57 protein-coding genes (1 of these 57 cut by a window edge) are annotated in these 55,771 nt (G+C 66.8%); 40 read left to right on the forward strand and 17 right to left on the reverse strand.

What is annotated here, in order from left to right; translation table 11 throughout:
• From D7T59_RS21180 to D7T59_RS00845, 10 genes are all read left to right on the forward strand, one after another.
• The coding region (locus tag D7T59_RS21180) for a hypothetical protein (protein WP_219637166.1) at positions 1–186 on the forward strand (186 nt) is incomplete at its 5' end.
• A 73-nt stretch (positions 187–259) separates the two neighbouring features.
• On the forward strand, positions 260–550 hold the full coding sequence (locus tag D7T59_RS00805) for a RebB family R body protein (RefSeq protein WP_005416648.1): 291 nt from the start codon (positions 260–262) through the stop codon (positions 548–550).
• Between the two features lie 43 nt (positions 551–593).
• On the forward strand, positions 594–863 hold the full coding sequence (locus D7T59_RS00810) for a RebB family R body protein (protein WP_046985582.1): 270 nt from the start codon (positions 594–596) through the stop codon (positions 861–863).
• 26 nt (positions 864–889) lie between these two features.
• On the forward strand, positions 890–1,156 hold the full coding sequence (locus D7T59_RS00815; RefSeq protein ID WP_006446865.1) for a RebB family R body protein: 267 nt from the start codon (positions 890–892) through the stop codon (positions 1,154–1,156).
• A gap of 60 nt (positions 1,157–1,216) precedes the next feature.
• Complete coding sequence (locus D7T59_RS00820; protein ID WP_005416651.1) at positions 1,217–1,489, forward strand: RebB family R body protein; 273 nt, start codon at positions 1,217–1,219, stop codon at positions 1,487–1,489.
• A 70-nt stretch (positions 1,490–1,559) separates the two neighbouring features.
• On the forward strand, positions 1,560–1,796 hold the full coding sequence (locus tag D7T59_RS00825) for a RebB family R body protein (protein WP_164137051.1): 237 nt from the start codon (positions 1,560–1,562) through the stop codon (positions 1,794–1,796).
• Entirely contained in the window at positions 1,793–2,377 is a 585-nt protein-coding gene (locus D7T59_RS00830; RefSeq protein ID WP_180850861.1) for a RebB family R body protein, read from the forward strand. The genes D7T59_RS00825 and D7T59_RS00830 overlap by 4 nt, the downstream gene beginning before the upstream one ends.
• Positions 2,378–2,424: 47 nt before the next feature.
• Positions 2,425–2,772, forward strand: coding sequence for a hypothetical protein (locus D7T59_RS00835; protein WP_014037265.1), 348 nt, complete (start codon positions 2,425–2,427; stop codon positions 2,770–2,772).
• Positions 2,773–2,792: 20 nt separating this feature from the next.
• Positions 2,793–3,872: a hypothetical protein gene (locus D7T59_RS00840; protein WP_180850862.1), complete on the forward strand. Its 1,080-nt coding sequence runs from the start codon at positions 2,793–2,795 to the stop codon at positions 3,870–3,872.
• Positions 3,873–4,078: 206 nt separating this feature from the next.
• Positions 4,079–4,315: a hypothetical protein gene (locus tag D7T59_RS00845; RefSeq protein WP_046983341.1), complete on the forward strand. Its 237-nt coding sequence runs from the start codon at positions 4,079–4,081 to the stop codon at positions 4,313–4,315.
• A 59-nt stretch (positions 4,316–4,374) separates the two neighbouring features.
• Here D7T59_RS00845 and D7T59_RS00850 read toward each other — a convergent pair whose 3' ends face one another.
• Positions 4,375–5,868 carry a helix-turn-helix domain-containing protein gene (locus D7T59_RS00850; protein WP_164137625.1) on the reverse strand — a complete coding sequence of 498 codons (1,494 nt, stop codon included), beginning with the start codon at positions 5,866–5,868 and terminating at the stop codon, positions 4,375–4,377.
• A gap of 416 nt (positions 5,869–6,284) precedes the next feature.
• Here D7T59_RS00850 and D7T59_RS00855 point away from each other — a divergent pair, with 416 nt between their 5' ends.
• The 4 genes from D7T59_RS00855 to D7T59_RS00870 all read left to right on the forward strand — a co-directional run bounded on the left by D7T59_RS00855 (position 6,285) and on the right by D7T59_RS00870 (position 10,037).
• Positions 6,285–7,169 carry an NAD(P)-dependent oxidoreductase gene (locus tag D7T59_RS00855; protein WP_164137624.1) on the forward strand — a complete coding sequence of 295 codons (885 nt, stop codon included), beginning with the start codon at positions 6,285–6,287 and terminating at the stop codon, positions 7,167–7,169.
• A 101-nt stretch (positions 7,170–7,270) separates the two neighbouring features.
• Entirely contained in the window at positions 7,271–8,410 is a 1,140-nt protein-coding gene (locus D7T59_RS00860) for an SPFH domain-containing protein (RefSeq protein ID WP_164137623.1), read from the forward strand.
• A gap of 20 nt (positions 8,411–8,430) precedes the next feature.
• Positions 8,431–9,783, forward strand: a complete 1,353-nt coding sequence (locus D7T59_RS00865) for a TFIIB-type zinc ribbon-containing protein (RefSeq protein WP_180850863.1) — start codon at positions 8,431–8,433, stop codon at positions 9,781–9,783.
• Positions 9,780–10,037 (forward strand): hypothetical protein, encoded by a 258-nt coding sequence (locus D7T59_RS00870; protein ID WP_164137621.1) that lies wholly within the window; start codon positions 9,780–9,782, stop codon positions 10,035–10,037. Before D7T59_RS00865 ends, D7T59_RS00870 begins: the two co-directional genes overlap by 4 nt.
• Positions 10,038–10,137: 100 nt before the next feature.
• On the opposite strand, the gene D7T59_RS00875 is transcribed toward D7T59_RS00870, so the two are convergent.
• Entirely contained in the window at positions 10,138–10,260 is a 123-nt protein-coding gene (locus D7T59_RS00875; protein ID WP_258012888.1) for a tyrosine-protein phosphatase, read from the reverse strand.
• Positions 10,261–10,395: 135 nt separating this feature from the next.
• Here D7T59_RS00875 and D7T59_RS00880 point away from each other — a divergent pair, with 135 nt between their 5' ends.
• The 3 genes from D7T59_RS00880 (at position 10,396) to D7T59_RS00890 (ending at position 14,768) form a co-directional block, all read left to right on the forward strand.
• Entirely contained in the window at positions 10,396–11,667 is a 1,272-nt protein-coding gene (locus D7T59_RS00880; RefSeq protein ID WP_164137620.1) for a hypothetical protein, read from the forward strand.
• Between the two features lie 150 nt (positions 11,668–11,817).
• On the forward strand, positions 11,818–13,527 hold the full coding sequence (locus D7T59_RS00885) for a PAS domain S-box protein (protein ID WP_180850864.1): 1,710 nt from the start codon (positions 11,818–11,820) through the stop codon (positions 13,525–13,527).
• Positions 13,528–13,607: 80 nt separating this feature from the next.
• Positions 13,608–14,768, forward strand: coding sequence for a M23 family metallopeptidase (locus tag D7T59_RS00890; protein WP_180850865.1), 1,161 nt, complete (start codon positions 13,608–13,610; stop codon positions 14,766–14,768).
• A gap of 81 nt (positions 14,769–14,849) precedes the next feature.
• Here D7T59_RS00890 and D7T59_RS00895 read toward each other — a convergent pair whose 3' ends face one another.
• Together D7T59_RS00895 and D7T59_RS00900 are read right to left on the reverse strand one after the other, a co-directional pair.
• The gene (locus D7T59_RS00895; RefSeq protein WP_180850866.1) at positions 14,850–16,793 is read right to left on the reverse strand and encodes a MacB family efflux pump subunit; all 1,944 of its coding nucleotides are present in this window, start codon (positions 16,791–16,793) and stop codon (positions 14,850–14,852) included.
• Between the two features lie 2 nt (positions 16,794–16,795).
• On the reverse strand, positions 16,796–17,977 hold the full coding sequence (locus tag D7T59_RS00900) for an efflux RND transporter periplasmic adaptor subunit (RefSeq protein ID WP_180850867.1): 1,182 nt from the start codon (positions 17,975–17,977) through the stop codon (positions 16,796–16,798).
• A gap of 236 nt (positions 17,978–18,213) precedes the next feature.
• On the opposite strand from D7T59_RS00900, the gene D7T59_RS00905 reads away from it, so the two are divergent.
• From D7T59_RS00905 to D7T59_RS00920, 4 genes are all read left to right on the forward strand, one after another.
• Positions 18,214–18,783, forward strand: a complete 570-nt coding sequence (locus tag D7T59_RS00905) for a hypothetical protein (protein WP_180850868.1) — start codon at positions 18,214–18,216, stop codon at positions 18,781–18,783.
• A 53-nt stretch (positions 18,784–18,836) separates the two neighbouring features.
• Positions 18,837–19,553: a response regulator gene (locus D7T59_RS00910; RefSeq protein ID WP_180850869.1), complete on the forward strand. Its 717-nt coding sequence runs from the start codon at positions 18,837–18,839 to the stop codon at positions 19,551–19,553.
• Between the two features lie 3 nt (positions 19,554–19,556).
• Positions 19,557–20,633, forward strand: coding sequence for an ATP-binding protein (locus D7T59_RS00915; RefSeq protein ID WP_180850870.1), 1,077 nt, complete (start codon positions 19,557–19,559; stop codon positions 20,631–20,633).
• Between the two features lie 192 nt (positions 20,634–20,825).
• The gene (locus D7T59_RS00920; protein WP_164137613.1) at positions 20,826–21,752 is read left to right on the forward strand and encodes an ABC transporter six-transmembrane domain-containing protein; all 927 of its coding nucleotides are present in this window, start codon (positions 20,826–20,828) and stop codon (positions 21,750–21,752) included.
• A 59-nt stretch (positions 21,753–21,811) separates the two neighbouring features.
• Here the strand turns inward: D7T59_RS00920 and D7T59_RS00925 are convergent, their stop codons facing one another.
• The gene (locus D7T59_RS00925; protein WP_180850888.1) at positions 21,812–22,420 is read right to left on the reverse strand and encodes a TetR/AcrR family transcriptional regulator; all 609 of its coding nucleotides are present in this window, start codon (positions 22,418–22,420) and stop codon (positions 21,812–21,814) included.
• Between the two features lie 399 nt (positions 22,421–22,819).
• Here D7T59_RS00925 and D7T59_RS00930 point away from each other — a divergent pair, with 399 nt between their 5' ends.
• Genes D7T59_RS00930 through D7T59_RS00945 form a run of 4 tightly spaced genes read left to right on the forward strand, consistent with a single transcriptional unit; the run spans position 22,820 to position 27,231 of the window.
• Positions 22,820–24,997, forward strand: a complete 2,178-nt coding sequence (locus D7T59_RS00930; protein ID WP_180850871.1) for a TonB-dependent receptor — start codon at positions 22,820–22,822, stop codon at positions 24,995–24,997.
• A gap of 52 nt (positions 24,998–25,049) precedes the next feature.
• Positions 25,050–25,349, forward strand: a complete 300-nt coding sequence (locus D7T59_RS00935; protein WP_180850872.1) for a DUF3649 domain-containing protein — start codon at positions 25,050–25,052, stop codon at positions 25,347–25,349.
• Positions 25,346–26,956 (forward strand): PepSY-associated TM helix domain-containing protein, encoded by a 1,611-nt coding sequence (locus D7T59_RS00940; protein ID WP_180850873.1) that lies wholly within the window; start codon positions 25,346–25,348, stop codon positions 26,954–26,956. Before D7T59_RS00935 ends, D7T59_RS00940 begins: the two co-directional genes overlap by 4 nt.
• On the forward strand, positions 26,953–27,231 hold the full coding sequence (locus D7T59_RS00945) for a DUF3325 domain-containing protein (RefSeq protein ID WP_180850874.1): 279 nt from the start codon (positions 26,953–26,955) through the stop codon (positions 27,229–27,231). Before D7T59_RS00940 ends, D7T59_RS00945 begins: the two co-directional genes overlap by 4 nt.
• Before the next feature lie 121 nt (positions 27,232–27,352).
• Here D7T59_RS00945 and D7T59_RS00950 read toward each other — a convergent pair whose 3' ends face one another.
• Together D7T59_RS00950 and D7T59_RS00955 are read right to left on the reverse strand one after the other, a co-directional pair.
• Positions 27,353–28,465, reverse strand: coding sequence for a DNA glycosylase AlkZ-like family protein (locus D7T59_RS00950; protein ID WP_258012891.1), 1,113 nt, complete (start codon positions 28,463–28,465; stop codon positions 27,353–27,355).
• Positions 28,466–28,518: 53 nt separating this feature from the next.
• Positions 28,519–29,103 (reverse strand): TetR/AcrR family transcriptional regulator, encoded by a 585-nt coding sequence (locus D7T59_RS00955; protein WP_180850876.1) that lies wholly within the window; start codon positions 29,101–29,103, stop codon positions 28,519–28,521.
• A gap of 239 nt (positions 29,104–29,342) precedes the next feature.
• On the opposite strand from D7T59_RS00955, the gene D7T59_RS00960 reads away from it, so the two are divergent.
• Positions 29,343–31,541 (forward strand): TonB-dependent receptor, encoded by a 2,199-nt coding sequence (locus tag D7T59_RS00960; protein ID WP_180850877.1) that lies wholly within the window; start codon positions 29,343–29,345, stop codon positions 31,539–31,541.
• A 156-nt stretch (positions 31,542–31,697) separates the two neighbouring features.
• On the opposite strand, the gene D7T59_RS00965 is transcribed toward D7T59_RS00960, so the two are convergent.
• Positions 31,698–32,363, reverse strand: a complete 666-nt coding sequence (locus D7T59_RS00965) for a TraX family protein (protein WP_180850878.1) — start codon at positions 32,361–32,363, stop codon at positions 31,698–31,700.
• A 114-nt stretch (positions 32,364–32,477) separates the two neighbouring features.
• Between D7T59_RS00965 and pip the strand changes: the two genes are divergently transcribed.
• The 8 genes from pip to D7T59_RS01005 all read left to right on the forward strand — a co-directional run bounded on the left by pip (position 32,478) and on the right by D7T59_RS01005 (position 40,558).
• Positions 32,478–33,440: a prolyl aminopeptidase gene (gene pip, locus D7T59_RS00970; RefSeq protein WP_180850879.1), complete on the forward strand. Its 963-nt coding sequence runs from the start codon at positions 32,478–32,480 to the stop codon at positions 33,438–33,440.
• A 256-nt stretch (positions 33,441–33,696) separates the two neighbouring features.
• Entirely contained in the window at positions 33,697–33,996 is a 300-nt protein-coding gene (locus D7T59_RS00975) for an EF-hand domain-containing protein (protein WP_164137603.1), read from the forward strand.
• Between the two features lie 292 nt (positions 33,997–34,288).
• Positions 34,289–34,588, forward strand: coding sequence for a hypothetical protein (locus D7T59_RS00980; protein WP_164137602.1), 300 nt, complete (start codon positions 34,289–34,291; stop codon positions 34,586–34,588).
• 63 nt (positions 34,589–34,651) lie between these two features.
• Positions 34,652–37,411, forward strand: a complete 2,760-nt coding sequence (mgtA, locus tag D7T59_RS00985) for a magnesium-translocating P-type ATPase (RefSeq protein WP_180850880.1) — start codon at positions 34,652–34,654, stop codon at positions 37,409–37,411.
• Between the two features lie 31 nt (positions 37,412–37,442).
• Positions 37,443–38,180, forward strand: coding sequence for an MgtC/SapB family protein (locus D7T59_RS00990; RefSeq protein WP_164137600.1), 738 nt, complete (start codon positions 37,443–37,445; stop codon positions 38,178–38,180).
• Positions 38,181–38,326: 146 nt separating this feature from the next.
• Positions 38,327–39,382 carry a sensor histidine kinase gene (locus D7T59_RS00995; protein WP_180853501.1) on the forward strand — a complete coding sequence of 352 codons (1,056 nt, stop codon included), beginning with the start codon at positions 38,327–38,329 and terminating at the stop codon, positions 39,380–39,382.
• Positions 39,375–40,016 (forward strand): response regulator transcription factor, encoded by a 642-nt coding sequence (locus D7T59_RS01000; protein WP_164137598.1) that lies wholly within the window; start codon positions 39,375–39,377, stop codon positions 40,014–40,016. Before D7T59_RS00995 ends, D7T59_RS01000 begins: the two co-directional genes overlap by 8 nt.
• A complete protein-coding gene (locus D7T59_RS01005; RefSeq protein WP_164137597.1) occupies positions 40,013–40,558 on the forward strand; it encodes a DUF1697 domain-containing protein in 546 nt (181 codons plus the stop codon). Before D7T59_RS01000 ends, D7T59_RS01005 begins: the two co-directional genes overlap by 4 nt.
• 111 nt (positions 40,559–40,669) lie before the next feature.
• Here the strand turns inward: D7T59_RS01005 and D7T59_RS01010 are convergent, their stop codons facing one another.
• Together D7T59_RS01010 and D7T59_RS01015 are read right to left on the reverse strand one after the other, a co-directional pair.
• On the reverse strand, positions 40,670–41,842 hold the full coding sequence (locus D7T59_RS01010; RefSeq protein WP_164137596.1) for a low temperature requirement protein A: 1,173 nt from the start codon (positions 41,840–41,842) through the stop codon (positions 40,670–40,672).
• Positions 41,843–41,851: 9 nt separating this feature from the next.
• Positions 41,852–42,118 carry a hypothetical protein gene (locus D7T59_RS01015; protein ID WP_180853502.1) on the reverse strand — a complete coding sequence of 89 codons (267 nt, stop codon included), beginning with the start codon at positions 42,116–42,118 and terminating at the stop codon, positions 41,852–41,854.
• Between the two features lie 203 nt (positions 42,119–42,321).
• On the opposite strand from D7T59_RS01015, the gene D7T59_RS01020 reads away from it, so the two are divergent.
• From D7T59_RS01020 to blaL1, 4 genes are all read left to right on the forward strand, one after another.
• The gene (locus D7T59_RS01020) at positions 42,322–42,846 is read left to right on the forward strand and encodes an RNA polymerase sigma factor (RefSeq protein ID WP_065723390.1); all 525 of its coding nucleotides are present in this window, start codon (positions 42,322–42,324) and stop codon (positions 42,844–42,846) included.
• Positions 42,843–43,694: a FecR family protein gene (locus D7T59_RS01025; RefSeq protein ID WP_164137594.1), complete on the forward strand. Its 852-nt coding sequence runs from the start codon at positions 42,843–42,845 to the stop codon at positions 43,692–43,694. Before D7T59_RS01020 ends, D7T59_RS01025 begins: the two co-directional genes overlap by 4 nt.
• A gap of 71 nt (positions 43,695–43,765) precedes the next feature.
• Positions 43,766–46,195 carry a TonB-dependent receptor gene (locus tag D7T59_RS01030; RefSeq protein WP_180853503.1) on the forward strand — a complete coding sequence of 810 codons (2,430 nt, stop codon included), beginning with the start codon at positions 43,766–43,768 and terminating at the stop codon, positions 46,193–46,195.
• Positions 46,196–46,291: 96 nt separating this feature from the next.
• Positions 46,292–47,164 carry a L1 family subclass B3 metallo-beta-lactamase gene (gene blaL1 / locus D7T59_RS01035; RefSeq protein WP_180853504.1) on the forward strand — a complete coding sequence of 291 codons (873 nt, stop codon included), beginning with the start codon at positions 46,292–46,294 and terminating at the stop codon, positions 47,162–47,164.
• Between the two features lie 118 nt (positions 47,165–47,282).
• On the opposite strand, the gene D7T59_RS01040 is transcribed toward blaL1, so the two are convergent.
• From D7T59_RS01040 to D7T59_RS01050, 3 genes are all read right to left on the reverse strand, one after another.
• Positions 47,283–47,822 carry a DUF411 domain-containing protein gene (locus tag D7T59_RS01040; protein ID WP_180853505.1) on the reverse strand — a complete coding sequence of 180 codons (540 nt, stop codon included), beginning with the start codon at positions 47,820–47,822 and terminating at the stop codon, positions 47,283–47,285.
• Between the two features lie 115 nt (positions 47,823–47,937).
• Positions 47,938–48,279, reverse strand: a complete 342-nt coding sequence (locus D7T59_RS01045) for a hypothetical protein (protein ID WP_164137590.1) — start codon at positions 48,277–48,279, stop codon at positions 47,938–47,940.
• 25 nt (positions 48,280–48,304) lie between these two features.
• The gene (locus D7T59_RS01050; protein WP_180863225.1) at positions 48,305–50,590 is read right to left on the reverse strand and encodes an FdhF/YdeP family oxidoreductase; all 2,286 of its coding nucleotides are present in this window, start codon (positions 50,588–50,590) and stop codon (positions 48,305–48,307) included.
• A 243-nt stretch (positions 50,591–50,833) separates the two neighbouring features.
• Here D7T59_RS01050 and fdhD point away from each other — a divergent pair, with 243 nt between their 5' ends.
• A complete protein-coding gene (fdhD, locus tag D7T59_RS01055; RefSeq protein WP_180851192.1) occupies positions 50,834–51,673 on the forward strand; it encodes a formate dehydrogenase accessory sulfurtransferase FdhD in 840 nt (279 codons plus the stop codon).
• Positions 51,674–51,858: 185 nt separating this feature from the next.
• Here the strand turns inward: fdhD and D7T59_RS01060 are convergent, their stop codons facing one another.
• On the reverse strand, positions 51,859–52,395 hold the full coding sequence (locus D7T59_RS01060; RefSeq protein ID WP_180851193.1) for a carboxymuconolactone decarboxylase family protein: 537 nt from the start codon (positions 52,393–52,395) through the stop codon (positions 51,859–51,861).
• 106 nt (positions 52,396–52,501) lie between these two features.
• On the opposite strand from D7T59_RS01060, the gene D7T59_RS01065 reads away from it, so the two are divergent.
• On the forward strand, positions 52,502–53,383 hold the full coding sequence (locus D7T59_RS01065; RefSeq protein ID WP_180851202.1) for a cupin domain-containing protein: 882 nt from the start codon (positions 52,502–52,504) through the stop codon (positions 53,381–53,383).
• A gap of 106 nt (positions 53,384–53,489) precedes the next feature.
• Here D7T59_RS01065 and D7T59_RS01070 read toward each other — a convergent pair whose 3' ends face one another.
• The 3 genes from D7T59_RS01070 to D7T59_RS01080 form a co-directional block, all read right to left on the reverse strand.
• Positions 53,490–54,032, reverse strand: a complete 543-nt coding sequence (locus D7T59_RS01070; protein ID WP_164137630.1) for a TetR/AcrR family transcriptional regulator — start codon at positions 54,030–54,032, stop codon at positions 53,490–53,492.
• Positions 54,033–54,036: 4 nt separating this feature from the next.
• Complete coding sequence (locus D7T59_RS01075; protein ID WP_180851194.1) at positions 54,037–55,569, reverse strand: MFS transporter; 1,533 nt, start codon at positions 55,567–55,569, stop codon at positions 54,037–54,039.
• Between the two features lie 141 nt (positions 55,570–55,710).
• Positions 55,711–55,771, reverse strand: partial view of a hypothetical protein gene (locus tag D7T59_RS01080; protein WP_180851195.1) — the 3' end only. 686 nt of this gene lie beyond the right edge of the window; the window shows 61 of its 747 coding nt (coding positions 687–747); the start codon falls outside the window, past its right edge; it ends in the stop codon at positions 55,711–55,713.

Consider the following 55,771-nt stretch of genomic DNA (forward strand, 5'->3'; position numbering starts at 1 on the left):
AATCGCGGCCCCCCCCTGGTGCAGGCCCTGTGTGTGCTCCCGGGCAACCCGCCAGCTCTGGCGATGACGGCGTTGATCATCAGTTCCGCCGTATTCACGCCGCACCTTCACGGTGATCCGCCCGCATTCTCCGTCGATTCCGCCAATCCGGCGGCGACGCCATTTCCTACTCTGGCCCCACGGTGAAGCCCAAGCCGCTGCAGGCAACGCACCGTGACACTGGATACCACGCACTTCCACCTTTTCGCAGGAGCAGGACATGGCATTTCCAACCGCGGTAAACGACCAGATCACCGATTCGGTCACCCAGGCCAACACCAAGGTGCTGGGCGATGCGCCCGCCGTGGCGGTGGGCAATCTGTACCAGGCCACCGCCCAGGCACTGGCCAATGCCGCGCACAACGCCACCAACGCACAGCAGCAGTCCTACGTGACCGCGCAGTCGGCCACCACCATGGGCGTGGCCACCCTGTACTCGATCGATACCGCTACCACGGCGGTAGCGAGCAAGGAAATCCTCAGCACCCGCGTCCGCGGCCTGGGTTCCTGATCTGTCGTTCCGTAGCTGACCCGCCAACTTCAAGGAGATCGATATGGCATTCCCGACCGCTGTAAACGACCAGATCACCGATTCTGTCACCCAGGTCAACACCAAAGTGCTGGGCGACGGCCCCGCCGTGGCCATGGGCAACCTCTACCAGGCCACCGCGCAGGCGCTGGCCAACGCCGCCCACAACGCCACCAATGCGCAGCAGCAGTCCTATGTGACGGCGCAGGCAGCCACCACCATGGGCGTGGCCACCCTGTACGCGATCGATACTGCCACCACCGGTGTGGCCACCAAGCAGATCCTCGGCGCGTGATGCGCCGGCAGGCAAGGAGCTGAGCCATGGCATTTCCCACGGCCGTCAACGACCAGATCACCGACTCGGTCAGCCAGGCCAACCTGCAGGTGCTGGGCGTGGCGCCGGCCACGGCAATGGGCACGCTGTACCAGGCCACCGCGCAGGCGCTGGCCAATGCCGCCCACAACGCGACGCTCGCCCAGCAGCAGATGTATGTCACGGCACAGGCCGCGACCACGATGGGCGTCGCGCTGCTCTACGCCGTCGATACCGGCGCCACCGGCGCCGCCACCCGGAAGATTCTCGGCTGATTCCACTGAGTGCCGGCAATCTCCGTTCCTGTAGTGCTGTCCACCCTAGGAGCTTCCACCATGGCATTTCCCACCGCCGTCAACAGTCAGATCACCGACTCGGTCTCGCAGGTCAACACCAAGGTCCTTGGTGATGCGCCGGCCATCGCAATGGGCAACCTGTTCGTGGCCACCAGCCAGGCACTGTCCAACGCCGCGCACAACGCCACCAACAACCAGCAGCAGTCCTACGTGACCATGCAAGCGTCGACCACCCAGGGGGTGTCCACGCTGTATGCGATCGACACCGCCTCCAACGGCGTGGCCACCCGCGAAATCCTGGGTCTGCGCTGACGTGTCGGCCCGGCGTGACGCCAACCGCCGCGCCCCCGCCCAGGGCGGCGTCACGTCGGGCCCCTGATCGATGGCCGGATCGCCTGCCACCGGCTACCTGCTGGCTGCAACCAGCACCGGATCCGGGATTGCGATCGCCCTCGCCCCCTCGTTCGCGATGTCCGCCACCTACCTGGCGATGGCCGACAGTCTCGGCCTGGCAATGCAGAACGCGGTGGCCAACCAGCAACGCGGCCAGGTGACCGCCGGCGCAAGCCTGGCCCAGGTCCTGGCCCTGATCATCCAGAAGGGAGCCGTTCCGTCATGAGCAGTGAGAACACCGTCAACAGCCAGATCGTCGACAGCGTCAGCGCCGCCTCGACCCTGCTGGTGTCGCAGGGGCCGGCGCAGTCCTTCAGCATGCTGGACATGGTGATGCTGGAGACGCTGGGCACTGCCATGCACAACGCCGTCGCGCGCCAGCAGGGTGCGGGCATGGTCAGCAACGCAGCGGTCACCGCGACCTGCGCGAAGATGATCAATGCCCCCTGGCCGGTGCCGCCGCCCGCTCCGGAACCTCCTCCGCCGCCACCGCCGCAGGTCATTCCCCTGCCCGGCCCGGTGCCGGCGCCCCCTTCGCCTGCGGCAGTGATCGCCGCGGCCACCGCAGAAGGAAAGACCGCCATCAGCGTCCTGCAGGCACAGACCCACGGTGCCACTGCCGACGCTGCGGCCGCTACCAGCAGCCTGCATGCACTCGAAACGCTCGCAGGCAATGCGGCAGCGCCCGCGCCCGGTCCTGCGCCCGACCCCTCGTCCGGTCCGGATCCGGCCACAGGTCCCGCCCAGGATTCCGCGCCAGACTCCCCCTCTTCCCCGGCCACAGGCAACACTGACGCCGGTGCCTGACACCACGCAGGCCGCCTGCGGCCGCACCCGCCCATCAAGGAGCCCGTATGGACCCGAGCAACGTCAACGCCCAGGTCATCGATGTGATCAACCAGGTGCAGACGGCCACCATGTCCGCGACCGTGGTGAAGACCAGCGGTGCCGGAAAGGCCTACCAGTCGGTGGCCCAGTCTGCGGCGATCGCCGTGCAGGATGCCGCAGATGCCCTGCGCAACGTGTCAACCATCGCCACCACCGCCGCCGGCGTGGCCATGGCCCAGTACCTGGCGACGGGCGACGAAAAGTATGCAAGGGTGCTCACGCAGGCGCAGACCATGATGCAGGGAGCCACCGACGATTTCACCCGGGTCGGCAGTGCCGCTGCGACCGTCCTCAAGGATTTTCCGGCCCAGTAAGGCCGCCAGGAGAGCCACGCATGAGCGTTTTCATTGCCGGTCGTTCCATCCCCCAGGCCAACCTGCTCAGTCAATCCTGCAGGCAGGTCCTTCAGTTCATCGACGGTGGCGAGCACTGGCTGAAGTGGGCCACGGGATCGCATGAGCACCTGTACGACTTCTCCGACGAGGGCACGATGCTTGATGGGGTGCAGCAGGGTCTGCACGGTTCGCGCATGACCTGGTTGCCGCGCCTCGGCTTGCAGATCGGCCCGATCAAACTGCTCAGCCTCGGCAACAACGATCTCAGTGCCCTGCGCCACATGGAGTTTGACGATGAGACGCGCCTGTCGCACAGCGAGGCGCAGGGGGTACTGGCACGGCACCGGCTGCTGACCAATACCGAACTCGGCGCCTCGCGCCCGTTCCTGGCCTCGATCGGCGCGGCCGATGCTCCGCTGCTGCAGCAGCTGGATTTCCGTGAATCGGTGGCGCTCCACCAGCTCGCCGGTGAGGTGGGAATGTCCATCACAGGACGCGATGACCTGGCTGACGCCGCTAGCTTCGCGCTGCTGCACGCGCGCAGGCCCATCGAGTTTGCCGACTACTTCCGCTTCTACCAGCGGGTGAGCACAGGTGGCGGCAACCGCGAGCATCGGCTGACGCGTGCCACCCGCGCGTTGCAGCAGGTGCTGCCGATCCTGTTCGACTTCCTGGACGGGCCGCAGCTGCCACAGCTGCCGTCGCCGCAGCAGGTGCGCGAGGCGCTCGCCGCAAGCCTGGCCGCAAACCGGCGGATCGGCTATGCGCGCATCTCGCTGGCCGCCCAGCAGATGGCGGCATGCTTCGACAACGATCCCGACCTGCTGCAGGATGACAGCCGGCTTCGCGAGGCCGCGCGGTGGCAGTTGCGCGATGCGCAGGAGTTCCTCAACGAGCATCCGGTCTCCCGTGGCCAGCTCGGCCAGGATGGTGCCAGCGTGCAGTTCGCGATCGATGGCTCCAGAGCGCAGGCGCTGGTGCAGGTGGAGGACAATGTGATCACCCTGCAGGACTACCACCGGACCCACCGCTATCTGGGCGATGAAGCACAGGTGGGTTACCAGGCGGATGCGGTGTGAACCCGCCTCCGGCGCCGGGTGGCGATGGCGTGCAGGCAGCGACTGGGGCCCTCGCTTCGGCGACCGGCGCGGCCGTTGCTGCCGGACGCATGGCGGCCCGGCAACAAGCGCAGAAGATCCTGGCCGATGCCCAGGCGGCATTGCGCCACATCCTGGGGGAACGCAGCGACGGTGTTCCCCCCTCATCCCCAGCAGGAGCACCGACGATGACCTTCCCGACCCCGCTTCCCGGCAAGCCTACTCCCGCCCATCCGGCGGGCAAAACCCCGATGGAAATCGCCCAGGAGCTGGCGGACGCCGCGATGGCTGCCAGTGAAGAGGGCATCCGCGCCGCGATGGAGGTTTCGCAACGCGCGGTCGAGGCCGCCGCCGAAGCGGCGCGGCGCGCGGACGAAGCCGCCGAGCAGGCCGTGCAGCGCGCTGCTGAAGCAAACGCACGGTAACGCCTGATCTGCCATCCCAGCGCCCCGGGCAGGCCCGCGCCTGCACCGGGGCGTTTGTTTTACTGATCCGGCGTTCGCCGGTAGCTGCGCGGGCTGACCCCCACCGCGCGCCGGAAGCTCTTTTCGAAGTGGCTCAGGTCACCGAAGCCAACCTGCAGTGCGACATCGGTGATGCGCAGGCGTTGCCCATCCCGCAGCAGCTGCTTGGCATGCTCGATGCGCAGTTGCTGCAGCAGCAGCTTGAACGTTGTACCCAGCTCGCTGCGGAACAGGAATCCCAGGTGTGACTGGCTTACATGGGCCTGGCGGGCGAGGTCGCCCAGTGTGAGCGGCTCCGCGGCGTGGTCCTTCAGATAGGCCAGGGCCCGCTTCAGGCCATCGTGCAGGCCTTCATGCGCAGCCCGCGGTGCGTCCTGCCGCGCAGGTTCGGGAGCGGCAGCTTCCTCAACCCTGGGCGGTAGTTGCGGCGCGCGCCCGGCATCGATGGCGACATTGCCCGCTGCCAGATCCGGCGCATGGCGTGCCAGATCGTCGCGACGGATGCAGCGGCCGCCGGTCATCACCGCCAACCGTACCACCACCCGCTCCATCTCCAGCAGGTTGCCGGGCCAGTCATGCGCACACAAAGCTTCCAGCACATCGTCACCCAGCACATGGGGATTGAACCCATGCAGCTCCAGCGAACGTGCCGCCAGCGCGGCGATGTCCTCCACCCGTTCGCGCAGTGGCGGAATATCCACGGTCAGGAACTCCAGTCCGGCCAGCAGGGCACGCGAGAACTGCTTCTCCCTCACCCGTTGTTCCAGGTCCGCGCTGGTCGAGGCGATCACCCGTGTCGGACCGGTCGCCTGCGCAGCGGCATGCGCGGCGGGCAGTCCACGCATGCGGTGTGACAGCTGGCCCTGCAACGACACCGGCAGTTCGTCGACTTCATGGAAGTAAAGCGTTCCGCCCTGCGCGCGCGCGAACCAGTCGCAGGCTTCCCCCTGTGGATGGACACAGTTCACCTCGACAAACGGGCCTTGCCGGTATCGGCCGCCACTGTGCAGGGCGGCGGCCAGCTCCATCTTCTCGGTACCGAACTCGCCACGCAGCAGTACCGGCAGCGGACTGGCCGCCGCGCGTTCGACGAATTCGTCCATCTGCTTCAACGCCTCACCGGCGCCAACCAGCAGCAGCGGCCGGCTCAGCGCCTGTTCGGCCCAGGCCTTGGCCTCGTAGCGCTTGATCAGGTGTGCACAGCGCTGGGCAAACTGTTCCCCCAGCGCCAGGGCGCTGCCATCCAGCCGGCCCTCTTCACCTTCCAGATGCAGCTCACCCAGTACCTCGCTGCCATAGCGGATCGGCAAGCGCTGGCGGGCGGCGGTCTTGTCGCCCGGTACCGCCAGCGCAGCCACGTCCGGATGACCAGCACTGGAACCACGCAGATGGACGCTGCCGCCACGCAATGCATGGTGTTGCGAAAACTCCTTCACGAACGCGCCCAACAGGTCGGGCAAGGACCGGTGGGGTCGATAGGCGCGCTGCAACATCTCACTGACTTGCCTGTGCATTGAAACTCCCCTTTCGAATGGCAACCCGCTGCCGTTGCAGCGGGTGATCGCGCAATGGGTACCGTGCGGCTTCATTGCGTGATGCTGCGACGCCCCCGCCGCGCCTCGCGCCAGCCACAGCACACGCAGGTGAACGTGCACACTGTCCGCCCCCATGCCCCCAGGAGGTTGCCGTCGGTAGGTCGACGATGCGGACGTCGGACGGATCCCGGCGCCTCGAGCGCAGACTCGCGCATTCGGCCCCGGGATTATCGAAAGCGAGTTTCGAGAAAATCGTGATGATAATAATGTGAATATCGGGGATTATCTTTGCCAGCGATGCAGCGCGGGGAATGCCGGCCCGCGCCCCCTGCCTGCCGCATGCCCGCTGCCGATCTGCGGCATGATGGGCGCCTTGCCATGACCGGAAGCCTGCCATGCCATTGGGATTCATCGGCCTGGGCGTGATGGGCACGCCTATGGCGGGCCACCTCGCGCGCGCCGGGCACGCTGTGCTGGGCTGGTCCCGCTCCGGCCGAAACCACGAGGCGGCACGCATCGCCGGCGTACAGCCCATCACGCAACGGCAGGACGTGTTCGACGCATGCGGGACGATCCTGCTCATGCTGGCCAACGATGAGGCCATCGACAGCGTGCTGGATCGGAGCACGCCGGCCTTCCCTGCCCGCGTCAAAGGTCGCCTGGTGATCAACATGGGCACCAGCTCGGCAGCCTATTCCCAGGCGTTGGGCGAACAGATCCGCGCGGCAGGCGGACGCTACGTGGAAGCGCCGGTCTCCGGCTCGCGGGTGCAGGCGGAAGCCGCGCAACTGGTCATCATGCTGGCCGGCGACGCAGCTGACGTGGCAGAAGCCTCGCACCTGCTTGCGCCCCTCGGCCGGCAGTGCGTCGCGTGCGGCCAGGTGCCAGCGGCGTTACGCATGAAGCTGGCAGTGAACCTGTACCTGATCACGCTGGTCACCGGCCTGGCCGAAGCGGTTCACTTCGCCGAAGCCCACGGCATCGAGCTGGACCGCTTCGCGCAGGTGCTCAACGCAGGGCCGATGGCCAGCGAAGCATCACGCATCAAGCTGGACAAGATGGTCCGTGGTGACTTCACCGTGCAGGCGTCGATCACCGACGTGCGAAAAAACAGCGGGCTGGTGGCCGCTGCCGCCCATGAGGTGGGCATGCATGCGCCCTTGATCGACGCCAGCGATGCGCTGTTCGCACAGGCACTGGCGTCCGGGTTGGGGGCGCTGGACATGGCTGCCGTGCTGCAGGCTGTACGGGTCGGGCCAACCGGCCCTGGCCGGCGCTGATCCGGATTCATCTTCCGGCACCACAGCGGTCCCTGCCCGCTGCTATATTCAGTCCAGCTCGGCAGGCATGGTGCCTGCCCTCGAATCACAGGGAGTTGGTCATGGGTCTGGTACAGGCGGTGAAGGGTGCGGTTGGCGGTGTTCTGGCCGACCAGTGGAAGGACTTCTACACCGTGCCGGCGGGCCTGCCGTCCACGGCGGCGCTGTTCGCGGCGGTGCCGCAGGGCACCAATGCCGGCCGCGGCTCCAACACCAGCGGTTCGTCGAACATCATCACCAACGGCTCGAAGATCGTCGTACCGGAGGGCTACGGCCTGCTGCTGTTCCAGGACGGCGCGATCACCGCATTCGTCGCCGAACCGGGTGGCTACGAATGGCGCTCGGACGATCTGAACTCGCAGTCGATCTTCGCCGGCGACGGCCTGGTCAGCACCTTCATCAAGCAGAGCTGGGAGCGCTTCAAGTTCGGCGGCCAGCCCGGCTCGCAGCAGGCGGCTTACTTCGTCTCGCTGAAGGAGCTGCCGGACAACCGCTTCGGCACCCAGTCGGAAATCTACTGGGACGACGGCTTCCTCAACACCCAGGTCGGCGCGGTCACCCGTGGCTCGTACACGCTGAAGATCGTCGACCCGATCCTGTTCGTGAAGAACTTCGTGCCGGCCAGCTACCTGCAGCCGGGCCAGGTGTTCGACTTCACCGATCTGGACAACGCCGCCGCCAGCCAGCTGTTCAATGAAGTGGTCGGTTCGCTGGCGCCGGCCTTCAGCCTGTACACCAACGATCCGGGCAAGGGCAACCGCATCACCAAGCTGCAGCAGGACTCGCTGGGCTTCGCGCAGAGCCTGTCGGCCGCCGTTGAACAGGGTTACCAGTGGAAGTCGGACCGCGGCCTGGCCATCGTCAAGACCGCCATCGTCTCGATCGAGTACGACGCCAACACCCGCGAGCTGCTGAAGACCGTGCAGCGCGCCGACGCGCTGTCCGGTTCGCGCGGCAATTCCAACCTGCAGGCCAGTGTTGCCCAGGGCATCCAGTCGGCCGGCGAAAACGGCGGCGCGGCAGGCCTGGTCGGTGTCGGCATGGCCTCGGGCATGTTCGGTGTCGGCGGCATGCAGCAGCCGGTCACCCCGGCTGCGGACGATCCGGTGGCCAAGCTGAAGAAGGCCAAGGAAATGCTGGACCTGGGCCTGATCACGCAGGGCGATTATGACGCCCTGAAAGCCAAGGCACTGGGCCTGTAACGGCAGGACGCACAACCAACATGTCCGATCCCCGAAACGGCCCACCGCCGCTGCCCGGATCCGTGCCCGCGACGCCGCCGCCCCTGCCGGCGGCGTCGTTGGATGGGCCGGGTTCGCCGCAGGACGTCCCTCCCCTGCCCGGCAGCTTCCCGCTGGACACCTCGAAGCTGCCGCAGGCGATCCGCGATGAAGTGGAAGCGCCTGATCCGGTCGCCATCGACACCTCGGCCAGCGAGCTGAAGGATGGCCTCAACCGCTGCCCGAAGTGCGGCGCCACCGACATCCGGCCCAAGGCCGGCACCGATATCCTGGTCTGCCTGTACTGCCGTCACGAATGGCATGGCGCGCGGGTCGAGGAGGAATTCGGGCTGGGCGAGGCCATCGACCAGCTGCGCGGCACCGTCATCGCCTCCGGCGCACGTGACATCGATGCCGACACCTCGGCGTTGATGACGTTCAAGTGCACCGGTTGCGGTGCCGAGGTGACGGTCAATACCGAAAGCACGATGACGGCGCGCTGCCACTGGTGCCGCCATGTATTCGGCGTCAACGAGCAGATCGCCAATGGCGCGGTGCCCGATGCAGTGCTGCCCTTCCATATCAGGAAGGACGATGCGGTCGCGCGCATCCGCCAGTTCGTCGACAAGCGCCGCATGTTCGCGCTGAAGGCGTTCAAGGACCAGTTCACCCCGGAAAACGTGGTGGGTGTGTTCCTGCCCTACATGATCGTCGACAGCAATGTCAGCGCGGCCGTGGCCGGCAAGGGCGAGATCAAGACGCGTGAATACACGGTGGGCAGTGAAAAGAACAAGCGCACCCTGTACGACGCCGATGTCTACCAGGTCGAGCGCCAGATCGACTTCACCGTCGATGACCTGCCACTGGAATCCTCGGCCGAGCGCGGGAACCTCGATACCCGCGCCAACACCAACAACATCATCAACACCATCCTGCCGTTCGACACCAAGAACGCAGTGAAGTGGAATGCCTCGTACCTGGCCGGCTTCACTTCGGAGAAGCGCAACCTGGACGTGGAGAAACTGCGGCCGCGACTGGAAGACCAGCTGCTGTCGATCGCCCGTTCGCAGGTGGAAGGTTCGGTGAAGCGCTACAACCGTGGCGTGCGCTGGGAACAGGAACAGCTGGAGGTGCATGGTACCCGCTGGGTATCGATGTACCTGCCGGTGTGGCTGTATTCCTACCACCAGCCTGGAAAGAACGGCGGCATGCTGCATTACATCGCAGTGAATGGCCGCACCGGCGAGACCATGGGCAGCGTACCCGTGCAGCAATGGAAGATGCTGCTGGCGGCACTGGCCACCGGCACCGTCATTGAAGCCCTCGCAATAGCATTCCTGGTGGCATCGACATGAGCGACGACAGTGGCCTCTGGCTGTTGGCGGCAGGTCCGGCCGGCGCAACCGCGCTGTACTGGGCGCTGTACCGCTATTACCGCAATACCGACAAATCCCACTCCTTCGAGCATGAAACCGAGATCGAGGCGAAGCCCATCACCGGCTCGGACCAGCAGGTGGGCAGGGTCACCGGCACCGAGGAAAAGCGCATCCGTGGCGACAACGTGTATGAGTACCGGAAACGGGTGGCAAGGGTGAAGCCCGAACCGTAGAGCCAGACCATGCCTGGCTGGGGGGAGCGCCGGCCGCTGGCCGGCACTCCCCCAGTCTCTGGACATCAAAGGGGAGCCGGCCAGCGGCCGGCACTACCTGTCAACCGGCCTGCCCCAGCCGCTCCTTCAACTGCTGGATCTCCTGCTCGCTCACCCCGATCGATTTCAGGTAACCCTCCGCACCGCCGTACTGGCCGTGCAGCGCCGCCAGGAACTGCTCCATGTTGTGTCCGGTTCCGTTCGCGACCCGGACCTGCCGCCAGCGCGGGTAAGAGCATTGCTGGCTAGGGCACCCACTAAAGAACGCGGGTACTGGGCCGATAGCAGGCGCGACCTCATGCCTTATGGACGACGCGCCGTGCCTACCCTCCAATCCCATTCCTCAGGACTGAACTCATCCGTACAGGACGAGCCTGCATTCTGGTCGCGCGCGACAGCCGCATTGAATGTGATCGGCGCCCATCGTTGGGCCTTCGCTGTCGCCGGCACATTTGCGATGGTCATCTTCTTCTGGCGCATCCGTTACCTTCCCAGCCTTTCGCTGACAGATCTCGGCCTGGTCGCCTTCGCGATCGTGGCGTTCTCCTTCATCATGATGCTTGTCTTCGTCCTCGTCCTGCTGATCCCGGCCCTTCTGCTGGTTGAGTGGCACAGGTTGGGGCTGATCTTCGGCAAGAACAGCGTCGGCAAGGCGAATGAACGAGAGCGGAAGCTTACTGGCTACAGCCTGCTGCTGTTGATGGCGGGTGCACTTCTTGCAGAATGCCTCCTGTACGTTTCACTTTTTTCTCCACTTGGCACCGAGCACGAATGCTTGTTCCCATTCCTCATGGGCGTTGGAGTCTTGGCGGCGTTTGTTCCAATCCTCTGCACTTCCACGCCTGATGCTACGGCGCGCCGAATAGAGGATGCCGCCCCGTGGCGCGATCTGTGGTCGCTACGACTGGTCCTGCTCTCTGCGGGTCTCTACTTGTTCTCCATGCCGCTCGTTGCGCTGGTGGTGCTCGGTACCCATGAAGCAGCAGCTTCACTGGCTGACTGGCAGTTCGGCCTCATGCTGCTTCTCCTGCCGCTCCTGCACTTCGCCTTCTTCAGCGTGTGGAGCCTGCCCACACGCCACAAGCTGGTCGCCCTCGGCGCCATCATCCTCTACGTGCTGCTGTTCGCAGGCACGCTGTTCGAAGCACTCGATCGTGCCGCGAGCACCTTCCAGCTGGGCCTGATGAAGCACCAGAGCGTCGTTGTTTCCAGCGAAGGCTGTCGGATTGCGAAGTCGTCACGGGTGGTGCGCGCCTGCCGCAAACTAAGTGGCCCGGGTGAAGCGCTGTACGAGATCCGCGACGTGCAGATCCTCAACAGGCTCGGCAGTCATGCCGTCCTTGCCCATAATCGGTGGACGCCGGCCCGGCGAACCGGATCGGTACCCATTCCCAGTGCACATGTCCGGTCCTGGTTCCCTACCGCTCCCGTAAAGGGCTTGCCGCGGGCACCTCGTTCAAGGGCACCCACCGCCATGGTCGACATTCCCACGCAGAGACCCGTCCCAACGCCCCGAGCATCCCGAAAGACCCCCGCTCGGCGCAAGACGGTGAGCTGCGTGGCACAGCGGTCTGCCAGCGCTGGTCAATAGCAATATGTGCGCACGGTCACAAGGTGGCCGTGGCACCCATTGGACTCACGTTGGCATCACCCGGCGGTGGCGATACATAACAAGGTCCGCACTAGCGTAGTGCCCGACAGCCGCCGAAGCCGCCCTCGCCACCCTGCCCTGAAAAGCGCCATGGACGAAGCCGAACGACTGCTTGAACTCGACCGCCTGCATCTGCTCGACACCCCGCCAGAGCCCGTTTTCGATGCCATCGTCGCCGCCGCCCGCGCCGCCACCGGCATGACCATGGCACTGATCTCGGTGGTCGCCGATGAACGCCAATGGTTCAAGGCCAACATCGGCCTGGACGGCGTCAGCGAGACAGCCCGCGAGATCTCGTTCTGCACGCACACCATCCAGCAGGATGCGCTGTTCGAGATTCCCGACGCTCGGCAGGACCCACGCTTCGCCACCAATCCGCTGGTGACCGGTGGCCCCCGCATCCGCCATTACGCCGGCATCTCCCTCGGCTCGGCGCACGGTGCCCGTATCGGTACGCTGTGCCTGCTCGACCCGATGCCCGGCGTCCTGTCGCCTTCGCAACGCGAACTGATGGTGCACCTGGCCCGGGTCACCACCCAGGTACTGGAGCAGCGCAGCACGCTGATGGCGCAGGTTGGACAGGCCAAGGCCCTGCATCGAGAGCTGAAGCGCAGCGAGGACTTCCTGGAGCGCACCAACCGCGCAGCGCGGGTGGGTGGCTGGGAAATGGACCTGGTCAGCAACGAGGTCCGCTGGACCCGCGAGACCAAGCAGATCCACGGCGTGCGCAGCAATTTCGAACCGACACTCGAAACCGCGTTGTCCTTCTATCGCGAGGACAGCCAGAGCATCATCCGCGCAGCAGTACAGCGCTGCGTCGACGAGGGCATCTCCTGGGAAGTGCAGCTGCCGATGACGACCGCCGATGGACGTGCCATCTGGACCCGCGTGGTGGGTGGGCGGCAACAGGTCGATGGCCGGCCCCGGCTGGTCGGCGCCATCCAGGACATCACCGAGGAGCGCGCGGCACTGGATGCCCTGGAGGCCAGCGAAACACGCTACCGGCGGCTGTTCCACTACAGCCTTGGCCTGATCTGCACCCACACGCTGGACGGCGTGCTGACATCGGTCAACCCGGCGGCCGTGCAGTCACTGGGATTTCATGAGAGCCAGATGATCGGGCGCAGCCTGTGCGACCTGATGCCGCCGGACAAGCGCACCGCCTTCAAGGCCTATCTCGAGCGGATTGCGGTGAATCACACCGATGCGGGCGTCATCGAGCTGATCGCCGCGGACGGCACACGGCATTTCTGGGCCTATCACAATGTGCTCGACAGCGAGGCCAGTCCGCCTTACGTGCTGGGCCATGCGCAGGACGTGACGGCGCTGCGGATGCAGGAACAGCAGCTGCGCGAGATGTCTTTCAAGGACCCGCTCACCCAGAGCTACAACCGGCGCTTCCTGCCTCGCCTGGACGCACTGGCGGACCAGCCATGGGCCTGCCTGATGTTCGATCTGGATCACTTCAAGCAGATCAACGACACCCAGGGCCATGCACGGGGTGACACGGTGCTGGTCGAATTCGTCGCTTTCCTGCGTGGCCCACTGGGCGCGGCAGAGCACGTGGTGCGCATGGGCGGCGACGAATTCATGGTGGTACTGACTGCGCCGGAACCGGGGCGGCTGGCCGCGCTGGAACTGTGGTACGCGCGGACGGCTGGACAGTCACCGACGCCGTTCTCGCTCGGTTCGACCCACCACACCCCGGGCGAATCGGTGGCCGATACCCTGCAGCGCGCCGACAGCCGCCTGTACCGGGAACGCGCACGCGTGCGCACGCATCCCCGGCCCGCGCCCTGATACATCAACCGGTGTGCCCCTGCCACTGGCGTAGCGCTATGCTCGGCAGCGGCCACCGTCGGCCTTGGGGGGGAACACGCATGATCCGCAGCGTCTGCCTGGCTCTGCTGCTGTTGCTGCTTCCTTCCGTTACGTTGCCAGCGCCCGTCCCTGCACCGGTTGAAGCACGGGTGCCCTTCGCGCCGACGCCCTTCGTCGGCAGCGACGGCCTGCGCCATCTGGCCTACGAGCTGCACATCACCAACTACTACGGCGATACCGGTGCGCTGCTGCCGCAATCGCTTCAGGTATTCGGCGACGATGCCGAAACCCCGCTGCTGAGCCTGGATGGCCCTGCCCTGCGCCACTGGGTACGGCCGTCGCCTTCAGAGGATGGTGCGGTATCCATTGCACCGGGCAAGCGCCTGGTGGTGTTCCTGTGGCTGTCACTGCCCATCGCGGATCGCGTGCCACACACCCTCCGGCACCACATGCTGCTGGGCACCGAGCACCACGGCAGCGTGGAGCTGGACGGCGCCCAGGTTGCGGTCAGCGCGGCGAAGGTGATGGTGCTCGGCCCGCCCCTGCGGGGTGGCCAATGGCTTGCACATGAAGGGCCAGGCGCGGCGCAGTCACACCATTGGGGCAGCCTTGTGGCGGTGAATGGTGACCTGACCATTCCGCAGCGCTTCGCGCTCGATCTGGTCGGCGTCGACGAACAGGGGCGCGCCGTACGCCCAACGGCCAGGGATCTGCAGCACACCCGCCATTCGGATTGGGTGGGTTATGCAGCACCCGTGCTGGCCGTGGCCGATGGCATCGTGCGTGCGACACGTGATGGGCAACCCGAGCATACGCCCCTGACCGCGCAGCCGGAACCCGCCTCACTTACGGCGGAGGGCTTGTTTGGCAACTACGTTGTCCTGGAAATTTTACCGGGCATCTTTGCCAGCTACGCCCATCTGCGCACCGGCAGCATCAAGGTGGAACCCGGGCAGCGAGTCCAGCGCGGGCAGGCGCTGGCCCAGCTTGGCCAGTCGGGCAACTCCGCCGCCCCGCATCTGCACTTCCAGCTTTCCGACAAGGCAACGTTCGAAGGCTCCGAGGGCATCCCCTACGTCTTCCAGGCGTTCAACGATTCCGGCCCTGAAAGTGAAGCGCAGCTGTTCACCCAAGGCGATGCCTGGGCACCCGGCGTGACCGCGCAGCATGGGAATCAGCTGCCGCTGGATGACATCGTCATTGCTTTCCCGCCGCGCTGACACACCCACGCCGCCATCAGCACCGCTCCTGTAGCGCCGGGCATGGGCTCGGCTCCACAGGTTCCAGCAGCGGGTGCGGCCCTATTCGGCCGCCAGCGCCTGGATCGGGTCCAGCTGCGCTGCACTGCGTGCCGGGAAGTAGCCGAAGCCCAGTCCGATTGCCGAGGAGCAGGCCAGTGCAGCCAACACCGGCCCGGCAGTGAACAGGAACGGCACACCCAGCGACAGCAGGCTGGACAGCGCCCCCACGCCGAACGCAAGCAGTACCCCCAGCACGCCGCCGAACAGGCAGATCAGCACCGCCTCGATCAGGAACTGGCGCAGGATGTCAGCCTGCCGCGCGCCCACCGCCAGGCGCACGCCAATCTCGCGCACGCGTTCCTTCACCGACACCAGCATGATGTTCATCACGCCCACCCCACCCACCACCAGCGCCACGGCGGCAATGGCGGAGACCAGTGCCGCCAGGGTCTGGCTGGACTTCATCACCGCCTTGCGGACCTGGTCGGCGTTGTAGATGAAGAAATCGCGGCGACCGTGCAGGCGCTCCAGTTCGGCCCCCAGCGAGGCCTCGGCAGCGCTGGTGGGTACGTTATCGCGTACGCGTACGGTGATGCTCTCCAGGCGCTGGCTGCCCAGCAGTCGCGACGCCGCCGAGGTATAGGGCACGTAGACCGTCGGGGTTGCACCGCCAGCGAATGCATTGGCCCCCACCACGCCGATCACCTCCACCGGCATGCCACCCAGCAGCACCGTGCTGCCGATCGGGTTGCCCGTGAACAGCGCCTTGGCGGCCTTCTGGTCGACCACGCCCAGTGCTCGATGCTCGTCCACTTCCGTGCCGGTGAAGAAGCGCCCTGCCTTCAGCCGCAGCCCACGCACGCGCAGCATGTCAGCCCCCACGCCCAGCACCTGGGTGTTGGCACGACGACTGCCCTGCAGGGCAGCCACTGATCCGGTCAGGTTCGGGCTGACGCTGTCCACGTAACTCAATGCCGCAAGATGATCCGCGTCGCCGACCACCAGTGTCTCGATCTCCGCCGAGCGGGGGTCGCCGAAATCGGCACCCGGGAAGATCTCCAGCGTACTGGCGCCGAGCTCGTTGATCTGTGACTCCACCTGGGCCTGGGCACCCTTGCCCAGCGCCACCACCGTCACCACGGCCGCCACGCCGATGATGATGCCGAGCATGGTCAGCAGAGTACGCAGGCGATGGGCCAGCATCGAGCGCACGGCCATCCGCGCGGCCTCGCGTACTGCGTCCATGCGTGCGCGGCGCTCTGTGACCGATGAATCACCGCGTTCGCACGTGGGCGCTGCGGATGCAGAATCCAAGCCACGCTCACCGCGGTCGGCGACCACCCGACCATCCGCGATCTCGATCACCCGCTTGGCGTTGGCCGCGATCGCCGCATCGTGGGTGACCAGGATCACCGTGTGGCCCTGTGCATGCAGGCGCTTCAGCTCGGCCATCACCTGCTGGCCACTGGCGTGATCCAGCGCCCCCGTCGGCTCATCGGCCAACACGATGGCGCCGCCGTTCATCAGCGAACGGGCAATGGACACGCGCTGCTGCTGGCCACCGGACAGCTGGCTCGGCCGGTTCACGGTGCGCTCGCCCAGGCCGAGCGTTTCCAGCAGCCTGCGCGCACGGGCCGTGCGCGCTTCCGCCTCCATGCCGGCATAGACCGCTGGCAGCGCTACGTTCTCGGTGGCGCTCAGGTTCTCCATCAGGTTGTAGCGCTGGAAGATGAAACCGAAATGCTCGCGGCGCAGCCGTGCAAGAGCATCCGGCGCCATCTGCTCGGTGGCCTCGCCATCCACCCGGTAGCTGCCCTCGGTCGGCCTGTCCAGGCAGCCGAGGATGTTCATCAACGTTGACTTGCCCGAGCCCGACGGGCCGATGATGGCGATGAACTCACCGGCGTCGATGCGCAGGGAAACGTCCTTGAGCACCACCACCTCACCAGCGCCCGAGCGATAGCTGCGCGATACGCCACGCAGTTCCAGCAGTGCGTCAGCCATGTTCACATCCCAAGCAGGCTGGTCGGTTCGGATTCGCCACCGCTGGGCGCCTGGCCGATCACCACGTTCTCACCCGCCCGCAGACCGCTCAGTATCTGCACGGCGGTGGCGGTGCGCAGGCCTGTCGTCACTGCACGCTCGCGGACTCGGCCCCTGGTGTCGACTACGCGCACGGTGCCGCGGTTGCCCACGACGTCGTTCGACGCGACCAGCGCCGTCAGCGGTACCTGCAGCGCATTTGCGGCGCGCGCGAGCTGCACGGTCACCTTCACCGTCATCGATGGTTTCAGTTTCAGGCCGGGGTTGGCCACATCGAACAGGCCTGCGTAGTACACCGCCTTGGGCGACTGCGCCGAGCCGCCTGCATTGCCGGTGGCGACGTCGGCAATGGACGATGGCGCTGGCTCCAGCTGCTGCAGATGGGACTCATAGCGGCGACCGCTCGGCCCCAGTGTCGAGAACCACAGCAGTTGACCCGGCGCCACCAGTTCCACATCAGCCTCGGCAATCTCGGCACGCACGGTCATGGTATCCATCTGCGCCAGCATCACGATGGTCGGCGTGGTCTGCATCGAGTTCAGCGTCTGCCCTGCCTTGGTCACGATGGCCACGATGTAGCCGTCGCTGGGCGAGACGATGCGGGTATAGCCCAGGTTGATCCGCGCGGTTTCCACCTGGGTCACTGCCTGGTCGATCTGTGCCTGCAGCGCGGCCACTTCCGAGCGCGCCGCATCGCGTGCCATGCGCGCGGCCTCGAAGCCTTCCTGTGAAACCAGTCGCGACGCCACCAGCTGCGACTGCCGCTCGTAGACACCGCTGGCCTGCACATGGCGCGCCTGGCTGGCGGCATGCTGGGCGCGCAATGCATTGGTGGCTGCCTCGGCGCTGCGCAGCGCGATGCGCTGCGGCTGCGAGTCAACCTCGGCGATCAGTTGGCCGGCCTGTACCCGCTGCCCCAGCACCACATGCAGGCGCTTGACCTGGCCGGACACCTGCGCGCCCACCGCCACCAGCTCCTTCGGATTGACCCGGCCGACCGCCTGTATGGTCTTTTCCAGATCCGCCTCCTGCGCCGGCGCGGTGATCAGCGCGGCATCATCGCCGCCGGCAAACGCCCACCATCCAGCGCCGGCGGCCAATGTGGCCACCGTAGCGGCAATGATCCAGGTCCTGCGGTTGCTCATCGAAACGCCCGGCTGCGTGCAGTCGCCCAGTGCGACCGCCGAAACCGCAGTCTGGAAGCCGCCGATGGACGTTTCTTGGAGCCACTGTGGAGATTGCATGGAGGCGCGGCAGCCGTTCAGGCTCCAGCCCCGCGCCTGAACGCCGCGGCCTGCGTCCACGCAATCTCGACACAATCTCGACCGAGTCTCCATCAACGGTCGCTAGCCTCGTCGGCCTCGCCGACTGCCAGCCTGCCGTGTCCCTTTCCTGTCCAGACCTGCCCCCCATCGATGTGCGCCGTGCCTACCTGGCGTGGTGCGCGCCTTCGCCATGGTTGATCGCACTGGTTCTGGCGTTGACCTCCACCTGGATGCTGGTCAGCCCCCGCCCTGTGCCCCCCTTGCTGGCGGGCTTCGGTGCCGCCGCGCTGGTGTGGTTCCGCAGCGATGGGCCGGGCCACGCAAGCCGCGCGGGGACTTCGGCGTCACTGGGCCTGATTGGCCTGGCCATCTGGGCGGCGGCGCTCCCGACTGACAACACGGCCACCCTGCAGCGCCTGCTTGCCTTGGCCGCCGCACTGGTTGTCATCCTGCTGGCGCTGCGCCTGCACGCCATCGTGGGCATGGCGCGCAGGCTGCAGGCCCGGGTGGAGGCGACGCCCATGGCATCGCGCTGGAGCAAGCTACCGGCCTCGGTATCCACGCTGACGGCGCAGCAACTGCACGGCGCGGATGCAGTAGAGCCGAGCCTTCAGCGCACGCTGGTGCTGGCCACCCTGGCCTGGGCAGCGAACGAGGAAGCGCAGGCCATGGAGCAACGACGATGACGCTGTCCTTGATGCCGCCACTACCCGCCCTTGCCATGACGCTGCAGAATGCAATGAAACACGATCTCCGCTCCCGACAGGCACCCCTGGTGCTGATTGCCGAAGATGAGGGTGAAATCGCCGACATCCTCGGCGCCTACCTGGCTCGTTCCGGGCTGCGCAGCGCCCGCGCTGCCGACGGCGAGGCCGCCCTTGCCAGCCACCGCCAGCTGCGACCCGACCTGGTGCTGCTGGATGTGCAGATGCCCAAGCTGGACGGCTGGCAGGTACTGGGCGAACTGCGCCGGCGCGGCAACACGCCGGTGATCATGCTCACCGCGCTCGACCAGGACGTGGACAAGCTGACCGGCCTGCGCGTGGGTGCCGACGACTACGTGGCCAAGCCATTCAACCCGGCCGAGATCGTGGCGCGCATCCAGGCTGTGCTGCGCCGCAGTGCGCGTACCGTGGCCGAAGAGCCCCAGGGGCTGATCCGCCAGGGGCCGTTCGAGATCGACCTGTGCAGCCACGAGGTGACGGTGCGCCTTGGCGAGCAGGTGCATGCCCTGAACTTCACCCTCACCGAGTTCCGCCTGCTGGTGCACATGGCCCGCGCCCCCCGCCAGGTGCATGCGCGCGTTGACCTGCTGCATGCCTGCCTGCCCGAAAGCGATGCGCAGGAGCGCACCGTCGACAGCCACGTCAGCAAGCTGCGCCGCAAGCTGGAAGACGTCGGCGTGATCGGCATCCCCGCCACCGTCCGCGGCGTTGGCTATCGATTCCTGGACTGAATGATGAACCCCAAAGGCAAGAGCATCGGCCGCCAGATCACGCTGTCCATCACGGTCGCCTCGCTGTGCTCGACGGTGCTGTCGATCAGCGGCTTCTACCTGTTCTACTACCTGATGGAGGTCTTCTATCCGCGCTGGTATGACGAACCGGAAACGATCATGCCGTCCGGGCTGGAATGGCTGTGGATCGGCCTGACCGCCACCGTGGTCGTCATCTTCGCCACGCTGGTCGCCTCGCGCCTGACCCGGCGCATCATCACCCCGTTGAACTCGGTGGCAGAAAGCCTGCGCCGGGTCGCCAGCGGCGATCTGGAGGCGCGTGCACGCGGTGGTGACACCACGATGGCCGAAGCGGCCACGCTGGTCAGCGACTTCAACTCCATGGCAGAACGGCTGAGCCGGATGTCCGAGAATCGGGTGTTCTGGAACGCCGCAATCGCGCACGAACTGCGCACGCCGATGACCATTCTGCGCGGCCGCCTGCAAGGCATCGCCGAAGGCGTATTCGAGCCAGGCCCCGAGCAGTTCAACAGCATGCTCACCCAGCTGGAAGGCCTGACCCGCATCATCGAGGACCTGCGCGTGGTCAGCCTTGCCGAGAGCGGCCATCTGGATCTGCGCCAGCAGCGCAGCGATGTCAGCGTGCAGGTGGCTGCGGTGGTCGAAGCCATGTCCGAGGCACTGACCGAAAGTGGCTTCTCGGTGAGCCTGGACGCGCGACCGTCGCTGGCGGACTGCGACCCGGCCCGCATCCGCCAGGCAGTGCTGGCATTGCTGGAAAACGCCCGTCGCCATGCCATCCCCTGCCCGCTGCGGCTGCGCGTCACCCTGGCGGAGGGGCACTGCACGGTAGCCGTGGAAGACGGTGGCCCCGGCGTGCCGGACGAGCTGCGCGACAGCATCTTCGAGGCGTTCCAGCGCACCGATGTCTCACGTTCGCGGCAGAGCGGTGGCTCCGGGCTGGGGCTGGCGGTGGTGCGCGCGATTGCCGTGGCCCATCACGGAACGGCGCAGTGCCGGGCCACCGAGCGAGGAGGAAGTTCGTTTGAGATCCGCTGGCCGGTACATGCACGACGTTGAGGGCCATCGCTGCCCTGGAACGCCCGAACTGCCCGAACTGCCCGAACTGCCCGAACTGCCCGAACTGCCCGAACTGCCGGGGTAGAGTCGACTGTTAGTCGACTTGCGCGCGCAAGCGCGGGCTCTTCCAGCAGTTCGCAACTAGACGTCGACCAACAGTCGACCCTACCCCCTTCCCATCCAGGCACCCCCATGAAACACCCCCACGATCCGGCAGCCGCCGCTGGCAGCATCGGCCAGCAGAATGCGGCTGCCACCCTGAAAGCCATCCTGCGCACCTATCCCTGGCAGCTCACCGGCACCTTCTCGCTGGTGGCGCTGGAAAATGCGCTGTTGCTGGCCTATCCACTGTTCGCCGGCTTCGCGGTGGACGCGATCATCCGTGGCAACATCGGCCACGCCATTTCGTACGCCGGCGTGGTGCTGCTGTTCTGGCTGGTCGGGGCCGCCCGCCGTGCGGTCGACACCCGTACCTTCACCCGCATCTATGCCGATCTGGCGGTGAACGTGGTGCAGGCGCAGCGCAGGCTGGGCCAGGCTACGTCCACCTCGGCCGCGCGTGTTGTGCTGGCCCGTGAATTCGTCGACTTCTTCGAGAAGCACGTGCCGATCATCGCCACGGCATTGGTGTCGATGTTCGGTGCAGCGGGGATGCTGCTGGCGATCGAGCCGCTGGTCGGCGCCGCAAGCCTGGTCGCGCTGCTGGGTGCATTGTTGCTGCTGCCGTCGTTCGCACGCCGCAACGAGCAGCTGCATGGGCGCCTGAACAACCGGCTGGAGCATGAGATCCGCCTGGTGGACCGGGTCAGTCCTTCGGTACTGCGTCGCCACTACACCACGCTGTCGCGGCTGCGCATCCTGCTCTCCGACCGCGAAGCGGGTGCCTTCGTGGTCGTTGGCGCGGCGGCAGCGGTGCTGTTCGCGCTCACCATCGGCCGCCTCGCCACCACCGACGGAGTTACCCCGGGCCATGTGTATGCGGTGATGACCTACCTGTGGACCTTCGTCGGCAGCCTGGATGATGCACCGTCAATGGTGGATCAGCTGGCGCGATTGAAGGACATCGGCCGCCGCGTCAGCCCCGGCATGGAGGATGCAGAGCGCAAGGATGCCGCTTGACCGGTAGATTCCCACCTTGGTGGGCACCGGCACATCACCGCGCCAACCAAGGTTGGCGACTACGCGGCGGAGCGCCCGCACATTGCCAATGCACCGATGATCAACGCGTCCATGCTGCGGTCGAACTCGGCCTGCTGTGCCTTCCAATCCAGTGGTCGCCGCGAGGTGTCCGCCACGGCATGCCGCGAGTACACGGTGTCGGCCAACGCCACGGCATGATAGGCCACGGTCGACAGCAGCCATGCCGCCTGCTCCAGCGGCAGGCCATGCACGCGGCTGAACTGGGCATGGTGGTGCTGGATGCGTGCCAGCATCTCCGGCGTCTTGGCGCCGTGGCTGACCAGGAACGGCGCCAGCCCGGGGTTCGTGTCCACCAGCGTCCGCAGTGAACGCTGGAATTCGCGCAGGTCTTCTTCGACGCTGTGTCGCTCCGTGGCCTCCAGCGGCGGTGCCTGCCAACGCTCGAAGATCGCCTCGGCCACGAGCTCGCGCAGTGCTGCCAGGTTGTCGACATGCTTGTACAACGCGATGTGACTGACGCCGAGCGCCGCCGCCACCCCCACGAAGCTCAGCCCCGGGAGGGTCATCGCAATGCCGGCGTCGGCAATGCGTTCGCGGGTGATGGTGGGCGGACGGCCGCGTGCGGCAGTCTTCTTCGGTGCGGCCATGCGGTTGCGGTTCCTGCACGGGATGCTGGCAAGGGCAGTCATGGTGGTGTGCAAGGGCGCGCTGGTCAACGCATCCAGATCTCATTCCGGCAGGTCCGGGTTGCGGCCCGATCAATTTAGTTTACTATGATGTAACTAATTCGTATTCGCAGCCCCCTGGTCGGTGGCCTGCACACCCACGACGACCGCCTCGACGATATCTGAACCACCCCGCAGCCCCCGCGCCCTGCGCTTCGTTCCATCCAGCCACAGATCGCCCAAGCACCTCGCGTGCAGCATTGCCCCGACAGCAGTGCCGTGCCCTCTGCCAGCCATTCAACAGCCCGCGTCGTCCTGCCCAGGCAGGTCACCGACGGCGCCGTGCTGGCCGATCGCACGACCCACCACACGAGAACTGCCATGTCCCWCCCCGCCCGAACCCTGACCTTTCCACGGCGCACCGCGCTGTCCCTGGCCGCGCGCGCGGCATTGCTGCCCGCCCTGTTGACCGCAATCGCCGCCCACGCTGATGACGCGCCCGAGGGTGCCCGCCAGCTGCCCACGGTCAACGTGCACGCCGACAAGACCACGCCCACCGATGCCTACGCCGGTGGCCAGGTCGCCCGTGGCAGCCGGGTCGGCCTGCTCGGCGAACTCGATTTCATGGACACCCCGTTCAACACCGCCAGCTACACCGCCGGGTTCATCGAGAACATCCAGGCGCCGGACCTGATACGGGTGATTGCACTGACCGATCCCAGCGTCTACACCGGCGGCTCCAGCGGCGGCATCACCGACTATTTCAACATCCGTGGCTTCAGCGTGGCGTCCTCGGACATCGGCTTTGGGGGCCTGTACGGGTTGATTCCCTACTACCGCGTCACCCCTGAACTGGCCGAGCGCATCGAGGTGTTGAAGGGCCCTTCCGCGTTGCTCAATGGCATGCCGCCGGGCGGCTCGGTGGGCGGCGCCGTGAACCTGGTACCCAAGCGCGCAGGTGATACGCCGTTGACCCGCTTCACCGCCAGCTACGGCAGCGAGGCGCAGCTGGGCGGTCATCTGGATGTCGGCCGCCGATTCGGCGCGGACAAGCAGTTCGGCGTGCGACTCAATGCGGTGCATCGCGACGGCGACACCGCCACCGATCACCAGCAGCACAGGGCGCAGCTGGCCTCGCTCGGCCTGGACTGGCGCGGTGAACGTTCGCAGGTCTCGATGGACCTGTTCAGCAGTCGCGACCATGTGGATGGCCTCAATCGCGGCGTTTCGCTGGCCGCCGGCCTGGCCGTGCCTCGCCCTCCGAAGGCCAGCACCCTGTTCGCACCCGACTGGACCTTCAGCAACGTCAAGGACCAGGCCGCCGCGCTGCGCTGGTCGTTCGACATCAATGACCACCTGCAAGCGCATGCGAGCTACGGCCACGGCCGTACCGATTTCGATTCCATCGCCAGCGCCACCACCCTGATCACCAACACCGCCGGCGATTTCCGCAACAACTTCGCCCACCAGCGCTTCATCTACAGCAAGGACACCGCCGAAGCCGGAATGTCGGCGCGTTTCCGCACCGGCGCGGTCGATCACGCGCTGGCCATCAGCGCAGCCTGGTACCAGCACGACCAGAAATTCGGCTTCAAGCGCAATCTGCTGGCCCGCGACTGGGTGACCAACCTGTACGACCCACAGTGGGGGCCGGCCATCGATCGCAGCTTCAGCGATGCGTCGCTGCCGAAGACCGCGGAAGTGCGCACCACCAGCTTCGGTATCGCCGACACGTTGTCCTTCATCGACGACCGCGTCCAGCTGACCCTGGGCATCCGCCACCAGACCGTGCTCAGTGATACCTTCGATGGCGGCACCGGCAGGCGCACCGCACGCTACGACGCCAGCGCCAATACCCCCGCCGGCGCACTGCTGCTCAAGGCCAGCGACCGCCTGTCGCTGTACGCCAACTACATCGAAGGCCTGAGCCAGGGCAGCACCGCCCCGGTCACCGCCGCCAACGCCGGCGAAGTCTTCCCACCATTCAAGACCCGCCAGCGCGAGGTGGGTGCGAAGTTCGACTTCGGTCGCCTGGCCAGCGCGCTGAGCGTGTACGAAATCGAGAAGCCCGGCGCCTACACCGACCCGGCCACCAACGTGTTCTCGTTCGGCGGCCAGCAGCGCAACCGAGGCGTGGAATGGACCGTGTTCGGCCAGGCCACCGAGCAGCTGCGCGTGCTGGGCGGCATCGGCTGGCTGCAACCGAAGCTGACCCGTACGCAGGGCGGTATCAACGAAGGCCGACTGGCGACGGCCACACCGCAGTGGCAGGGCAAGCTGGGCGTCGAATGGGACGTGCCGACTGTTGCCGGCCTCACCCTCACCGGCAACGCGGTCAGCCTGTCCAAGGGCTACATCAATGCTGACAACAGCCAGTGGGTGGCGGGCCGCACCGTGTTCGACCTCGGTGCCCGCTATGCGACGCAGGCGGCTGGCCATCCGCTGGTGCTGCGCGCCACCGTGCAGAACCTGACCAACAAGGCGTACTGGGCGGGCAGCCTCGGTTCGGGGTTGGGTACGCCACGCACCGCCCTGCTGTCGGCCACCGTCGATTTCTGATCCTCGTTTCAGGGGCGCCACGTCATTGCGCGTGGCGCCCTGGAGAAGTGCTTTGACCGTTTCCCGTACCACTTCCATGCTGGCGTGGCTGCCCCTGGCCTCACGCATCATCGCCGCGTTGTTCGGCGGCTATGTGCTGGCCGCACTGTGCAGCATCGCGGCACTGGCGTTGCCCATCGATGGCCGCCAGGCGATTTTCACCGGCATGCTGGCCAGTTTCCTGTTGTATGCCGGCGCCGTGGTCTGGGTGTTCGCGGTGCGCTCGGCGTGGCGCGCGTGGCTGGGGCTGATCATCGCCGCACTTCCGCTGTGGCTGGCCGCACAGGCAGTCGGCCCGGGAGCTGGTGCATGAGCAAGCCCCAGCGTCATCCCAAGCCGCGCGGCATCCGCCAGACCATGTCCGACCTGCATATCTGGGTCGGGCTGCTGGCCGGTTGGATCCTGTACGCGATGTTCCTCACCGGCACCGCCAGCTACTTCCGCGATGAGCTTTCGCGCTACACCCGCCCCGAGATCGCCACGCCAGCCATGCAGCCGGACGCTGCGGCCGTCGCGCAGCGTACCGTCACCACGATCATGGCCGACACGCCTGCGGCCAGCCAGATCAATCTCAACCTGCCAGGCACGCGCATGCCGTGGGTGTCGGCAATGTGGGCCAGCCCGGGTGGACGCGGCCGGCACGGCTTCGATTCGGGCCTGTTCGATGCCAGCACCGGTGCACCGTTGCAGGCACGCGACACAGGCGGCGGCGATTTCTTCTATGCCTTCCACTTCAACCTGCACTACATGCCCGCGACGTGGGGCCGCTGGATTGTCGGCCTGTGCGCGATGTTCATGCTGGTCGCCATCGTCAGCGGCGTGATCACCCACAAGAAGATCTTCGCCGACTTCTTCACCTTCCGCTGGGGCAAGGGCCAACGCTCGTGGCTGGATGGCCATGCGGCGGTGTCGGTACTCGGCCTGCCGTTCCATTTCATGATCACCTGGAGCGGCCTGGTGATGCTGGCGGTACTGTACATGCCGTGGGGCCTGGCGAAACTGCCGGACAAGCACCAGCAGGCCGAGGTGGTCAGCGAGATGCGGCTGTTCCTGCCACCGCAGAAGGCGGCAGGCCACGTTGCGCCGCTCACCGATATGGGCGCACTGGTGCGGCAGGCCGAGCAACGCTGGGGAACCGGTGCAGTGGGCAGCGTGCAGGTGCAGAATCCGGGCGACGAGAATGCGCGCGTGGCCGTGGTACGGGCACAGTCCAGCCGTGTTTCCACCACGCCGAACTATCTGATGTTCGATGGCAGCAACGGGCAGCTGCTGCAGATCAAGGAGCACTCGGGCGTTGCCGCCGATACCCAGGGCGTGCTGTATGGCCTGCATCTGGGCCGCTTTGCCGACGCCGCCCTGCGCTGGCTGTACTTCATCGTCAGCCTGGCCGGCACCGCCATGGTCGGCACCGGGCTGGTGCTGTGGACGGTCAAGCGCCGTACACAGCTGCCCGACCCGCAGTGCCCCCACTTCGGCTTCCGCCTGGTCGAGCGGCTCAACATCGTCACGGTGGCTGGGCTGTCGGTGGCGATGGCCGCCTATCTGTGGGCCAACCGCCTGCTGCCCACCGAACTTGATGGGCGTGCCGCGTGGGAGGTGCACGTCTTCTTCCTGGCCTGGGCCGCAATGCTCGTCCATGCCACGTTGCGTGCGCCGAAGCGTGCGTGGGTCGAGCAGTTCATGCTGGGTGCGCTGCTGCTGGCCTTGTTGCCGGTACTGACGGCGATGACTACGCCGCATCCGCTGTGGCACACATTGGCCACGGGCGACTGGGCGTTCGCCGGCACCGACCTGACCCTGCTGGCCCTGGCCGCCCTGCACGCGCTGCTGGCCTGGCGCACCTGGAAGCATGCGCCGAAGTTGAAGCGCGCACGGCCGCCTGCAGCATCGCGCGATGCCGTAGCGGAGGCCAGCGCATGATCCACGTCATTCTGTTCGTGTTGTCTCTGGCCGCGTTCGCCTGCCTGGCACTGGCAATGGAACGCCATCAACGGGACGTGCTGCATCGCCTGTTGAGCGTTACCACGACGCAGCAGCTGCGCGCGGTCGGATGGGCGCTGCTGGTGTTCAGCACCGTGTTCGCGATGCGCGGATTGGGCGTAGGCACCGGCCTGGCTGCGCTGTCCGGGCACACCAGCGTGGCCGCTGGCGTGGTGATGCTGGCGATGGTGGCGCATGGGCGGTGGAACCGGTAGATGCCTACCCGGGTGGGCACCGATGCATCACGGCGCCAACCCAGGTTGGCAGCTACCGGGCGCGATGAACGTTGCTTCGATTTGCTGGCCTGCGCGAAAAACAGCCGAGCATGGCTCGGCTCTACAGAAAAGCGGCCATGCGCTGCAGTTCGTCTTCAAGCGCACCACGAAACACCTTGTCGCGGGCCAGTGACTTGCCGGCATAGCCCACGCTGGACGCCAGTTCACCGTCGCGCACACTGAGATTGGCCCAGCCCACCACCTGGTCGTGCCATAGCACTGGCAACGCGTAGTAGCCGTACTGGCGCTTCGGCGCAGGCGTGTAGGCCTCGAACTTGTAGACCCAGCCCCATAGCAGTTCGAAGCGGCGACGGTCCCACACCACCGGGTCGAACGGTGCCAGCAGTCGCACCTGCTCGTCTGGTGCGTGCCGACGCGAGCGCGGGTTCTCGTCGGCCGGCCAGTACCAGGTCGTCCCATCCAGTGTGCAGCTGGCCAGCTGTTGCCTGGCCAGCTTCAGCGCCTCCCGGGTCTGTTCGGCCAGATGCGGTGCACCGTAGCCCAGCAGCCGCACCAGATAGGTCAGGCTGGCCGAGGGCAGCGGCGCGTACTTGCGCATCACCAGGTCGATCAGGGCGGCCGCGCGTTCGATCTGCGCCTGCTCGTCGGCATCCGCTTCGACATGGTCGGCCACCGCGTAGATGCGGGTGCCACTGTCGCGCCGCTGCACCCGCAGCAGGCCACGGTAGTGCATGCCATCAAGCAGATGCGTGCTGGCATTGCTGGTGCCACCCCAGTAGTTGGTCACCCGACCATGCGCGAATGCCTGATCGACCTCGCGCGGATGCACACTGCCGCGCTCGCGCACGAAGGCCAGCACGTCCGCGGCCCGGCGCTGGGTTTCGGCATCCCACGCGCGCCTGGAAACACGCGGGTGCATCAACGCCAGGTGCTCGCGCGGCAGGAAGCCGTAGTTCACCAGGCAATCCTCTTCCACCGGCAGGCGCGCATAGCGCCGCTCCAGATCACCGGCCCGGTAGTCCTTCACGCGGTGGCGCAGCGTCAGGTCCTGTGCCCTTGCCGGTGCGCGGATCGGGTCGGCCTGCACGAAGCCCAGGCGCCGGATCGCGGTCAACAGCGTGGTGGGTTTGAACAGCGTGCGCGCCACCGCGTGGCGGCGCAGATCATCGAGGGTGGGCGTGGCAGGCATGGCCGCATTGTAGATCCACGCCATGCGTGGGTGGGGCCGTCGCGAACCGAGCAACGGCATCCACGCAGGGCGTGAATCTACCGAAGTCCCAGCACCTCCAGCGAACCGATCACCAGTGCACGCATGCCCTGCTTGAACTCGGTGATCACCTGGCCCTCTTCGTCGTCCGCAATCCCGTAGACGGTGTCCGCACCGGCAATGCAGTAGAACGCAATCGTGGCCAGCACCCAGCGCGCCTTTTCCGGCGGCAGGCCGAACACTTCGGCCACATGGGCCTGGTGCGAGGCGATCTTCTCGAGCATCGGCGCGGTCGCCACCGAGTGTCGCAACAGGTAGGGCGGCAATCCAGGGTGCGCCTTCACCACCTCGCACAGCGATTCCACGAAGACCATCAGATAGCCCTGCAGCCCACCCGGCGCATCGACCGACGCGCGCGGAATCTGCCAGCGCTGGAACACCGCATCAGCCACCAGCCGCTTCAAGGCCTCCAGATTGGCCACACGCTTGTAGAGCGCCGCCTGGGTCACCGCCAGCTCGGCGGCCACGTTGGCCATGGTCAGGTTCGGCAGCCCCAGCGTGATGCCGATGTCGGCCAGGCGCTCGGGAGTGATGGTGGGCGGGCGGCCACGGGCCGGCGCCGGGATCTCGGGTTGCATGCTCATACCCTAGCGAGGGTGCCAGTAAAAGGACCCTCTTGTCCGCTTCATATGATTTAGTTTATTTTACTCAACTAATTCGGAATGCGTCTGGTTCGCACCCCCGCCGCCATCCGGAATCGAGCCCGTGGCTCACTTCCCGCCAGGTCCCCACCCAGCCGACAACCCTGCGCTGCGCCCTTCCCCGTGCTTGCCGTCGGCAACGCGCCAGGCGCGTTCGCACCTGCGATACACAGGAATCTGGCATGACCGTGTACCACCTTCCCTCTCCGCTTCAGCGCGCAGCTGCTGACGCAACCCACGTTCTGATGCATCCGCCGGGCATGGCCCGGTGCTACCGGATGTCGACCCTCGCGCTGGGCCTGCTGGCCTCATTCGCCGCGCTGGCCGAGTCGGCGCCGTCCACCCTGCCCTCGGTGCAGGTGCAGGAACAGCGACGGGCCACCGCCGACTATGCCGGTGGACAGGTGGCTGGCGGCGGTCGTGTCGGCCTGCTGGGCGACAAGGACTTCATGGACACGCCGTTCAGCACGGTCAGCTACACCGAGTCCTTCATCCGTGATCGCCAGGCCAAGGACCTCACCGACGTCATCGCCGCCACCGACCCGACGGTGTTCAGCAACGGCGTCACCGGCGCGTGGAGCGAGAACTATGCCATCCGTGGCTTTGCCTCCAACACCAGCGACACCACCTTCAACGGCCTCAGCGGCATGGCGCCCTACTACCGCACCTCGCCGGAAATGTTCGAGCGCATCGAAGTGCTGAAGGGGCCGTCCGCACTGCTCAATGGCATGCCACCTGGCGGCTCGGTGGGCGGTGCGGTGAACCTGGTGCCGAAGCGCGCTGGCGAGCAGCCGCTGCTGCGGGTCAGCGCCAACTTCGCCTCCGATGCGCAGTTCGGCGCCCACGTGGACATGGGCCGTCGCCTCGGCGCAGACAAGCAGTTCGGCATCCGCTTCAACGGCGCCTGGCGCGATGGCGACGGCGCCGTCGGCAAGCAGAGCAAGAAGGTTCAGCTGGGTTCGCTGGCCTTGGACTGGCGTGGTGATCGCACCCGCCTGTCGGCCGATCTCTACAGTGCCGACGATCGCGTGGACGGCCCGGCCCGTGGTGTCGGCCTGGCACCGGGCGTCGCCATTCCCCGCCCGCCGCGAGGCGACACCCTGATCAACCCGGACTGGGCCTACGTGGACAGCCAGGACAAGGGCGCGATGCTGCGCGGCGAGTTCGACATCAATGACAGCCTGATGGCCTACCTGGCCTATGGCACCAGCAAGACCGACTACCGCTACAACGGCTCGATCAGCGCGCAGATCCTCAACCCGGCCGGCGACTTCAGCACCGTGATCGGCCAGCTCGCGTTCGACATCAAGAAGCAATCCGGTGACGCCGGCCTGCGCGGCAGCTTCCGTACCGGCAGCGTCGGCCACCAGTGGGCCGCCAACGTGACCCACTACCAGCACACCCAGAACGACTACGGCCGCCGCAGCGTGCCCGGCTGGGACTGGACCACCAACCTGTACAACCCGGTGTGGGGCCCGGCCGCGCCGTTCATCGCGCCGCATATCTCGCACACCGAACTGCGGCTGGACAGCCTCGGCTTCGCCGATACCCTTTCCTTCGCCGATGACCGCGTGCAGCTGACGCTGGGCGTGCGCCGCCAGCAGGTAGTCAGCGAGACCTTCAACGTGGCCACGGGCGCACGTACTTCCCGGTATGACGAGAGCGCCACCACCCCGGCGGCAGCCTTGCTGGTGAAGGCCACCGACAAGGTCTCCCTCTACACCAACTACATCGAAGGCCTCAGCCAGGGCGCCACCGCGCCGATGACCGCCGCCAACGCCGGCGATGTGTTCGCGCCGTTCCGCACCAAGCAGAAGGAGCTGGGCATGAAGCTGGACATGGGCAGCTTCGCGCACACCTTCAGCGTGTACGAGATCAAGCGGCCAAGCAGCTATACCGACCCGGTCACGAACATCTTCTCGTTCGGCGGTGAGCAGCGTAACCGCGGCGTGGAATGGGGCTTCTTCGGGTCGCCGCTGGACGGAGTGCGCCTGCTCGGCGGCGTGGCCTACGTACAGCCGAAGCTGACCCGTACGTCGGGTGGCGTGAATGAAGGCCGCATCGCCACCGCTGTTGCGCAGCGTCAGGCCAAGCTGGGCGTGGAATGGGATGTGCCGGCGTTGCAGGGGTTTGCGTTGACTGGCAATGCCACTGCGATGTCCAGACAGTACATCAGTGCCGACAACCAGCTGTCAGTTCCGGGGCGCACGTTGTTTGATGTGGGTGCGCGCTACAACACCGCACTCGCGGGGCGGCCGCTTGCGCTGCGTGCCACGGTGAACAACGTGACCAACAAGGCGTATTGGGGCATGCCGCTGTTGTCGAGCCTGGCATTGGGCGCGCCACGGACGGTGCTGGTGTCGGCCACGATGGATTTCTGAGCCGGACGAAAAATTGTCAACGGGATCCACGCATGGCGTGGATCTACCGGGAACTGTAAAGCCAGGCCATGCCTGGCCGGTTCCAGGGTGATCCCCCAAACGCATCCACGCCCGGCGTGGATCTACCCGCACAAGGCACGACCACGCATGCACTGATCACGAAAGCACGCGCGCCACCACCGCCAACACAAGCAGATGTCCCACGTAGTACCCGTAAAACATCCAGCGCCAGCGCGGCAGTTGCCATTGCACCCGCGCCGCCAGCAGCACCACCGGAATGGACACCAGCGCCCAGCCGTTCTGATTGGCCCAGCACACCGCCGCCAAGGCAATCAGCAGCGGCCACCACGCGCGATGAAGGAACGCGATCCAGGCCAGCAGGACACTGCCGACGCCGGCCCACTGGTAGTCCACCAGCATCGGCAGTACACCCGCCGCCACCAACAGCAACAGGGGCCGGTTGTTGGCCAGCGCGTGCACCGCCACGGCCGCCAGGGCGAACGTGAGCAGGATGTTGAGCGGCAGCCAGGAGCCAAAGACCAAGGCATGCAGCGGCTGAGCGATGACGCCCCACAGGGCCAGGCGACGCATCGACTTGCGAAGGTCGGCGCCCGGTTGGGCCAGGTTGCAGGCCATCACCAGCGCGAACAGCGGGAAGGCGATGCGCCCGAGTTCGCTCACCATCGGCACGTAGCCGCCAAACATCACTTTGGCCACGTGATCGCCGGTCATGGCCAGCAATGCGATCCACTTCAGCAGCTCGCGGGCGCCACTGCCGAGGTTGATGCTGAACGTGGACGTCCTTGTCGTGGTCGCGTGCATCCCCGGAGCTTATGCGCATCGGCAAGCCCATTTCCAGCATCTGGCAAGCGACTCCCGCCGCCTCGGCCGGCGCGGGGCGCTATGCTGGCCGCCCCTGCTTGTGAGACACCCGCCATGCGCACCCTCTACCCCGCCATCGAGCCCTATCGCGAGTTCACCCTGCCGGTGAGCGATCTGCACACGCTGCACATCGAAGAGTGCGGCACGCCGGAGGGCATTCCTGTGGTGTACCTGCATGGCGGCCCCGGCGCGGGCATTTCACCGACCCACCGCCGTTTCTTCGACCCGGCGCGCTACCGCATCGTGCTGATCGACCAACGTGGCAGCGGGCGCTCCACGCCGTTCGGCGAGCTGCGCGACAACACCACGCAGGATCTGGTGGCCGACATCGAGAAGGTGCGCGAACACCTGGGCATCGACCGCTGGCTGGTCTATGGCGGTTCCTGGGGCGCGACCCTGTCGCTGGCCTATGCCCAGGCGCATCCGGAACGTGCTACCGGCCTGATCGTGCGTGGCGTGTTCCTCGGCCGCGAGATCGAGAACCGCTGGTTTGCCGAGGGCAACGGTGGTGCGCGCTGGATCTTCCCGGAGCGCTGGGATCGTTATGAAGCCTACATTCCGGAAGCCGAGCGCGGCGACATGATTGCGGCGTACTGGGCACGCATGGATGGCGCGGACGAAGCGACCCGCATCGAAGCGGCACAGGCCTGGCTGGGCTGGGAGGACAACGCCGCCACCCTGCAGCACGACGTGGATGCCGAATCCACGGATGATCCGCTGGACACGCTGGCGAAGGCCCGCATCGAAGCCCACTACTTCCGCAACGGCATCTTCCTGGAGCCGGACCAGCTGCTGCGCGACATCGATCGTATCCGCCACCTGCCGTGCGTGATCGTACAAGGCCGCTACGACATCATCTGCCCACCGCGCAGCGCCTGGGAGCTGGCCAAGGCCTGGCCGGAAGCACGGCTGGAGATGGTGACCTCCGGGCACAGCGCAAACGAGCCGGCCACGGTCGATGCGCTGGTACGGGCCACGGATGCGTTTGCCGACGGGCATTCCAGCGATCGAAGGTAGAGTCGACTGTCAGTCGACTGCTCTCGGCAGGAAACCGGAATCCCGCGCTGCGCGCGATAGTCGACTGACAGTCGACTCTACCGAGTCATCTCCGCGCAGCCGCCTCTGCGCCGTCGATCACGGCGGCCGGGTGAATGGTGGCCCACCGGCAACGGCCTACGGCCCGCTTCTTCGCAGCCCGCTTACAGCCCCGCGCAGATGATCCGGCCGTGGCCATGCACGGCATTGGCCTACATCCTCACTTCTGGAGCATGCCATGACCGGTTTCCGCTACCTCCCCATCGCTCTCGCGCTCTGCGCGGGTCTGCTGCTCGGCGCGTGCTCCAAGACCCAGGAGGCCAGCAAGGCAACGGCCGCCGAGGACGTGACCGAAGTGAAGCTCATCCCTGCCTACGAAACGCTGGACAAGGACAAGGACGGCATTGTCACGCTGGCCGAGGTGGATGCCGTCGCACCGGACTGGGCCGAACGACTGCACGCCTGCGATACCGACCGCAACAAGACGCTGAGCCGCGGCGAGTACGACGTGTGCAAGCAGACCAGCGCTTCGCATTGATCCATCACTGAACCCTAGAGTGGTGCAGCGCATGCCCGGCTATACCAAGGTATAGGCGGGCTAACCCACGAGCCTCTAGGACTGCCCCATTCAGGGGCCGACAATAGCGCCACTGGCCAGGGCAATCCTGGCCAGCCCCTTCCTTCATGGAGACGCAGATGGACCCCGACCCTGCCGGGCGCGACGCGCCCCGGATGCCCGCTTGCTGCCTGTCCCTGGCGCCTGCCCGCCGGTCCCTGCCTGCCTGAGTGACGGGGGGCCGCCAGGCGCCGCATGCCTGGAGATCGCCCCCATGTCCTACAAGATCCTCTACATCACCCTGCGCCGCCTGATCGGCGAGCGCAATGTCGGCGCCCTGCGCAGCCAGCTGCTGCAGCACGGGCCAGTGATGTTCGCCCGTTCGCTTTCGCTCGGCTCCCCCCGCGTGGTGGCCGACGCATTGTCACTGCTGCCGATCAGCGAGCGCATCACGGTGCTGCGCCACCTGCCCTACCCCCTGCGCGATGCAATGAAGCCACTGTGCATCGGCGGCAGCCAGCGCCTGCACATGCAGCCGTGGTCACCGGCGGTGCTGGCGATGCGTCACGCCTGACCAGCTTCGTCCATTCCGTTCGTGTTCCGGCCCCGGCCGGCTCTGACATTCGAGGATAGTCCCATGAGCCTGCTCAACGCCTGGTTCAACGCCTTCCTGCGCAGCCGTCGCGCAGGCAACCTGTTCCGCCGCCGCGCGATGCCCGAGGCCGGCTTCGGCCCGGGCAGTGCCGAAGCGGCACCGTTCGCACTCACCACCGGCCTGGTCACCCTCGCCCAGCAGGATGAAACCCAGCTGCTGGTCACGCTGCAATCGCATGCCGATGGCCTCAGTCCCCATGAGGCCGAGGAACGCCTGGCCACGCTCGGCCCCAACGAGGTGGATCACGAAAAGCCGCTGTCGTGGTGGCGCCACCTGTGGCAGTGCTACCGCAATCCGTTCAACCTGCTGCTGACGGTGCTGGCCGCGGTGTCCTGGCTGACCGAGGACATCAAGGCGACCATCGTGATCGGTGCAATGGTTCTGCTGTCCACGCTGATCCGCTTCGTGCAGGAGGGCCGCTCCAACCGCGCCGCCGAACGCCTGAAGGCGCTGGTCGGCAACACCGCGCGCGTGCTGCGGCGCAATCCCGGCACCGAGGCGGCCGATGTGGCCGACCAGTACTTCGGCGCGCACCTGCACAGCCGCCGCCCGGCACGCCTGCTGGACCTGCCGATCCGCGAGCTGGTGCCCGGTGACCATATCGTGCTGTCGGCGGGCGACATGATTCCGGCCGATTGCCGCGTACTGACCGCCAAGGACCTGTTCGTGGCGCAGGCGGCGATGACCGGTGAGTCGCTGCCGGTTGAGAAGTTCGCGCACCCGGGCGACGGACTGGCCGGCCTGCTGGAACAGCACAACCTGCTGTTCATGGGTACCAATGTGGTGTCCGGCACGGCCACGGCCATCGTGCTGGCCACCGGCAACCGCACCTACTTCGGCACGCTGGCCCAGCGCAGCACCGCCACCGACCGTGCGCCGACCGCTTTCCAGGCGGGCGTCAACAGTGTCAGCTGGCTGCTGATCCGCTTTGCGCTGGTGATGGTGCCATTCGTGCTGCTGATCAACGGCTGGACCAAGGGCGACTGGACCGAGGCCTTCCTGTTCGCATTGTCGGTGGCGGTGGGCCTGACCCCGGAGATGCTGCCGATGATCGTCACCTCCACCCTGGCCAAGGGTGCGGTGCTGCTGTCGCGGCGCAAGGTGATCGTCAAGCGGTTGGATGCCATCCAGAACTTCGGCGCCATGGAAGTACTGTGCACCGACAAGACCGGCACCCTCACCCAGGACAGGATCGCGCTGGAACGGCATACCGATGTGTTCGGCCACGACTCGGAAGACGTGCTGACGTTCGCCTACCTCAACAGCCACTTCCAGACCGGCCTGATCAACCTGCTCGACCGCGCGGTGCTGGAGCATGTTGAGCTGCAGAGCTCGCTGCGGCTGTCGCAGGACTACCACAAGGTGGACGAGATTCCGTTCGATTTCGAGCGCCGCCGCATGTCGGTGGTGGTCTCCGAGCGCGAAGACCACCACGAACTGATCTGCAAGGGTGCAGTGGAAGAGATGCTGGCGGTCTGCAGCACGGTGCGCGAGAACGGTCACGACATGCCGCTGGATGAGCGCCGCCTGGCCCGCGTGCGGCAGACCACCGAGGAGCTGAACGAACAGGGCCTGCGTGTCGTGGCGGTGGCCATGAAGGAGACCGCCGCCAGCCAGACCACGTATTCGCAGGCCGACGAGTGCGGACTGACCCTGGTCGGTTACGTCGCCTTCCTCGACCCGCCGAAGGAGTCAGCGGCACAGGCGCTGCAGGCGCTGGCCGCGCACGGCGTGGAGGTGAAGGTGTTCACCGGTGACAACGAGCTGGTCACCGCTCGCGTCTGCGCCCAGGTGGGGCTGGACGCCGACACCATCCTGACCGGCCCGCAGATCGAGCGCATGGATGACGGCGCGCTGTCGCGGGCGTTGCACCACCACCGCGTGTTTGCTCGCCTGACGCCGCTGCACAAGGAGCGCCTGGTGCGCGAGCTGCGTGCGCAGGGCAAAGTGGTCGGTTTCCTCGGCGATGGCATCAACGATGCGCCGGCACTGCGGGCGGCCGACATCGGCATCAGCGTGGACAGCGCGGTGGACATCGCCAAGGAGGCGGCCGACATCATCCTGCTGGAAAAGAACCTGATGGTGCTGGAGGAAGGTGTCATCCAGGGCCGGCGCACGTTCAACAACATGCTGAAGTACATCCGCATGACCGCCAGCTCCAACTTCGGCAACGTGTTCTCGGTGCTGGTGGCCTCGGCCTTCCTGCCGTTCCTGCCGATGCTGCCGCTGCAGCTGCTGGTGCAGAACCTGCTGTACGACATCTCGCAGATCGCCATTCCGTTCGACAACGTGGACGAGGAACTGGTGCGCAAACCGTTGAAGTGGAACCCGGCGGACATCGGCCGCTTCATGGTGTTCTTCGGGCCGATCAGCTCGATCTTCGACCTGACCTGCTTCGCGCTGATGTGGTACGTGTTCGATGCGCGTACCGCCGCCGACCAGAGCCTGTTCCAGTCCGGCTGGTTCGTGGTCGGCCTGCTGACCCAGACCCTGATCGTGCACATGATCCGTACGCCGAAAGTACCGTTCCTGCAGAGCATCGCCGCGCCGCCGCTGCTGCTGATGACCGGCCTGATCATGGCCATCGGCGTGGCCCTGCCGATGAGCCCGCTGGCCGGCTACTTCAAGCTGCAGGCCCTCCCGGCAGGCTACTGGCCGTTCCTGGTGGCGATCCTGTTCGGCTATGCGGTGCTGACCACCGCGCTGAAGCGCTTCTACATCCGCCGTTACGGCTGGCAGTAACGGCCCGCCGCCTTGTCCAGGGAGAAACACAATGGACATCAATCCAAACCTGCCGGCGTTCAACGCCGGCGCAACCCTGAGTTCGCTGATCAGCCTGTCGGTGGCCTTCGTGCTGGGTACGATCATCGGCCTGGAGCGGCAGCTGCGCCAGCGCACGGCCGGCCTGCGCACCAACACGCTGGTGGCGGTGGGCGCTGCCGTCTTCGTCGACCTCGCCGTGCGCTTCCATGACCTGTATGGCGGCCCGCCCTCACCGCTGCATGTGGTGGCCTATGTGATCTCCGGCGTCGGCTTCCTCGGCGCTGGCGCAATCATGAAGGACGGCGCGCAGGTGTCCGGCCTGAACACCGCCGCCACCCTGTGGGGCTCGGCGGCGGTCGGCGCCTGCGCGGGCATCAAGCTGCTGCCGGAGGCGGTGATGGCGGCGGTGTTCGTGCTGGCCGCCAACACGCTGCTGCGGCCGGTGGTGAACCGCATCCAGCGGCAACCGCTGCCGGAAGCATTCAGTGAGGCGACGTATGCGATCAACGTGGTCTGCCAGCGCGAACAACAGGCCGAGGTACTGGACCAGCTGTTGTTGCTGCTGGAACAGGCGCAGTACCCGGTGCGCGCGGTGGACCAGCGGCCGTTCGGCGAGCGCGACGTGGAGATCGAAGCGGTGTTGTATGCCACCACGGTCGATGCCGGCGAACTGGACGCCGTGCTGGCGACGCTGGCCGCCACCCCCGGCGTACTGCAGGGATTCTGGAACGCCAGCCTGGAGGAATAGCGGCTCGGTAGTGCCGGCCGCTGGCCGGCAACCTCATGATCTCCGGGGAGGTCCTGCAGCTGCCGGCCAGCGGCCGGCACTACCGGTCGGCATCCACCCAATGCCGGCTTTGCTATCCTTTCCGCCCACGCCAGGGAGCCGTTCCGATGCCATCGCTGTCGCCCCGCCGCCCGCTGGTGCTGCTGGCCCTGATCGTCGTGATGGCGGCGATCTTCCTGATCGATACCGTCACCGACTACGCCGTTGCTGCGGCGTGCTTCTACGCGGCGGTGATCCTTGCGGCGTCGCGCGTGCTCAGCGCGCGCGGGTTGATCTTCCTGGCCATCGCCTGCATTGCGCTGACCGGGCTGAGCTTCTTCCTCACCCGCTTCGGCACCTACCGCATCGGCCTGGTCAATTCGGTGATCGGCATGCTGGTGATCGGCATCACCACTTATCTTGCATTGAACATGGAGGCGGCCAAGGCCGCCGTACAGGAAGCGCAGGGCCGGTTGCTGCGGGTCGCGCGTGCATCCACCGTGGGCGAACTGACCACCTCCATCGCGCACGAAGTGAACCAGCCGCTGGCGGCCATCGCCAGCAGTGCAGAAGCCTGCCAGCGCTGGCTGGCACAGGACCCACCGAATGTCGAAAAGGCACGGCAGACCGTGGCCCGGATTCTTTCCGATGCGCACCGTGCCGGTGACGTGATCGCCCGCATCCGTGGCCTGACCCAGGGCGCGGCACCGGAACGACGCGCCTTCGACCTGAACCAGGCCGTGGAGGAAATGCTGGCGCTGTCGCGAAGCGAACTGGACCGGCACGGCGTGACCGTGGCCCTGCTGCTGGACGCCGATCTGCCTCCAGTTCAGGCCGATCGGGTGCAGGTGCAGCAGGTGATCGGCAACCTCATCCTCAATTCGGTCGATGCCATGGAGGCCGTGCCACCCGCCGACCGACGCCTGTCCCTGCTGACCCAGCGTGACGGCCAGCGGGTCAACCTCAGCGTGCGCGACCGCGGCGTCGGCCTGCCTGCCGACCACCCAGAGCGTGTATTCGATGCGTTCTGGACCACCAAGTCGCACGGCCTTGGCCTCGGCCTCAGCCTGAGCCGCTCGATGATCGAAGCCAACGGCGGCCAGATCCATGCAGAGCGCCCGAGTGGCGGCGGCGCCTGCTTCATCTTCGACCTGCCCATCGCCCTGGATACCCCTCATGCGTAAGCCCCCTGCACCCGCGGCCGAGCCGGCGCCGATCGTCTACGTGGTCGACGACGATCCGTCGGTACGCGCGGCGCTGGAAGACCTGCTGGCCTCGATGGGCTTGCAGGTGCGTGCCTTCGCATCCACCCAGGCCTTTCTTGAACACGAACGGGAAGACGCCCCTGCGTGCCTGGTGCTGGACGTGCGCATGCCGGGCCAGAGCGGGCTGGAGTTCCAGCGCAGCATGGGCAGCCTGGGCCTGCAGCTGCCCGTGGTGTTCATCACCGGCCACGGCGACATCGCGATGGGCGTCAATGCCATCAAGGACGGCGCCATCGAGTTCCTGACCAAACCCTTCCGCGACCAGGAGCTGCTCGATGCGATCCACAAGGGCATCGAACTCGACCGCCTGCGGCGCCGCGAAGGCGAGGCGCTGGACGCCCTGCAGCAGCGCTGGGGCACACTCAATGCCGGTGAGCGCGACGTGGTCGATGGGGTGGTGCGCGGCCGGCTCAACAAGCAGATCGCTGGCGACCTGGGGGTCAGCGAGATCACAGTGAAGGTGCGTCGCGCCCAGGTGATGCGCAAGATGGGCGCGCGCACCCTGGTCGACCTGGTGCGGATGTATGACCGCCTGCAGGCAGGTTCCCCATGAGCGTGCATGTCGCACTGCTGCGAGCAGTCAATGTCGGAGGTACCGGCAAGCTGCCGATGGTTGAACTGGTGGCGATGTGCGAAGACGCCGGCTTCACCGACGTCCGCACCTATATCGCCAGCGGCAACGTGGTGTTCCGCAGCGGACTTGACGAAGCGGGCGTACGGAAAGCCCTTGGCCAACGGCTGCAGGCCTATGCCGGAAAACCAGTGGGTGTATTGGTGCGCTCAGCAGCCGAGATCGCGGCGGTTGCCGCCGGCAATCCGTTCCCGCACGCCGCCGGCAATCGCGTGGTCGCGCTGTTCATGGATGAGGCACTGCCCACTGATCCCTTGACCGGGGTGACCGGCCTGCGCGATGAGCAGCTGGCGCTGGGTACCCGCGAGATCTTCGTCCACTATGGCGACGGCATGGCCGAATCGCGCCTGCGGATTCCCTATGCCCAGCAGGGCACCGCCCGCAACCTCAACACGGTCGGCAAGCTTGCGGCAATGGCCGCCGCACTCGACCAGGTCACCGCAGACGGTAGAGGGCGGCGGTAGAGTCGACTGTCAGTCGACTATTGCGCGCAGCGCGGGACTTTCCGCAACCTTGTGGAAGAGCAGTCGACTAACAGTCGACTCTACCCGGCACGGGCTGGATACCGGACAATATCAGGCGCTTTGCACGCGGCGCTTCAACCGCGTGTCCATCAACCCCACGGCCAGCAGCACCGCACTGGTCAGCCAGCCGGCAGCCAGCAGGTGGGCCTGCGTCAGCGCGACGCCCAGCGCGGCCAGCGCCACGGCACCGAACAGATGCGACCAGGGTGCACGCCCGTAAACCACCCGCTTGTACAAGGCGCTTCCCAGCAGGTAGATCAGCGGCCCAGCCACCAGCACCGTCGCATATACCGGCGTGACCGCCGCGCCCGGATGATCCATCACCAGGTCATTGCCCACCGCTGTGGCGATGATGCCCGCGATCAGCAGTGCATGCACGTAGTGGAAGTTGGCGCCCATGCGCCCGGGGTCGGCCGCATGGGTGATCGCCTCGGTGGCGTCACGGCTGGAGATACCGAAATACAGCCACCACATGGCAATCGTCCCGGCGAAGGTGGCCAATACCGCCGATACCACATCGCTGCTCCAGTGCTCGATCTCGCTGAGTACGCCCCCCGTCGCCAACAAGGTCTCTCCCAGCGCGACGATGACGAACAACTGGCATCGCTCGGCCAGGTGCCCGCCTTCGATGGTCCACTCACGGGTGTGTGAACGGCCCAGCCCCGGGAACGCAAAACCGAACATCGGCGAGACATACTCGCAGGCGACCGCCACCGCCCACAGCGCCAGCCGCGCATTGCCCTCGGTTGCAGCCCCGGCCAGCCAGAAGCACGCCGACACGCACACCCACGCCAGCATGCGGCGGAAATTGGGCGCCAGCGGATGGCTGCGACCGACCTCCAGCAGCACGAACACGGTGCGCCCGACCTGCATGGTGGCGTAAGCCCCGGCAAACACCCAGGCGCGATCAGCAAAGGCCTCGGGGATGGACGAAGACATCAGCAGCGCCAGCAGCATGGTGACGAACAGCAGGCCGCGGATGCGTGGTGCCTCCGGATCGAACCAGTTGCTGACCCAGCAGGCGTACTGCCAGCCCAGCCAAACCGCGAACCACAGCACCAGGGTCTGCAGCACGCCGACCAGGTCCAGGTGGTGCAGCAGGTGATGGCTGAGCTGGGTGACCGCGAACACGTAGACCAGGTCGAAGAAAAGCTCTTCGTAGGTCACGCGGGCGTGGTGGCCATCGCGCTGGCGCAGGGCGGGCAGGCGCAGTCGTGTGCTCATGGCCGTCCTTCAGCGCGCCAGGCGCCAGTACAGCACACCGGCCAGCAAGGCCGGCACAGCGAACACCAGCAGCAGGATCGGCAGTTCCTCGCGGACGGCGTAGCCGGCCTTGCTCACACCCACCCACATGTTGGTTACCGCCACCAGCAGCCAGGTGGCGATGAAGGCGATCAGGGCCGTGGGCAGCTGTGACTGGCCTACGCTCCACAGCCGCCCGAACAGCAGGAATACCCCCAACAGCAGAACCCCACCCACCATCACCAGAAGCACGTGCATGGTCCATCTCCTTGAGCCTGCTGGCAGGCTAGCCGCGGCCGATTCTGCGCTCCAGCCGATGATCGTGGTTTCACTTTCCAGGCGCGGCGAACAATCGCCCTGATGATCTCGGCATGGCAAACGAGAACAGTTCCCATTAGTATTGCGTCATTACGGAGGGATGACCTCCCAGCACCCGCCTTTCACCCTTGCTGCCCGTCCGGATGTCCCAGCCGACACTTCCCCGCCCACCTGCGCTGCCGCTGGTGACCTCGCTGGTGCGCCACTACGAGGAACTGGTGGACTACCTGCATCGCCGGTTCCGCTCGCCCGGGCTGGCCCGCGAAGTGGTGCACGATGTCTGTGTGCGCCTGCTGGAACGCCCGGCCGTGCATGACGCCCGCCAACCGATCGCGCTGCTGCGAAGGATCGCCCACGATGCGGCGGTCGACCGCTGCCGCGCCGAGGATCTGCGCCGGCACTGGGTGGAGCCCCGCGCCGAGCTTCCCGAAGGCGCCTGCGAGCGCCCCGGACCCGAGCGCCAGGCGCAGGGCCAGCAGGCGCTGCAGCGGCTGACTACCAGCATCGAGCGCATGCCCTGCCGGCGGCAGCAGGTGTTCATCCTGCACAAGATCCACGAGCTGCCCCAGGCCGAGGTGGCGCAGCGGATGGGCATCGGCCTGAAGGCGGTGGAACGTCATCTGCGCCTGGCCATGGCCGACTGCCGACTGCACGGTGCGCTGCGGTGAGTCCTGCATCACCCGATCCGGCACCGCCGTCGCCGCCCGCCGAACCGTCCACCGAGGACACGCTCGACCAGCACCGGGAGGCACTGAAGAAACGCTTCCCGTTGCCAGGCCCGGAACAACTACAGCGGCGCCGCAGTGGATCTGGCGCAAAACGGGTACTGCCGGTGCTGTTGCTTGCGGCCGCAGCGCTGCTGTTGACCGACCCGGCCTGGCAGGTGCGTGACTACCAGACCGCCGTCGGCGAGCGCCGCGACATCGAGCTGCCGGACGGCAGCCGCGTGCTGCTCGACGCGGGAACCCACCTGCAGGTCCGTCGCCATCTGCGTTCGCGGCAGGTGCTGCTGGCGCAGGGCCATGCCCGCTTCGAGGTGCAGCATTCGGCGTGGCGCCGCTTCCAGGTCGATGCCGGGCCGGTACAGGTGCGCAACTACGGCACGGTGTTCGATGTTGACCGGCAGGGCGATCTCAGTGAGGTCACGCTGTGGCGCGGCGAGGTTGGTGTCAGCGTGGATGGCGGCGGCACCGAGCAGCGGCTGAAGCCGGGGCAGCGCCTGCTGGCCCAGCCAGGCTCGCTGTCTCCGCCGGAAGCCGTGGATCCGGACCGGGCCGACTGGACCACCGGCCGGCTGCAGTTCGACCGCATGCCACTGAGCGAGGTGCTGCGCATCCTGCAGCGCTATCACGACCGTCCGATCGTGCTGGACGACCCTGCACTGGGTCCGCTGCAGGTGTCGGGCGTGTTTGATGCCGATCGTGCCGAGACGGCGGTCGCGCTGTTGCCGGAGATCCTGCCGGTCCAGGTGCATACCGCCGCCGACGGCAGCCTGCATCTGCGTGCCCGCGATTGATTGCCACGCCGAGGGTGGGTTGCGCGCCGTCCCATCCGGCAAGTGCTTGAACCCTTCCGAAGGACCCCCGCATGACCCGCCCTGTTCCACCCGCCGCGCTGCGCCGGCTGGCCCCCACCCTGCTCGCCGCCTGCCTGTGCGCGGCCCTGCCCGCCACCGCGCAGACCGCTGCGTCCGCACCTGTCGAACTGCACCTGCCAGCCGGCCCGCTGCAGGCTTCGCTCAACTCGCTGGCGCGCCAGAGTGGCATCCAGCTGCTGTTCGCCGCCGACAGCGTGACCGGCCGCAACGCGCCCGCCCTCGACGGCCGCTACACCCCGCACGACGCCCTGCAGCGCCTGCTGGCCGGGCAAGGCCTGGCGATGCAGGAGCGCTCGCCGGGGGTGTTCGTGGTGAGTGCCGCGCCAGCACCGCCCAAGCCCCGCGCTCCGGCCCGGGCCGCGTCATCGGCAGCGCCCGCGGCCACGACCACTTCGCTGGCCCGCGTTACGGTCTCGGCCTCGACCGCTCGCATGCCGCAGGGCGAGACTGCGATGCCCAACACCATCACCGTGCTGACCCGCGAAGACATCGCCCAGCAGCTGGCATTGGGTTCGGATGTGTCGCGGGTGCTGTCGTCACAGATTCCGGCGTTTGCCCCGGCGCGCGAGAAGATGTCCAACTACGGCGAAACAATGCGTGGCCGCGGCATCCTGTACATGGTCGACGGCGTGCCACAGTCCACCCCTCTGCGGGATGGCTCACGGGATTCGCACACCATCGACCCGGCGATGATCGAGCGCATCGAGGTCATCCACGGCGCCAACGCGCTGCAGGGCATCGGCGGAACCGGTGGCATCGTCAACATCATCACCCGCAGCGCGCCCAGCGAGCCGGGTGCGTTCCTGCTCGACACCAATGTCAGTTACAGCTCGGCCCTGCCCAGCCGCCACGATGACAATGGCCAGCGCGGCTCGGCCCTGGTGGGTGTGCGCGGCGAACAGTTCGACCTGGTTGCCGGCCTGGCCTATGAGAAGCAGGGCCTGTACCACGACGGCGAGGGCCGGTCGATCGGCACCAACGCGCAGGGCGAGCTGATGGACTCGACCTCATCGAACGTGTTCGCCAAGCTGGGCTGGAACATTGCCGAAGGACAGCGCCTGCAGGTGATGGCCAACCGCTACGAGCTGCGAGGGCTGGACAACTACTTCGCGGTGAACGGCGATTTCCGCACTGGCCGCCCGACCATTTCGGTGCGCGGTGACACGCCACTGGATCCACCGATGAACCGCTCGCGTTCGCTGACGCTTGACTACAGCGCCGCAGACCTGCTCGGTGGCCGTTTCCAGGCGCAGGCCTTCGCGGTGGATTTCGAAGGCCGCTATGGTGCCAGCCAGTGGGACCCGTGGGGCAACACCGGTGCCAATGCCGCCTGGGACCAGACCCAGAACGAGTCGGACAAGCGCGGCTTCAAGCTCACCCAGAGCTGGACCCGCATCGCCGATACCACCCTGGACGTGACCCTGGGCCTGGATGGCCTGCGCGACCGCACCCACCAGGTGCTGCTGGCCAGTGGCATGAACTGGGTGCCGCAGACCACCTACCAGAGCCTGTCACCGCTGCTGCAGCTGCACTGGTGGCCGACCGATCACCTGATGCTGTCCGGCGGCCTGCGCTACGAAAAGGGCGAGCTGGAAGTGGGTGACTACACCACCCTGCCCCGTTACGGCGCACGCAAGGTGGCCGGTGGCAAACCGACCATGAGCGAGACCCTGCCCAACTTCGGCGCGGTCTGGTACATCAACGACCGCCTGAACGCCTATGCCTCGTACTCGGAAGGCTACACCGTGGCCGACGTGGGCCGCGTGCTGCGCGCGATCAACCGCGACGGGCAGCGTGTGGACACCCTGGTGGACCTGTCACCAGTGGTGTCGGACAACCGCGAGATCGGCCTGGAATACGACGATGGCCGCTTCAGCGGTGACATTGCCTACTACACCTCCGAATCCAAGCTCGGCTCGGTACTGATCTACGATCCGGGCATCGACGCCTATGCGGTGCAGCGCCAGGCGACCCGCGTGGAGGGCTTTGAAAGCAACCTGCGGCTGCGGCTTGGCGACAGCCGGCTGGGCCTGGGTTATGCCCGTGCCAACGGCCGCTACGACGCCGACATCGACGGTCGCCTCGACAGCGACCTGGCCGGCGTCAACATCGCACCGAACCGACTGACCGCGTTCTGGGAACAGGGCTGGACGCCGCAGTTCAGCACCCGATTGCAGGCCAGCCATGCCTTCGATCGCGATTTCGACCTGCGTGGCGCACGCGTGGCCGAGTTCAAGGGTTACACCACGGTGGACCTGGTCGCGCGCTACACGCTGGACAAACACGCGTTCACGCTGGGTGTGCAGAACCTGGCGGACAAGCAGTACATCAGCTACTACTCGCAGACCACGCCGTCGAACCCAAGTTACTTCTCCGGCCGCGGCCGGGTGCTGACGCTGGGGTGGCAGTACCGGTACTGAGCCATCGGCGCCCTTATGGGAGCCATGAAATCTACGCGGGACGTGATGGAGGAGGCCCATGCTAGTTTCTGGGTCTCCTTCAAACGGACGTGAACCATGCGTTTTTTCCTGCTCGCCTTCGCCCTGGCCACTGCTCTTCCGGTCGCGCATGCCAGTGCCGCCGAGACACCGCTGCCGCAGTTGCGCGCCTACACCGTGGATGCCTCCTGGCTGCAGCCGATGGCTCCGCTGCAGATTGCCGACCACACCTGGCAGATCGGCACCGAAGACCTGACCGCGCTGCTGGTGCAGACCGCCGATGGTGCGGTGCTGCTGGACGGTGGCATGCCGCAGATGGCCGACCACCTGTTGGCCAACATGAAGGCGCGCGGGGTGGCCCCGCAGAACCTGCGGCTGATCCTGCTCAGTCATGCGCATGCCGACCACGCCGGGCCGGTGGCCGAACTGAAGCGTCGCACCGGTGCCCGCGTGGTCACCAACGCGGAATCGGCAGTGCTGCTGGCGCGTGGCGGCAGCGACGACCTGCACTTCGGTGACGGCATCACCTATCCACCGGCCAGCGCCGACCGCATCATCATGGATGGCGAAGTGGTTTCCGTCGGTGGCATCAACTTCACCGCACACTTCATGCCGGGGCACACGCCAGGAAGCACCGCCTGGACCTGGACCGATACCCGTGATGGCAAGCCGGTACGCATCGCCTACGCCGACAGCCTGAGTGCGCCGGGCTACCGGCTGAAGGACAACCCCCGCTATCCGCGCCTGATCGAGGACTACACGCGCAGCTTCACTACCGTGCGCGGCCTGCCCTGCGACCTGCTGCTGACCCCGCACCCGGGTGCCAGCAACTGGAACTATGCCGCCGGCAGCAAGGCCAGCGCCAAGGCACTGACCTGCAACGCCTACGCGGATGCGGCCGAGAAGAAGTTCGACGCGCAGCTGGCCAAGGAGGCCGCCGGCGCCCGCTGATCCTGTAGAGCCGAGCCCATGCTCGGCCTGCCGGCAGAAAGCAGCCGGGCGTGGGCTCGGCGCTACACAGGCCGCGTAGAGGGGTGCCGGTCAGGCCGACCGGCACCACCACTCGCTGTCAGCCACCCTGCCCGTGCTGGGCATACGGCGCGGTGCTGCCGTCGGCGCGCACCAGCTCGACGGTGTACGGCTGCACGTAGCCGTCGGGCATTTCCATGCCCGGCGAACCGGCCGGCATGCCGGGCAGCACCAGGCCACGCGCCGTGGGACGCTCCGCCAGCAGGCGCTTGATGTCCTCGGCCGGGATGTGCCCCTCGACCACATAGCCGCCGATCTCGGCGGTATGGCAGGACGCCTTGCCGACCGGTACACCCAGGCGGACCTTGATCGGGTTCATGTCGTCGGTGTCGCGCACGTCCACCTGGAAACCGGCGGCCTTCAGGTGGTCGACCCAGATGCCGCAGCAGCCGCAGCTGGCGGTCTTGTGCACGATGGCCACCGGCAAGGCCGGATCGATCCTGGCCGGGCTGGCCTGGGCCGGCACCGCCGGTGCTTCGCTGACAACCGGCGTGGCAGGCGATTCCTCGGCGGCACGCGCGCAGGCAGCCGTGGCCAGTACGGTGCCCAGCAGCAGGCCAAGAGAGAGAGAACGGTTCATTGAGTGATTCCTTTGCAGATGCGGGCAACGGAGCCCGCCGCCCGCGTATCGAAGGCGCGGGCACAGTCGAGAAAAAGTCGAGCAGCTACGGCAGGCGCCTGAGGCCTGCAGGGAATCACACGATGGGCGGCCGTAGCGGATCCGGCAACGGCGGCGGTGCGCGTTGCTGCGCGCTGGCTGCGAAAGGCGCCTCACGCCAGGGCGACGCCGGTGTTCCATTCAATGTCGCCAGCATGCCCAGGCAGGCCGGCGGACATTCGCACTCACCGCTCTGGCAGGCTGCCGGGGCTGCATCATCGCAGCAGCCCGCTGCAGCCATCGCGGCCGGGTGCGGTGCAGTGCACTGATCCTGGTTGGCCGGCCCGCTGTACGAAGGTGCGGCAAGCGCCAGCGCCGGCGCATTCAGCACCAGGGCAACGAGCAGCATCCATCGCAGCAGCAGGCCAGGCAGGTTCACGTGCCGATGATAGCCGAAGCGCGCGTCACGCAATCGCCGCCGCCATTGCACTCATCCGCACCGGGATCGACTTGGCTGCGGGCGTGCCGCTGATCCGGTCGTAGTAGTCCAGCGGCAGCAATGGGTTCAGTTCGGGGTAGTAGCCGGCCAGCGCGCCGCGTGGCATCGGGTAGTCCAATACGGTCAGGCCCTCGATGCGCCGCTGCACGCCATCGCCGCTGATCGTCTCCAGGCTGACCAGCGCCTCTTTCTCCAGGCCTCGCGCCAACCGGTCCTCGATGTTCATGAACAGCACCATGCGATCGTTGTACACGCCGCGATAGCGGTCGTTGTAGCTGTAGATGGTGGTGTTGTACTGATCGTGCGAGCGCACCGTGGCCAGGCGCAGCATGTCTGGATCATGTACGGGATCGTCCACGTCCAGGCCGGGCATCACCAGGATGTTGGCCTTGCCATTGGGCGTGGGCCACACGCGGCGGCGCGGCGGAATGTCCAGGTGGAAGCCATGCGGCTGCTGGATGCGCTCGTTGAAGCCGGTGTAGATCTCGGGGTATACGGCAGCGATCAGCTCACGGATGGGGCCGTAGTCGTGCATGCAGCGCGCCCAGTCAACCTTGCTGAGAGGCAGGGTTGCCATTGCCATTCGACAGACGATCTCGACCTCGGGCAACACGTCGGCGCTGGCAGGCTCCAGCACGCCGCGCGACGCGGTCACATTCGACATCGCATCTTCGATGGTCACAAACTGCTCGCCAGCCGGGGTGACGATGCGTTCCGAGCGCGCCACCACTGGCAGGATCAGCGCATCGCGGCCGTGCACCAGGTGCCCACGGTTGAGCTTGGTGGCGATGCCCACGGTCAGCGCCAGGCCACGCATGGCCTCATACGCACGCGGGGTATCGGGCACGGCATGAATGAAGTTGCCGCCCAGGCCGATGAACACCTTGGCGCTGCCATCCAGCATCGCCTCGATCGACTCGACCACATGATGGCCATGCCCGCGCGGCGGATCGAAGCCGAACACCTGCTGCACGCGGTCCAGATAGGCCGGTTTGGGCTTCTCGTCGATGCCGACGGTACGGTCGCCCTGCACATTGGAATGGCCGCGGATCGGCCCGATGCCGGCGCCGGGCTTGCCGAAGTTGCCACGCAGCAACAGCAGGTTGGCCACCTGCTGCAGCAGGGTCGAACCATACTGATGCTGGGTCAGGCCCATGCCATAGCAGATCACCGTGGCGTTGGAGCGGATGTAGATCTCGGCGCATCGGCGGATCTGCGCCTGCGAAATGCCGGAAATCTGCACGATCTCGTCCCAGTCCTGCGCCATCACGTCCTCGCGCAGCGCCTCCAGGCCCACGGTGTGTTCGGCCAGGAAGTCGTGGTCGAGCACACGCTCGCCCTGCGCCTCGCGCTCGAACATCACCTTCATCATGCCCTTGATCAGGGCCAGGTCGCCGCCGATGCGGATGTGCACGAACTCGCTGGTGATCTCGGTCGAACCGAACGTGGCCATCTGCACCACATCCTGCGGCTCGGCGAAACGGATCAGCGCGCGCTCGGGCATCGGGTTGACCGCCACGATCGGGATGCCGCGTTTGCGCGCCTCCACCAGGTTGCTCATCATCCTCGGCGAATTGGTGCCGGTGTTCTGGCCGATCACGAAGATCGCCTCGGCGTGCTCGAAGTCCTGCAGCACGATGGTGCCCTTGCCCACCCCGATGGCCGGCGGCAGGCCGCGGCTGGTCGGCTCGTGGCACATGTTCGAGCAGTCCGGGAAATTATTGGTGCCGAACTCGCGCACGAAGATCGAATACAGGAAGGCGGCTTCGTTGGGCGTGCGGCCGGACGTGTAGAACTCGGCCTGGTGCGGGCTGTCCAGCGCCTGCAGGTGGCGGCCGATCAGCGCGAATGCCTCATCCCAGCTGCACGGAACGTAATGGTCGGTGGCTGCGTCGTAGCGCATCGGTTCGGTCAGCCGGCCCTGCATTTCCAGCCAGTAGTCGGTCTGCGCCATCAGTTCGGTGACGGTGTGCTGGGCAAACAGCTCACGCCCGGCGCGGAACTGGGTGGCCTCCCAGGCCAGCGCCTTGGCGCCGTTCTCGCAGAATTCCAGCTTCTTGCGCTCGTCCGCATCGGGAAACGCACAGCTGGGGCATTTGAAGCCGCCGGGCTGGTTCATCGCCAGCAGCGCCTTTGACCCCTTGCCGATCACACTCTGCTGCAGCAGCACTTTGGCGGTGGCACCGGCGGCACCCCAGCCACCGGCCGGCTGGTTGTAGGGCTTGTAACGCGGCGGCTTCTGCTCGGACATGTTCGGGAACCTGGCGGGAGGAACACAACAATCAACGGCGCGGGATGGGCCGGATGCGGCTTCTGCAGCGCGGCCAGCCACGCAGTCAAGCACGGACAAGGCCGCTTCGCCAGAGCCAGATGCTGTTTTCAGCGCAGCCTGCCATGACAACGGTTACACCCGCGTCAGCGCCCGGCCACTGCGCTATTCTCGAAGCCGTGGGTGGTCCACCACCTGCGTATTTCCCTTGCCCGGACGCGCTGCATGCCTGACTCGACCCCGCCGCACACCCCGCCTGCCGGTACGGCCCAGCGCCCGTTGCAGCGCTGGCGCAGCGAGGGGCACCAGCAGCAGGTCGACGTGGTGGCCGAGGAAGTACCGGTTGCACTGCGCTACAACGGCGCCGCCTTCGCGGTAATGATGGCCACCCCCTGCGATCTGGAAGACTTCGCGCTGGGTTTCTCGCTCAGCGAAGGGCTGATCACTGCGCCCTCGCAACTGCTGTCGATCGAGGTCCGCCCGCAGCTGGAGGGCATCGAGCTGCAGATGACCGTTTCCGAAGACGCACCCGGTGCCGATCTGGATCCGGCCAATGGCCGCCTGCTGCCCGGTCGCGGTGGCTGCGGCCTGTGTGGTACGCGCCAGCTGGAGGATGTGCTGCGCCCGCTGCCCGAGGTGCGTGAGCGACGGCCCTATTCACCGGCAGCCCTGCAACGGGCGCTGGCCACGCTGGCGCAGCATCAGCCGATGAATGCGGTGAGTGGATCGACGCACGCCGCGGCCTGGGCCGATGCCAGCGGGAGGATCGGCTGGGTGCGCGAGGATGTGGGCCGTCACAATGCATTGGACAAGCTGATCGGCGCCCTGCATCACAACGAGCACGCCATCGACGGCGGCTTGCTGGTGATTTCCAGCCGCGCCAGCTACGAAATGGTCAGCAAGGCCGCGCGGGCCGGCGTCAGCGTGCTGGCCGCAGTCTCGGCACCGACCGCACTAGCGATCGACCTGGCCCGAAGTGCAGGCCTGTGCCTGGTCGGGTTCGCACGGGAGAGCGGGTTCAACGTGTATACCCATCCCGAGCGGCTGCAGGCGGACGACAAGTAGCGTCGACTGGGTAGAGGCGACTGGGTAGAGTCGACTGTTAGTCGACTGCTCTTCGCTCAGATCCCCGAAAACCCCGCGCTGCGCGCGATAGTCGACTAACAGTCGACTCTACCCAGTCGACTCTACCCGGTCGGCTCCATTCAGACCGGCCCGGGCGACCACTGCCGCCCGGGCCGAACCGCATCTCAGCGCAGCGCCACCTTCGGGAAGTCCACCGGCACGTCGAATGCGACGTTGACGTAGTTGGTGAACAGGTTGAGCGCCACGTGGGCGAGGATCTCGACGATCTGCTCATCATCGAAGCCGGCCGCACGCAACGCCTGCACATCGCCATCGCCAATCTGCGCACGCTGCTCGACCACCTTCAGTGCAAAGTCCAATGCCGCAGAGGTGGCCGGATCGCTGGACTGGCCGATCTGCGCGGCCGCCATCTGCTCGCTGCTGGCACCGGCCTTGCGACCGAGCGCGGTGTGCGCTGCCAGGCAGTACTCGCAGGCATTGCGGTTGGCGATGGCCACGGCGATCTGCTCGCCCAGCAGCGGCGACAGTCGACCGCCGCCCAGCGCGCCGAACGAACCCCACATGCTCTGCAGGGCGGCCGGCGAGTTGGCCACGGCGCGGAACATGGCCGGGGTGGCGCCGAACGCGGCGTGGACCTGGCCCAGCAGGGCCTGGCGGTCGGCGGTGGTGTTGGCGGCATCGATCAGGGGGACACGGGACATGGTGGATCTCCTTGGGAAAGCGCCCGGGATTGGACGGCCCGCTCATCCTAGGTAGACTCATTGGACGCATCAGGCCAAATAAGTCACATATCTTGTCCATTCGTCCATAAGCATGCCCACCGACACCTCCGCACCCGACCGCCTGTCCTCCCTTCTGGAACGCTTCCGGGTGCAGGCCGCGCTGTTCCACAGCGGCCCGCTGTGTGGACGGCAGGTGTTCGAGCCGCAACCCGGGCGCGCGTTCCTGCACATCCTGCGCCAGGGTGAAATGGAGGTCCGCCATCCCGATGGCGATACCGCGCTGCCACGGTTGAAGATCGACACACCCAGCCTGCTGCTGTACCCACGGCCACTGCACCACGTGTTCTTCAATGCGCCGCTGGATGGGCCGGACTTCACCTGCGCCACGCTGGATTTCGACGGCGGTGCGCGCAATCCGATCGTGCAGTCGCTGCCACCGGTGATGGTGGTGCCGCTGGCCGCGATCAGCGAACTGGACGACACCCTGCACCTGCTGTTCGCAGAGGCTGATCGCCGGCGCTGCGGCTCACGGCTGCTGACCAACCGCCTGTTCGAGGTGGCGCTGATCCAGATCCTGCGCTGGGTGGTGGACCACCCGGATGCGGCCGGCGTCAGCCACGGACTGATGCGTGGCCTCTCCGATGCGCGGCTTGCGCGCACACTGGTGGCGCTGCACCAGGCGCCGCAGGACGAATGGACGCTGCCACGCATGGCTGCGACCGCCGGGATGTCGCGCAGCGCCTTCGCGGCGGTGTTCAAGGACGTGATGCAGGCAACGCCGGCCAGCTATCTGCTGGACTGGCGGCTGAGCCTGGCCTGCGCGCAGTTGAGGGCCGGCGTGGCGGTCAAGCAGGTGGCGATCGAGGTCGGGTTTGCCGATACCGCATCGCTGTCGAAGGCGTTCCGCAAGCGATTGGGGGCCTCGCCACGGGCGTGGTTGGCCGCGAGCGCCGCGCAGGCTGGGTAGATGGATGACGGGTAGAGTCGACTATCGCGCGAAGCGCGGGTTTCTCGTGGTCTACCCAAAGAGCAGTCGACTGACAGTCGACTCTACAAGTGCAGCGCCATCGGGATCAGCCCTTCGCCAGCAACCCGGCGATGCGCTCGGCCACCCGGGCGCGCACGCCTTCGTCCAATTGCCCTTCGTACATCGCCTCGTAGATCCACAGGCCATCGGCCGCCAGGCGCGCCACGAAATTGTCGAGCGTCGTCGGATCGACATTCCCGGCCTCCGGCGCGGATGGCGCCCAGCGACGTACCGCCGGACCCCACGGACGCTCATCGGCGTCCGGATCGGCCGATTCCAGCATGAACATCAGTTCGGCACGGGTGGCGCTCTGGGCCGACACACGTACGAAGGTCTGGTAGCGCTCCAGTGCCGTCGCTTCATCCGCGCGCTTGCCCAGCAGCGTTTCCATCGACGTTTCCCAGGCCTGCACCAGGTGCTCGTCGATGCCGCGCAGCAGCGCCTCGCGCGACGGGAAGTGGTACAGCAGGCCGCCGCGGGTCAGCTGGGCCTCGGCCGCCACCGACTCGAAGGTCACCGCGCGCACGCCGTCGCGATTGATCACGTTGACGGCGGCGTCGAGGATGCGATCGCGCTTGCTGGTTCTCATCGCGTCATTTTACGCGATCGGCCGCGCCCTCGCGGCTGCCGACGCGGCCGCGCAGCAGGCGCGCGATGATCGCCGCGCCCGCCGCCAGCACTGCCGTGATCACCAGCAGCACGATCTGGTAGCCGCGGTCATACGCGGCCGCAGCCAGCACGAACCACTCGCCCTGCCCGCTCGCGCGCGCGGCATGCAGCGCCTGGGTGAAACCCTCGCGGGCCAGCGCGGGCATATCGGCCGAGACCGGCAGGAATGCGCTGTACATCGCTGCGCTCAGGCTGCCCAGCATCGCCACCGCCAGCAGGCCACCGAACTCGTAGGACACTTCTTCCACCGACGAGGCCATGCCTGCCCGATGTGCCGGCACATTGTTGAGGATGGCGGTGGACGCGACCGAGATGGCCGAACCCATGCCGAAACCGGTGATCGCCATGCCCGCCACTACCCAGCCGAGCCCGTGCGGGAAACCGAACGCCACCACGCCGACACCCAGCGCGCCCGCAGCCAGGCCGCCACAGATCAGCGGACGCAGGCCGACCCGATGCAGGATGCTGCCGCCCAGCAGCGCACTGGGAAGGCTGCCCAGCGCCGCCACCGATACCAGCAGGCCTGCCTGCAGCGGCGTAAAGCCCGCCACCAGCTGGAAGCGCTGGGTGGTGACCAGCTGCAGGCCGGCCATCGCGAACAGGGTGAACACCGCCGACAGCGTGCCGGCCAGGAACGCCGGGTTGCGGAAGATCGCGAAGTCCAGCAGCGGGTACGGCAACTGCTGCTGGCGACGTGCGAACGCCGCGCCGCTGATGATGGCCAGCAGCAGCGCACCGGCACCCAGCGCATACGACGGCGGCGTGGCGATCAGCGACTTGATCGCCAGCACCAGGCCGGACAGCGCCGCCAATGCCAGCAACGAAGACACCAGATCCCACGGCCGCGAGGTATCGCGCTGGCCTTCCGGTGCCAGCAGCAGCGTGGCCACGAATGCGACCACCACCACCGGCACGTTGATCAGGAACACCGAGCCCCACCAGAAGTGCTGCAGCAGCCAGCCGCCGATGATCGGGCCGAGCGCCGCACCGACGATGGCCACCGAGCCCCAGATCGCGATGGCGATGTTGCGCTCGCGCTCCTCGTGGAAGCTCAGGCCGATCAGCGCCAGCGTGGCCGGCATCATCGCTGCCGCACCGATCGCCAGGAACGCGCGCGCGGCAATCAGCTGCGCCGCTGTACCAGCGAACGCCGCTGCCAGCGAGGCGACACCGAACACCACCAGGCCGATCAGGAACATGCGCCGGTGGCCGATGCGGTCACCGAGCGTGCCTGCGCCCAGCAGCAGGCCGGCCATCACCAGCGGATAGGCGTTGATGATCCACAGTGCCTGGCCGGCACTGGCCGAGAGTTCCTCGGTCAGGGTGGGCAGTGCGGTGTAGAGCACGGAGTTGTCGAGCGTGACCAGCAACAGACCGGCGGCGACGGTGAACAACAGCGCCCAGCGACGGGCACGCGACAGGGCCGGAGCACCGGCCAAGGGCTGGGACAAAGCCATGGGAGAACCTGATGGGGGTGGAGTAACGTCATAACTATACCGGACATCCTGTACAGTTATATGGAAAGCGCCGGACGTTCAGATTGTGTCCCGGCTGATGTTCATGTTCCGGAAAACGGTAGCGCCGGGCCAGGCCCGGCGCTACCGGCAGTCCTGCGGCAATGCGGCGATCGCCGATACCACTGCCCCCTGCATGCCCTGC

The sequence above is a fragment of the Stenotrophomonas maltophilia genome (assembly GCF_013464915.1).
Lineage (GTDB): Bacteria > Pseudomonadota > Gammaproteobacteria > Xanthomonadales > Xanthomonadaceae > Stenotrophomonas > Stenotrophomonas maltophilia_AT.

Bases quoted from the DNA above. Each gene is read 5' to 3' on its own strand.
- D7T59_RS00885 (WP_180850864.1), top strand. From the start codon at position 11,818: ATGGACGAAGCCGAACGACTGCTTGAACTCGACCGCCTGCATCTGCTC.
- D7T59_RS00940 (WP_180850873.1), top strand. From the start codon at position 25,346: ATGAGCAAGCCCCAGCGTCATCCCAAGCCGCGCGGCATCCGCCAGACC.
- D7T59_RS01015 (WP_180853502.1), bottom strand. From the start codon at position 42,118: ATGCACGTGCTTCTGGTGATGGTGGGTGGGGTTCTGCTGTTGGGGGTA.
- D7T59_RS00980 (WP_164137602.1), top strand. From the start codon at position 34,289: ATGTCCTACAAGATCCTCTACATCACCCTGCGCCGCCTGATCGGCGAG.
- D7T59_RS00900 (WP_180850867.1), bottom strand. From the start codon at position 17,977: ATGAGCAACCGCAGGACCTGGATCATTGCCGCTACGGTGGCCACATTG.
- D7T59_RS00865 (WP_180850863.1), top strand. From the start codon at position 8,431: ATGTCCGATCCCCGAAACGGCCCACCGCCGCTGCCCGGATCCGTGCCC.
- D7T59_RS00960 (WP_180850877.1), top strand. From the start codon at position 29,343: ATGACCGTGTACCACCTTCCCTCTCCGCTTCAGCGCGCAGCTGCTGAC.
- D7T59_RS00870 (WP_164137621.1), top strand. From the start codon at position 9,780: ATGAGCGACGACAGTGGCCTCTGGCTGTTGGCGGCAGGTCCGGCCGGC.
- D7T59_RS00995 (WP_180853501.1), top strand. From the start codon at position 38,327: ATGCCATCGCTGTCGCCCCGCCGCCCGCTGGTGCTGCTGGCCCTGATC.
- D7T59_RS00840 (WP_180850862.1), top strand. From the start codon at position 2,793: ATGAGCGTTTTCATTGCCGGTCGTTCCATCCCCCAGGCCAACCTGCTC.
- D7T59_RS00875 (WP_258012888.1), bottom strand. From the start codon at position 10,260: ATGGAGCAGTTCCTGGCGGCGCTGCACGGCCAGTACGGCGGTGCGGAG.
- D7T59_RS00975 (WP_164137603.1), top strand. From the start codon at position 33,697: ATGACCGGTTTCCGCTACCTCCCCATCGCTCTCGCGCTCTGCGCGGGT.
- D7T59_RS00855 (WP_164137624.1), top strand. From the start codon at position 6,285: ATGCCATTGGGATTCATCGGCCTGGGCGTGATGGGCACGCCTATGGCG.
- D7T59_RS00925 (WP_180850888.1), bottom strand. From the start codon at position 22,420: ATGGCCGCACCGAAGAAGACTGCCGCACGCGGCCGTCCGCCCACCATC.
- D7T59_RS01000 (WP_164137598.1), top strand. From the start codon at position 39,375: ATGCGTAAGCCCCCTGCACCCGCGGCCGAGCCGGCGCCGATCGTCTAC.
- D7T59_RS01010 (WP_164137596.1), bottom strand. From the start codon at position 41,842: ATGAGCACACGACTGCGCCTGCCCGCCCTGCGCCAGCGCGATGGCCAC.
- blaL1 (WP_180853504.1), top strand. From the start codon at position 46,292: ATGCGTTTTTTCCTGCTCGCCTTCGCCCTGGCCACTGCTCTTCCGGTC.
- D7T59_RS00845 (WP_046983341.1), top strand. From the start codon at position 4,079: ATGACCTTCCCGACCCCGCTTCCCGGCAAGCCTACTCCCGCCCATCCG.
- D7T59_RS01020 (WP_065723390.1), top strand. From the start codon at position 42,322: ATGTCCCAGCCGACACTTCCCCGCCCACCTGCGCTGCCGCTGGTGACC.
- D7T59_RS01050 (WP_180863225.1), bottom strand. From the start codon at position 50,590: ATGTCCGAGCAGAAGCCGCCGCGTTACAAGCCCTACAACCAGCCGGCC.
- fdhD (WP_180851192.1), top strand. From the start codon at position 50,834: ATGCCTGACTCGACCCCGCCGCACACCCCGCCTGCCGGTACGGCCCAG.
- D7T59_RS01070 (WP_164137630.1), bottom strand. From the start codon at position 54,032: ATGAGAACCAGCAAGCGCGATCGCATCCTCGACGCCGCCGTCAACGTG.
- D7T59_RS01030 (WP_180853503.1), top strand. From the start codon at position 43,766: ATGACCCGCCCTGTTCCACCCGCCGCGCTGCGCCGGCTGGCCCCCACC.
- D7T59_RS00950 (WP_258012891.1), bottom strand. From the start codon at position 28,465: ATGGCGTGGATCTACAATGCGGCCATGCCTGCCACGCCCACCCTCGAT.
- D7T59_RS01040 (WP_180853505.1), bottom strand. From the start codon at position 47,822: ATGAACCGTTCTCTCTCTCTTGGCCTGCTGCTGGGCACCGTACTGGCC.
- D7T59_RS00890 (WP_180850865.1), top strand. From the start codon at position 13,608: ATGATCCGCAGCGTCTGCCTGGCTCTGCTGCTGTTGCTGCTTCCTTCC.
- D7T59_RS00810 (WP_046985582.1), top strand. From the start codon at position 594: ATGGCATTCCCGACCGCTGTAAACGACCAGATCACCGATTCTGTCACC.
- D7T59_RS00965 (WP_180850878.1), bottom strand. From the start codon at position 32,363: ATGCACGCGACCACGACAAGGACGTCCACGTTCAGCATCAACCTCGGC.
- D7T59_RS00825 (WP_164137051.1), top strand. From the start codon at position 1,560: ATGGCCGGATCGCCTGCCACCGGCTACCTGCTGGCTGCAACCAGCACC.
- D7T59_RS00820 (WP_005416651.1), top strand. From the start codon at position 1,217: ATGGCATTTCCCACCGCCGTCAACAGTCAGATCACCGACTCGGTCTCG.
- D7T59_RS00920 (WP_164137613.1), top strand. From the start codon at position 20,826: ATGAAACACCCCCACGATCCGGCAGCCGCCGCTGGCAGCATCGGCCAG.
- D7T59_RS00945 (WP_180850874.1), top strand. From the start codon at position 26,953: ATGATCCACGTCATTCTGTTCGTGTTGTCTCTGGCCGCGTTCGCCTGC.
- D7T59_RS00860 (WP_164137623.1), top strand. From the start codon at position 7,271: ATGGGTCTGGTACAGGCGGTGAAGGGTGCGGTTGGCGGTGTTCTGGCC.
- D7T59_RS00805 (WP_005416648.1), top strand. From the start codon at position 260: ATGGCATTTCCAACCGCGGTAAACGACCAGATCACCGATTCGGTCACC.
- D7T59_RS00990 (WP_164137600.1), top strand. From the start codon at position 37,443: ATGGACATCAATCCAAACCTGCCGGCGTTCAACGCCGGCGCAACCCTG.
- D7T59_RS00915 (WP_180850870.1), top strand. From the start codon at position 19,557: ATGAACCCCAAAGGCAAGAGCATCGGCCGCCAGATCACGCTGTCCATC.
- mgtA (WP_180850880.1), top strand. From the start codon at position 34,652: ATGAGCCTGCTCAACGCCTGGTTCAACGCCTTCCTGCGCAGCCGTCGC.
- D7T59_RS01005 (WP_164137597.1), top strand. From the start codon at position 40,013: ATGAGCGTGCATGTCGCACTGCTGCGAGCAGTCAATGTCGGAGGTACC.
- D7T59_RS00850 (WP_164137625.1), bottom strand. From the start codon at position 5,868: ATGCACAGGCAAGTCAGTGAGATGTTGCAGCGCGCCTATCGACCCCAC.
- D7T59_RS01060 (WP_180851193.1), bottom strand. From the start codon at position 52,395: ATGTCCCGTGTCCCCCTGATCGATGCCGCCAACACCACCGCCGACCGC.
- D7T59_RS00955 (WP_180850876.1), bottom strand. From the start codon at position 29,103: ATGAGCATGCAACCCGAGATCCCGGCGCCGGCCCGTGGCCGCCCGCCC.
- D7T59_RS00835 (WP_014037265.1), top strand. From the start codon at position 2,425: ATGGACCCGAGCAACGTCAACGCCCAGGTCATCGATGTGATCAACCAG.
- D7T59_RS00830 (WP_180850861.1), top strand. From the start codon at position 1,793: ATGAGCAGTGAGAACACCGTCAACAGCCAGATCGTCGACAGCGTCAGC.
- pip (WP_180850879.1), top strand. From the start codon at position 32,478: ATGCGCACCCTCTACCCCGCCATCGAGCCCTATCGCGAGTTCACCCTG.
- D7T59_RS01075 (WP_180851194.1), bottom strand. From the start codon at position 55,569: ATGGCTTTGTCCCAGCCCTTGGCCGGTGCTCCGGCCCTGTCGCGTGCC.
- D7T59_RS00910 (WP_180850869.1), top strand. From the start codon at position 18,837: ATGAAACACGATCTCCGCTCCCGACAGGCACCCCTGGTGCTGATTGCC.
- D7T59_RS00895 (WP_180850866.1), bottom strand. From the start codon at position 16,793: ATGGCTGACGCACTGCTGGAACTGCGTGGCGTATCGCGCAGCTATCGC.
- D7T59_RS00815 (WP_006446865.1), top strand. From the start codon at position 890: ATGGCATTTCCCACGGCCGTCAACGACCAGATCACCGACTCGGTCAGC.